Source organism: Deltaproteobacteria bacterium (genome assembly GCA_019308925.1).
Classification (GTDB): Bacteria; Desulfobacterota; B13-G15; order B13-G15; family RBG-16-54-18; genus JAFDHG01.
On the sequence record JAFDHG010000014.1, the window covers coordinates 1 to 57,671 of the forward strand.

A 57,671-nucleotide genomic window follows, 5' to 3' on the forward strand; every position below is an offset into this window, starting at 1 on the left:
AATAAATGTCTTAATTTTTTTATTCCTAAAATACTTAAGCGTGGGAATGACTTCGGGGAAGATAGGATGAACAAAAATACCTTCTAGTTTCTTCGACTCAAAGGTGGTTGCCACATTCTGGTTATTTGGATGATTTGGAAAAATTAACTCCAGCTGACTTGCAAAATCTAGTCCTGTAGTCTCTAAATATCTCTTTTTAGCCTCGCTTTTAGAGATATTATATTCCTCTGTCATAAGTTTTACACCCAATCCCGTCAAGAAATGCATGGTATTTGCGATGGTCCCATCAAAATCAAAAATTACAGCTTTAACTTTGCTTCTTATGAGAGAATCCCTCTTTAGAAAATAATCCCATGACAAAAATGTTCTCAATATTACAATTCTATTAGCCTGAATGGCTATAATAATCACGGCAAATAATACAAAAATCGGATGAAAATACGTCATCATTCCACCTATGAAAAGTAAAAACAGTCTAAAGTCTCTGCCTCTTCCAGCAGCAATCAATTTCCCTTTATATTTGTAGCCAAAATTAGCTACTGACTTTGCGGAAGTATAACTAATCATCAAATGTCCTAAAATAGCGAATCCAAAGATAATAAAGATAATTAAAGGACTCCAATAAAATCCAAAAGTCTCTTTATTTCCTATTCCTATTAATGAATAATAAAAAATCCCTAAAAAGATGAGACCATCAACATAGCGGTCAAGAACCGCATCAATGAAATCACCTAATGAAGATTGCATATGCTTAAGCCGTGCTATCTCTCCGTCACAACCATCTAATATGCTTGATATTTGTATCAATAAAGCCCCTATAATGGCATGGCCGAGAAAAAAATATAAACTACTTATAAGACCTACAATAAAGCTCAGTATTGAGACCTGATTAGGAGTGATTCCTCTGTGGGTTTTAAGAAGTAATGGTGTGAATATCCTGGTAGAAAATTTTCGATTTATATATCGAGAAATTAAACCATCAGCAGGTTTTATTAAATTACCCTGTAATAGTTTTTCCGCTTTCTTAAATGCCTCATCATCATCCACATCAATCCAAAAATCACCTTTAATATCAAAGGCTTTAGCCTTTCCCTTGCTGGCCAGCACCCTTATCCCTCCTGAAAGAGAGCTGTCGTCATTATGTAAACTTTCTTCAATGGCGGTGAATATTGCCGGAGAACAAAGAAAAATTCCTGTATCATAAGCGTTATATTTCTTGATATTCTTTCCTATATCTAAAATCCTGTTTTCTTCGACAAGAACTTTGGTAACATCATTAACATCAACAAGCTTATTGGTTTTAATGTTATAATCTACAGCCAGCATAACTTCGCCATCGGCTATTTTCTCATCCTTTAGCCTTACCAGTATCGATTCGTCAAAGATATGATCCCCCATCAACAGGACAAAATTCTCATTTAATAGTTTTTTTGCCTTGAGCACAGATATGCCGTTTCCCCTTTCCCATTCTTCATTTGTGATATGGGTTATATTTATATTTCTGCTCTGGCTAAATCTGTTAAGATATTTCCTTACCTTTTCACCATTGTATCCTGTTACCACATAGAAATCCGTTAGACCGCCCTTCTTTGCGGTTAATATCACCCGTTCAATAAGGGATAATCCCAGAAGTGGAATAAGGGGCTTTGAATCGACCTTAGTTGACAGTCTGCTTCCCCGTCCTGCAGCGATGATTAAGCATTTCATATTTAATCTTCTCTTTTCCCTTTGATGAAATCCTCTGTTAATTGATATGCCTCGCAACCATCTCCTGTTTATTATGGCTTGTAGATGCTAAAATTTCATATAATGGTTATCTTTATCCATTTTAGCATAAGATCTTGGGAACAAATAGCAAACCCGACTCCTTGACAGGTAAGTGGATTCTCTGAAGAAGAGATTGGTTGTATATCTGTTAAATAGAACTCTTTTACCTGTCTGTCAAGGAGGGGGACGAAGGCAGGCCATTTTGCTCATCATATTGCGGATAAAAGAAGTTGTCGAAGGCAATTTAGGGAAATCTTTGATTTCCCTCTTATATGCTATTATATGAAGCGACTGACATATTTCTATAATAGATTTAGCACCAAATGGACGAAGGGTCTGCCTCCATAAAACTATAAGCTAGATGCAGATCATGCCCTGGGGTGGAATTGGCGGTGAAGCCGTTTGAGATATTCCTGGTTTACATGGGTGTAGATCTGGGTGGTGCTGATATCCACATGGCCCAGCATCGCCTGGACGAACCTGAGATCCGCCCCCCGCTCCAGGAGATGGGTGGCAAAGGAGTGACGCAGGGTATGGGGGGTGATCCTCTTGGTGATCCCGGCTCGGAGGGCATAATTCTTCAAGATCTTCCAAAACCCCTGCCTGCTGAGCTTCCCCCCCCTGTTGTTCAAGAAGAGATAGGGGCTTTCCCTCCCCTTGAGGATGACCGGCCTCACCCTCTCCAGGTATATCCCTACCTTTTCCATGGCCACCTCCCCGATGGGGACGATCCTCTCTCTACTCCCCTTTCCCCTGACCGTCACGAACCCCACATCCCTGTTCAGCCCACCTATGGGGAGATCGACAAGCTCCGAGACCCTCATCCCCGTGGCATAGAGGAGTTCCAGCATCGCCCCATCCCTGATCCCCCGAGGGGTCCCAGCATCGGGTTGTGCCAATAGCCTTTCCACCTCCTGAACGGAGAGGACATGGGGTAGGGTTGGACTCACCCTTGGAAGCTCCATATCCTCTAAGGGGTTAACCTCCAGATATCCCTCTTGAGAGAGGTATCTGTACAGGCCGCGCAGGGCTACTAAGGCCCTAGTGATGCTCCTGAGCGAAAGCCCCCTCTTTCTCAATGACAGGACAAAGGCCATGACGGTGAGCTTAGTGGTCTCAGAGAGGGAAGAAATTCCCTCCTGTTCCAAAAAGTCCAGGTAGGCGATAAGGTCTCGGCTATAGGCCTCGAGGGTGTTGCGGGCAAGACCCTTTTCCACCGCCAGGTAGTGGAGGAAGGGGTCCAGAATCTCTTCCTTCATAGGTCTACAATCTTGGCTTCGATTGCCTCTAAACGGGCGATGGCCACGGTACAACGCCCATAGAGCCATCCGCCGCACTCCCCTGGATTCACCACCAGGGTCTCACCCTCCCTCTTTACCTCGGGGATATGGGTGTGGGCATAGACGATGAGGCGATATATTCCGCTGGCCTGCACGGCCTCCAAAATAGGCATCTCATGGGCCACTAGAACCTTCCAACCCCCTAGTTCGAATTCCGCCGGCGGGGGGTGGAGCCTGCCTTCAGATGCCTTCTGCAGTCCCAGCCGCTCTCCATCGTTGTTGCCGAAGACACCTAAATAGTCGCACTTGAGGAGATGATTGAGGGGATGAAGGGAAAAGGGGGCGATATAGTCCCCCGCATGGATCACCATCTCCACCCCTTCGGTGTTGAATAGCTCGCAGGCCCGCTCTATCATCTGCACATGGTCGTGGGAATCGGCCATGATACCTATCTTCATCCCGCTCCTCCCTCAAAGGCCCGTGTGCCCAAATCCCCCCTCACCCCTGGTGCTGACGGGCAGTTCATCCACCTCCTGTAGCTCTGCACGGCAGACCTGATGGATGACCAACTGGGCAACCCTGTCACCATCCCTGATGACGAAGGGCCTATCCCCTAGGTTGATAAGGATCGCCCCTATCTCGCCCCGGTAGTCGGCATCGACGGTCCCAGGGGAGTTGAGCAGGGTCACACCATGCCTCAGGGCCAGCCCGCTACGGGGTCTCACTTGGGCCTCGTACCCCTTTGGTAGGGTAATAGCAACCCCAGTGGGGATGAGGCGCCATCGGCCTGGGGCCAAGGTAACCTCCCCTTCCTCCAGGCAGGCGAAAAGATCCATCCCTGAGGAATACGGCGTCATATACTGGGGGAGCCTTGCCCCATCCCCCCTTAACCTCCTCACCTGCACCCTCACCATCTCACAGATCCAATCCCTTCCAAGGGAGCTCCCCTTCCTCTATGGTCCCCAAAAGGGTGAGACAGAGGGTACGGGAATCGAGCATCTCATGGGCTACATAGGCAATACCCTCTTCCGAAACCCCACCCAGTTCCTGCAGGGCCTCTTCCAGGGGTATGTGGCGGCTGAAATAGATCTCATTCTTGGCCAGCCTGCTCATTCTCCCCTCGGAACCTTCCAGGCTAAGTATCATACCCCCCCTTAGATATTCCTTGGCTGCCAACAGGTCCTCCGTCCTTATCCTCCCCGCCCTTATGGCCTTTAATTCTTGAAGAATTAAGGCAACTACCTCCTGTACCTCATCCTTGGTGGTGCCGGCATAGACCCCGAAAAGGCCGGTATCGGTATAGGTGTTGAGGAAGGAGTATATGCTATAGGCCAAACCCCTCTTCTCCCTGATCTCCTGAAAGAGCCGTGAGCTCATGTTTCCCCCCAGCATGGTGTTCAGGGCATGGCCAGCAAACCTGAGACTGTGACCATAATGGATACCCTTGGTCCCTAGGCAGAAGTGAATCTGCTCTAGATCCCGGTATTTGACCTTTATCCGTACCTTTCCTCCCTGAGTCCCCTCACGCTTTGCCATAGAACGGCCAGGCTTGAGATGGCCGAGCTGGGCCTCTACCATCCTCACCATCTGTTGGTGATCCAGCCTCCCTGCTGCAGCCACGATCAGCTTGTCCGGGGTGTAGTTTTCCTGAAAGAAGGTGACGATCTGGTCGCGTTGGAAGGAGAGGACATTCTCCTGCGCCCCAGCTACCGGGTATCCCAGGGGGTGATCCCCCCAAAAGGAACGGTGGAAGAGGTCGTGGATGTAGTCATCGGGGGTATCCTCGACCATCTTTATTTCCTGCAGGACCACCATCCTCTCCCTCTCTATCTCCTGGGGGTCAAAGACGGAGTTGGCAAGGATATCGGCTAATATATCTATGGCCAAGACAACGTCTTTATGGAGGACCTTTGCATGGAGGCAGGTGTACTCCTTTCCGGTAAAGGCGTTGATGCTTCCCCCCACCGACTCTATCTCCCTACTTATATCAAATGCGCTGCGTCTCTTCGTCCCCTTAAAGAGTAGGTGTTCAATGAAGTGAGAAAGGCCGTTCTCCCTGGCCTCCTCATCCCTGGACCCTGTGGTAATCCATATCCCAAGGGAGATTGACTCCAGGTTCGGGATCACCTCCGTCACCACCCTGATTCCATTATCTAATACGCTCTTCTGATAGAGTCCCATTCCCTTGAAAATACACAGTATGAAAAAACGCTTGATAATGTCTCAGCCTTCAACTCCCTTCTCGGCCATACTTCAAGGAGCTTCGCCCCCTGAAACCCTTCAAAAAGAAAGGGTTGGTTTCAAGGATTCAAGTGGTTTTTCTTTTGCTAAAATCTTAGGTCCCTTGAATCCTGTATTTTCATTGCGGGGATATGGAGAAACCCTCATGAGGGTTTACAAAAAAAGACCGATCTCTTCGGCCTTGTTGCTCTTTGAATCGGGTGATGGAAGGTGATCAAAACCTCTTCTCCTCACCTTCACGTCTCCCTCTTTGCCGCTCCTCTAATAGGACTGCCCGACGGCTCAACTTGATCTTGCCGTTGCTGTCTATCTCGATGACCTTTACCTTTATCTCATCCCCCATCCTTAGGACATCAGAGACTTTTCCCACCCTTCCCTCTGCCAATTGGGAGATGTGTACCAGACCTTCCACCCCGGGTAGGATCTCAAGGAAGGCGCCGAAGTCAACGATCTTCTTGACCTTTCCCGTGTATACCCCCCCCACCTCTGCCTCCTGGGACGACTTCCTTACCAGGGCTATAGCCTCCTCGATGGCCTCGGCAGAAGGGGAGGCGATCTTTACAATCCCGCTATCCTCGACGTCCACCTTCACCCCTGTCTTTTCAACGATGGACTTGATATTCTTACCCAAGGGTCCGATGACATCCTTTATTCGATCCGGGTTGATCTGGATGGTCACGATGCGGGGGGCGTGTTTGGAGAGGTCCTTTCTCGGCTTATCCAAGGTATTACTCATGGCATCGAGGACATAAAGTCGGGCCTCTCTGGCCTGGTGGAGGACCTTTTCCATGATGTCCCGACTAAGACCAGGAATCTTCACATCCATCTGAAGGGCGGTGATCCCCTCTGTGGTCCCGGCCAATTTAAAGTCCATATCGCCGTGATGATCTTCGTCCCCGACGATGTCGGTGAGAATGGCCACCTGATCATCCTCCTTCATCAGGCCCATGGCGATACCTGCCACTGAGGCCTTTATGGGAACCCCTGCGTCCATCAAGGAGAGGCAACCGCCGCAAACAGTGGCCATGGAGGAGGAGCCATTGGACTCCAATACCTCAGAGACCACGCGGATGGTATAGGGAAACTCCTCGGCAGAAGGCAAAACAGGCAGCAGGGCCCTCTCGGCCAGGGCGCCATGTCCGATCTCCCGCCGGCTGGGTGAGCGCAAAAAGGATACCTCCCCTACACAGAAAGGGGGGAAGTTGTAATGGAGCATGAAGGTCTTATATATCTCCCCCTCCAAGAGGGACTCCACCTTCTGCTCGTCCTCAGATGTGCCGAAGGTGGTGACGGCCAAGACCTGCGTCTCTCCCCTGGTGAAGAGGGCTGAACCATGAGTACGAGGTAGTAGGCCCACCTCACAGCTAACCGGCCTGATGTCAACAAGACCCCTTCCATCGATTCTCTTTTTGTCCTTAAAGATGGAGGAGCGTACCACCTCTCGCTCAGCATCCTCAAAGGCCCTCTTCACCTCGGAGCTAAACTCTCTCTCTGCCCCGCCGAATCTCTCCATGGCCTCCTGAAATATCTCGTTTATCCTGTCTCTGCGCTCAATCTTGCAAGAGATATGGAAGGCATCTTGAAGGAGGGGTTTTACAAATCCCTTCTCCTCCTCCCAGAGGGGACCACCCTCTCCCAGGGGGACGTACGGCCTTTTGTCCTTTCCGCAGATCTCCCTAAGCTCATCCTGTATGTCAAGGATCGGTTTGAGGGCCTCATAGCCATAGAAGATTGCCTCAAGAAGCACCTGCTCATCTACAATCCTGCCCCCTCCCTCTACCATCACCATCCCCTCTCTGTTCCCCGCTACGATAAGGTCCAAGTCACTCCTTTCCAAATCGTCCGTAGTGGGATTGATAATAAAATCCCCGTCTGTTCTACCCACCTTGACCCCTGCAACAGGCCCCATAAAGGGGATGTTCGATGCCTGCAGGGCAGCCGAGGCCCCGATCATCCCCAAGATGGAGGGATCGTTCTGTTGATCGGCGGAAAGCACCGTGGCGATCACCTGGGTCTCGTTGAGGAATCCCTTGGGAAAAAGGGGTCTGATGCTCCTGTCTATCAGACGGGAGGAAAGGATCTCTCGGGCGGTAGGACGCCCCTCCCGCTTAAAGAAGCCCCCGGGGATCCGGCCTGCCGCATAGGTCATCTCAATATAGTTCACCGTTAGTGGGAAGAAGTCCACCCCCTCCCTCGGCTCCCTATTGGACACCGCCGTGACCAAGACCACGGTCTCTCCATATTGGACAAGGATGGCGCCATCGGCCTGCCTGGCAACCCCCTCGGTCTCAATTGAAAGGTGCCGTCCAGCCCATTCTCTATCCACTTTCTTCTTCATATAACTCATCTCCTTCCTAGAACAAAGCGCTATTTCCTGATCCCCAGCCGTTCGATCAGGCTTCGGTAACTCGCCACATCTTGACGTTTTAGATAATCGAGGAGGGATCTCCTCAGACTGACCAGTTTGAGGAGACCTCGGCGGGAGTGATGATCCTTCTTGTGCATCTTGAAGTGTCTCGTCAGATAGTTTATCCTCTCGGTGAGCAGCGCTATCTGCACCTCGGAAGACCCGGTATCTTTATCGTGCAACCTGAATTGTTCTATGACCTCCTTCTTCCTCTCGGCATCCAAAACCATTTACTTTCCTCCCTGATCCATCCGTATTCTTTAGTTTATCTCTATCACTAAGAGAGGGTTTTGTAAATATTACATCATGAAATACCCTCAGGGGCCTGAGTAAAAGGCCCTTCTCCCCCCTTTTAAGACTCCCTACGGCAACAAGCCCTCCCCCTTCTGCCAAAAGCACCCGAACCAGTCCCTCATTCTCCTTGCACCCAAGAGGAAGCCCATCCAAGATTATGGCCTGGCCCTGACGGACCCGAAAGGCCCAATCCTGTCCCACCTCGACCGCAGGCAAAAAACCCAAGGCCTGAGATAGGGGAAGAATCCGCTCCTCCAATTCCACTTTTCTCATCAGCTCTTTAATTTCTTCCAGGGAAAGGGCATCCTTCAGGGAGAAAGGGCCACTTTTTGTCCTGCACAGCTTTGCCAGATGGGCGCCACAGCCCAATTCTCCCCCGATATCATGGGCCAAGGTACGAATGTATGTCCCCTTGGAGCATTCGATATGAAGGTGGAGATAAGGTGGATTGATGTCCTTTACCCGTAGCTCATAGATCTCCACCTCCCTGGGTTCCCTCTCAACCTCTTTCCCTTTTCTGGCGAGCTTATAGAGGGGCTTTCCTCTATGTTTTAAGGCGGAGTACATGGGGGGCAACTGCCTTATCTTCCCCCTAAATTGCTGGAGTACCGCCTCCACCCTCTGGGAGGAGAGATCACAGCCGTCCAAATCTTCCTCCCTGAGCCTCTCCCCTTCCCTGTCCTGGGTATCGGTGGTTACCCCCAGGTGTAGGGTGGCCTCATAGACCTTAGTCCCTCCTTCTAAAAAGGGGGCCAGTTTCGTTCCCTCTCCCAACAAGAGGGGGAGGACCCCTGTGGCCAAAGGGTCGAGTGTCCCCAGATAACCGATCCTTACCCTCTTTATTCCCCTTTTTAGCTCGCGCACCACATCGTAAGAGGCAATCCCCTCTGGTTTATCCACTACTAAAAGGCCGTTCACCCCATGGGAAAACCCCGCCATCAACCCTCCTCCTTATCCTTCAGGCCCCGCAATAGCTCCTCTATATGACTCCCATATTCCAATGATTCATCAAAAATAAAGGTGATCTCAGGCATATACTTCAGCCTAACCCTTCGGCCCAGCTCCCTCTTTATGTAACCCTTGGCGCTCTCCAACCCCCTATAGGATTCCTCTTTCTCCTTCTCTTTACCAAAAACGCTATAGTAGATCTTGGCCATTCTCAGATCATCTGAGACAGCGACTTTGGTAATGGTGACAAACCCTATCCGCGGGTCTTTAAGCCCTTTGATAAGGATCTGAGAAACCTCTTCCCTGATCATATCCCCCACCTTCTCTGACCTCTTAAACCTCATCATAGTTAAAATCCAAAAACTCCATCTCTGATCTGACCACCTCGACCACTTCCATCCTTTCTATGTAATCGATCACTTTGTCCAGGGAAGAATTGATAAACCTCTTGTCGTTTCCCACCAGGCATATCCCCACTTGGGTCCTCTGCCATAAATCTTGCCCACCCACTTCGGAGATAGAGACATTGAATTTATCTTTCACCCTCGCCATGAGACTTCTGGTGATCTGCCTCTTGCGCTTCAGACAGGACCCTTCGGGGAGGATGAGATCAAGATGGCATACCCCCACCACCATCTCCTTTCTCCTTTTTCTAACGTTCTACCTCTTCATAGGTATATGCCTCGATGACATCCCCTTCTTGCCAGTCATTATATCCCTCCACACCTATGCCACACTCATAGCCGTCCTGTACCTCTTTTACATCATCCTTAAAACGCTTCAGTGAGGTGACATGCCCTTCATGAACCACCTCTCCACCCCTGAGGAGCCTTACCGTTGCACCCCTGACCAATTTCCCCTCGGTCACATAACTGCCGGCCACCACCCCAACCTTGGAAACGCGAAAGAGCTCCCTCACCTCCGCCCTGCCAAGGATGACCTCCTTCCTTACCGGCCCGAGCAACCCTTTAATGGCTCTCTCGACATCCTTGGTGACCTCATAGATGATATTATATATCTTTATATCTACCTTTTCCCTCTCTGCTAGGCTCCTCACCTTGCCAAGGGGCAGCACGTTAAATCCGATGACAACGGCATCAGAGGCAGCGGCCAGGTTTACATCCGTCTCCGAGACCCCCCCTACTCCTTGATGGATGACATCAACCTTTACCTCCTCGGTGCTCAACTTCTCCAGGGCCTCACGGATGGCCTGAATGGAACCATGGGTGTCTCCCTTGAGGACCACCCTTAACTCCTTCATCTCCCCTTGCTGAACCTTCTCATAGAGATCCTCCAGGGACAACTTCTCCGGTCTCACCTCCCCCTGGTCCCTTAACCTCTTTTGGCGAAGAAGACTGACCTCTTTGGCCACCTTTTCGCTCTCCACACAGATAAGGTCATCCCCTGCATCGGGTATCCCGGTGAAGCCGACCACCTCTACTGGTGTGGCCGGTCCTGCTTCTCGCAATTTCCTCCCCCTCTCATCCAACATGACCCTCATCCTGCCATAGGTAGCCCCTGAAACAAATACATCGCCAACCTTAAGGGTTCCCTCTTGGACTATCACGGTCCCCACCGGACCTCGCCCCCTATCCAGTCTGGTCTCGATAACCACACCCCTGGCGGGTTTGTCGGGGTTGGCCTTGAGGTCCAACATCTCCGCCTGCAAGAGGATCAACTCCAACAAATCATCTATCCTAATCTTCTTCTTGGCGGATACCTCAGCGAAAAGAGTTCGCCCTCCCCATTCCTCGGGGACAAGGCCCAATTCGGGCAGATCTCGCTTAACCTTGTCTGGGTCTGCCTCAGGTTTGTCTATTTTATTTATGGCCACGATAATCGGTACCTGAGCGGCCTTGGCGTGATCAATGGCCTCAATGGTTTGGGGCATCACCCCATCGTCGGCCGCCACAACAAGCACTACGATATCCGTTACCTGGGCCCCCCTGGCCCTCATAGCGGTAAAGGCTTCATGTCCTGGGGTATCGATAAAGACTATAGTCCCCTTATCAAGCTCCACCTTATAGGCCCCTATATGTTGGGTGATGCCTCCAGCCTCCTCATCTACCAGACGGGACTCCCTGATGACATCGAGCAAAAGGGTCTTCCCATGGTCCACATGCCCCATAATGGTAACCACAGGGGGACGGGGAAGGAGTTTCTCGGGAGGATCTTCAATCCTCTGCAGGATCTCATCCACATCAATGGCGGCGCTCTCCACATCATAGCCATATTCACTGGCCACCAAGGAGGCGGTATCCACATCGATGGTCTGATTGGCGTTGGCCATTATCCCCAGGTCCACCAATTTCTTGATCACCTCTCCCACCCTAGCCCCCATTCTTTGGGCCAATTCTCCCACAGAGATCACCTCAGAGATCTTGATCACTTTCTTAATAGGTTTGGGGGTGGTGATTTGGGGCTTTAGGTAAGGACGGGTGGCCACCTTCTTCTTGGCAGGTCTGGGCACGGTAAAGACCCTCTCCCCCCTTCGCGTCCTGGAGACCTCCTCGGTCTCTTCTTCTTCGATGGTGATAACCTCTCTCCTCTTTCTGGGCCTCTTTTTGGGTCTCTCCTCAAGCTCCTTTTTCTCCCTTCTGCCTACCTTCTTCTCTTTCTCGCCCTTTACCTCCTCGATCAATACCTCTGTGGTCACCTCTTCTATGATTTTAGGGGCCCTCTCATCGCGGGCAGCCTCCGCCGTTTCGGGGGGTATCAGATCCACCTTCCCTATCACCCTAGCAGCCCTCACCTTTCCTTTGGGTATCCTGGCGACCCTGGGCTCTTTCTTTTCAGCCGCCTTCTTGGGTTTAGAGACTTCCTCCTTTTCTTTGATTTGGGGGGCAGAGGGCTCTGGAGCCGCTTCAGGGACGGCTGCCGCTACTTCCTTTTTTGCCTCCTCGACCTCCTTCTCCTCCAGGGCCGGCTCCGCCTCCAATACCCTTTTGCGCCTGCGGATGACGGTAGACTTGATCCTTTGTTCTATGATCTCTACCTTCCTTTCTTCCTCCATAAACTTATTCCTCCCCCTCTCTTTCTCTCAAAAGCCCCCTTAAAAAGCCCTCTTCTGCTCCATAGGGCAAGGAGACCCGTAGGGTATAGGACAATCTCCCCTTCTTCCTGAGGAGAGAGCTAATACATCCTTCCTGTGGGCAAAGATACGCCGCCCTACCGGGGAGTTTTCCGCTTTCATCCACCACCAGGCCCCCGTCCTTGATCACAATCCTCACCACTTCCCCCTTTTCCCTTTTCTGACCACACCCCAGACAGGTCCTGATGGGAACATGTTTGGTCCTCATTCTCCTCGATCTATATAGTCTTTGGCTGCTTGAATCAAGTTCTCCGCCTTCTTACGACTAAAACCGGGGATCTTAGAAAGATCTCCAGCATCAGCCTGAAAAATATCCCTCACACATGCATGCCCTTCCTCCTGCAGGAGGGAACTGGTCTTATCCCCCACCCCAGGCAATCTCTCCACAGGATCGTCTCCCCGCCTGACCCGCTCCAATCTCTCCTCTTCTGAAACGGAGGTGGTACCAACCAAGGCCCTGGCAGCCTCCACAATCTTTCCTCCCTTCTTATCGCCGATGCCGCAGATCCTCCCCAATTCCTCACCATCCACCTCGGCCACATCCTCGATGGTGTAAAATCCCTCATCGTAGAGGACCCTGGCGATGATCTCCCCTACCCCCTGTATGGCCCTGAGACGTTCAACCACCTCTTCGGAGAGTTTCTCCATCTTCGATTCACTCTTTATGTCGATCTTCCACCCCGTAAGCTTAGACGCCAGGCGGACATTTTGCCCCCGCTTGCCGATGGCCAAGGATAGTTGATCGTCCGCCACTACGATCTCCATATATCTTTCATCATCATTGATGTAGACCTTGGATACCTTGGCAGGAGATAGGGCGTTACATACAAACTTTGCTGGATCATTGCTCCAGGGGATGATGTCTATCTTCTCTCCCCTCAATTCCTGCACCACACTCTGCACCCTGGAACCCTTCATACCCACACATGCCCCGACGGGATCCACATCGGGGTCATTGCTGTAAACGGCTATCTTGGACCTCTCTCCAGGTTCCCTCGCCACACTCACAATCTGCGCTATCCCCTCGGAGATCTCAGGGACCTCTAATTCAAAGAACTTGGTCAAAAGGCCAGGGTGGGTTCTGGATAGATAAATTTGACAACCAATAGGAGTTTTTTGAACATCAAAGATATAGGCCCGGATACGGTCTCCCCTCTTATATACCTCGCGTGGGACTTGTTCCCTCTGAGGCAAAATGGCCTCTGTTCTACCTATGTTCGCAAAGATGTTGCCTCGTTCAATCCTTTGGACGAAACCCGTGACCACCTCACCCTTGCGGTCCTTATACTCATTATAGATGGTCTCTCCCTCCGCATCCCTGACCCTTTGAATGACGACCTGTTTGGCAGTCTGAGCTGCTATCCTACCCAAGTCATCGATGCTCAGTTTGATCCCCAAGCTGTCCCTGATCTCCACCTCAGGGTCCATCTCTCTGGCCTCCTCCATGGAGATCTCCAGATCAGGGTCTTGTACTTCTTCCACCACAGTCTTAAACTGAAATACCTCGATCTCTCCCAATTCCTCGTTATAATGGACCTCGATATCCTTATGGGGACCGTATCTCTTGTTCGAGGCCTTCAGCAGGGCATCTTCCAGGGCCTCAATAATCACCTTCTTATCTATCCCTTTATCCCTTTCAACCTGTTCGATGAAATAATTTAAGTTTTGAGCCATCTCAACGCCCCTCACAATCGACTCATCTCTATCTCAAGGTTAGCCTTAATGATGGAAGAGAGAGGTATCATAAAGACCTCCCTCCCTTCCACCTTCACCATGACCTTTCCCTCGGCGCAGCCGAGTAAATCCCCTTTGAAGTTCCTCCTGCCTGAGACATAGTCTCTGGTCTTTATCCGCACCTTTTTCCCGGAGTATTTGATAAAGTCCTCTTCTTTCTTCAGGGGCCTGTCGAGCCCAGGGGATGAGACCTCCAGGGAATAAGAGGTGGGTATTATATCCTCCACATCTAAAAGCTGCCCCAACTCCTTGTTCACCTGGACACAGTCATCCACCGTCACCCCCCCCTCCTTATCTATGTAGACCCTGAGGACCCAGCCTCCCCGTTCCCATTTGTATTCGATGTCCACCAAAGAGAGCCCTTCAGACTCAAGGAGGGGCTGAAGCATACCCTCGACCCTTTTCAACATCGCCTTTTCGTCCACAACCAATTATTGAGACCTTAACAAAAAAGCGGGTTAGAATACCCGCTTTTTAAAGCAGGATTAATTTAGATACTATTTAACACATTTAATCTTAAAAAGCAAGGATTTTTTTGCCCTGCTTAGGGAAGGATGAGGTGAAACTCCGTCTCCCCCCTTTCGGTCTTGTCCCCTACCGAGCAACCGCAACGGGCACATAGATATTCGTATTTTTCCCCGTCGGGCAGGACAAGGAGGAGCCTTTTACGCACAGGGGTCGCCATCTTGCAACGGGGGCAAAAGAGAGATGTCGCCTCAAAGTTCTTGTACTCCGCCTCACGTGCCATTTGTTATAAAATAAACCCCAAAATACCTTTAGTCAAGACTGGGAGAGCTTTGAATCATTTGTTGGTTTCAATCCCTTAATAGGTAGGCTATGAAAAAAGTGTCACTTTTGCTGACAAATTTTGTCATTGGTGTTTCAATCCCTCATAGGTAGGCTATGAACCAATTTTAGCATTTGAAAAATAACAAAGCGGAACCCGTTGTCAGGATATTTTTGTGATATGGTCCAAGATATTGGTAGCATTGGCTCGGCAAATCTCTTCAAGTCGCATGAACTCGGAGTTGGGTTCTCTCGCCAAGTATTCCTTAAGTTGTTCAATTAGTTTTTGAGTAAATCTTGCCTCATATTCTCTGTTAGGTAACTTTTCACCGGCCAGGCGACTGGAGCCCTGCACATCGTAGGCCCCGCCCTTGATGTTGCAACAACCGGCAGCAACCAGGAGTCTGCCCAGGGTGGTGGCCGCAGGGGGAATATTCAACGAACTCACCCCGAGACAACGGCGGGTTATCTCGTGCAGGGGGCTTTCAAACCCCCAGGCAATATCGGTAATGTAGGAAACGATGATCAAGCCCCCTGGCGTGATGACACTGCCTAGCACTTGAAACAGATCTTCAGCCAGATCGTCTTGCTCGCTGAGGACCACGGATGCGCCGTCCTCAAAGGTCAGTCGGTCGAGGTAGTGGATATCGAGCCATCCGTGGATATTGTGCGCCGGGTTCCCCTTGCTGTAGATCCCGGTGATAATGGGATCGCGGCTGCCCTTGCCCTTTTTGTTTGTAAAGAAGAGATCAAGGTCAAAGTGGCCGACCTTGCGTTTGGGCCTGCACTGAACCTGGAGGGTGAAAGGGCCCAGATGGTGATCCTGCAGGCCTTCGAGTTTCGGTACCTTTACCATTGTCATTTTTCCCTCTCCCCCAGGGGAGAGGGAAAAAACTGGAGTCCCTGTAGCAAGTAAAAGAATGATTCGGAAAGCGCCTCCGTGAGGGCTTGGATGATCACTTACTCTGGATCGCCTTCACCCCCATCCAGCCTTTCCCAATAGCTCTTTAACCCTCGACCATGACTCATGAGCCTTCCCTCCCTCTTCAGGTCGTTCAGGACTTTTCTAATGGTGGCCTGGGGGACATCCGGACACGACTCCCTTAGCAGGGAGATGGTGAACTGTGGGGGCATCTCCTCCATTACCTTTTTCTTTACCCCGTAGTAACTACCTCCCTGAAAAGAAGGTTGAGTGCTATATGCCGCCACTGCCTCCCTGACCACAGCAGGAGGCACATCCTTCTCGTGTGACTGAATGGCCGAGAAGAACCTCAAAGTCCATTCCCTGGCAAGCTTGCGGCTGCCAGCAAAGACGATATTGAGCTTGGGATGGAGGGCAAATAGCTCGGCAATGGCCTTGGCCACAAATGTAGAGCGGTAGAACTTCACCCTCGCCGAGCTGAGGAAATCAGAGTAGTTTGCCTCAATTACCAAGGCCGCATACCTATAGACCTCAAGCTCGCCAAGCTGTTGGTGCAACACGGACATTGTCCCGAACTCCGCCAACAAATTCTCCAATGTTTTCCTTTCAACAATGGCCAAAGGCCCTTCTGCCCCCATCACGCCATAGTCTCCCACCGGCAATTTCTCCCTGGTGACCTTACACCCACTGAATTTCCAGGGGTATTTCTCATTGACATCGATGGCCACATGGAGGAAGGAGGTGCCTTGGGCCGTCAGTTTTACCCTGGGCCTGCGCTCCTTGAGGGCCTGTTGGGTTCGCCAGAATATCTGCTCGTACTCTCCCTCTTTGGTCTTATATCTCTTTTTAAGAAAAAGGAATTCGCACCTCTTGTTCCTCCCTCTATCGAGGACGACCGCCAATCTCTTGCCATAACGCTTGAGTGCGACCACCGGGACCCGTTCTACTTCGGCCACAGGGGGTGACCATACTCTGCCTTCCTCCCTCTTGCAGAATATATTCCCCTTGCCTCCAGGCCAGCGGTCTTGAACCCTGAGACAGAGGAGCACTTCCTCTCCCCTTTTTATGCTGAGACGGTAAGGGAACCTTTCGCCCCCCGTGGATTCAAGAATCCATATTATCTCGCCCATCTCCCCCATTTTCACCAATTATGTCCTATTGTCAACCTTTTTAAGGACTGGACAGCCAGGGAAAGGTAGTGTATTTTGAAGACATCGGGATGTGGCTCAGCCTGGTAGAGCACCGCGTTCGGGACGCGGGGGTCGCTGGTTCGAATCCAGTCATCCCGACCATCTTTTTGACCTCATAGAGGGGGTACAATGGTCATCAATATCCTCCTCGTCCTCTTTGCCTACCTCCTGGGTTCCATCCCCACGGGGCTCCTCCTCTCCAGGGTCTTTGCCGGGGTAGACCCAAGGCAGAGGGGGAGTCGCAACATCGGTGCCACCAACGTCCTGCGCACGGCCGGCAGGGTCCTCGGGGTGCTTACATTGCTCGGTGATTGCCTCAAGGGCTTGATCCCGGTCGTTGTGGCCCTGTGGCTCGGCAGGGAAAATCCATGGGTCGCTGCCGTGGCCTTGGGGGCCCTCTTGGGACATCTGTTTCCCATCTATCTAAGATTCAGGGGGGGAAAGGGGGTGGCCACGGCGTTGGGTCTCTACCTACCCTTGGTACCCCTAGCAATCTTTCTTAACCTCTTTGTCTTTGCTGGGGGGGTAATAATAAGTAAGAGGGTCTCTGTGGGGTCGCTCTCGGCTGCTGCGGCCATGCCCCTGCTGATCTGGCTGCTGGGATATCCCGGGTCTTATCTGATCTTGAGCCTTATCGTGGGGGGGTTGATCTTCTATCGACACAAAGAAAACATAAAAAGGCTGCTGCGGGGGCAGGAGAACAGGATATGGGGGAGATCATAGCTTCTCCCATATCGATTTCTTCTTCCTTTCCTTTTTGGACAACCGCCTGGCAGGGCCCTTCTTGACATATCCAGTTGATTCCTCCTCATCGGGCTCTAACCCCTTCAAACCAAAGTAGAGGGCCTCCTCCATCTTTTTCTCGAAGTCGCTTGAGGAAATAGAGGGCACCCCTAACCTCTCGGCATAACTCCTTATTTCCCTGTCAGAGGTCACCACAGCTGCCTGCCTCAACTCCCCCAACTTTCTCTTTATCCACTCGTCAGCGGTCTCCCCCCTTTTGGTGAAGATCACCTTCATACCCCTCTGGCTGATGTCTTTGCTGGCCAGATGGGGGCTGCCCCACCCGTCAAAGACCACCGTTATCCTGTGGCCCCTAACCTTCTTATATGCCGCCAGCCTATCCAGCAGGGCCTCTCTCCCCCTCTCCAGGGCCACAGCCTCGAACTGGCTCAGATAGGGGGATTGTCTGATCAGGTTATAGCCATCTATCAACAGCTCCAGGGACATCTTAAACCCTTATTAGGGTTTGCCCTCACCCCGCCAATGTAAAATACAGGATTCAAGGATTCTAGGATCCGAGGGGTCTAGGATTTTAGCAAAGGGAAAACAGCTTGAATCCTTGAACCCTAGAACCCTTTCCTTTTGAAGGGTTTCAGGGGGTGAAACCCCCTGAAGTGGGGTTCAAAAACTCCTAAGGGCCAAAAAACTTCCGGGCTCATTTTACCGTGAATGAGTTTCATGGTAAATGGGATCAAAGATAGAAGATCCAACCCCTATATCTCTCCAGTTCACCCCGTGCGGCCCCGAAAAAGGCGGACTGGATCTCCTTAGTGAAAGGTCCTGGTCTTCCCAGACCGACGACTCGGTCGTCTATCTCACGGACAGGGGTGACCTCGGCCGCTGTGCCAGTAAAAAAGACCTCATCGGCTGTATAGAGCTCATCCCTAGTAAACTTCTGCTCTATCAACTCAAAATCCTTATCCTTGATGATGGTGATGACCGAATCTCTGGTGATCCCGGATAGGATGGAGGTGAGGGGCGGGGTCTTGATCCGCCCGTCCTTCACCATGAATATGTTCTCTCCGGTGGCCTCGGACACATATCCTTCAGTATCCAGCATCAAGGCCTCGTCATAGCCCATTCGCACCGCCTCCCGCTTGGCAAACACAGAGTTTACATAGTTGCCACAGATCTTGGCCTTGGTCATCATTACATTCACATGGTGGCGGGTATAGGAAGAGGTCTTGACCCTCGTCCCCCTCTTTAGAGCCTCCTCCCCTAGATAGGCCCCCCACTTCCAGGTCACAATCGCTACCCTAATAGGATTATCCTGGGGGTGGACCCCCATAGCCCCATCTCCGATGAAGACGATGGGTCTTATGTACCCTTCCTTGAGGCCGTTGACACGCAGGGTCTCCTTACAGGCCTCCATGATCTCCTCGCGGGCAAAGGGGATCTCTACCTCTGCGATCAGGGCCGAGTCAAAGAGCCGATCGATATGCTCCTTTAAGCGGAAGACACCGGAGTGGCCGTCGTGACACAGGTAACAGCGAATCCCCTCAAAGACCCCCAAACCGTAATGGAGGGTGTGGGTGAGGACATGTATCTTTGCTTCTTCCCAGCGGATAAACTCTCCATCAATCCATATCTTATCCACCTTCTCCATCATGCTCCCTTCCTCTCCTTATAAACAGGTTACCCCTCCTTTCGGTCTTGTTGATCCTGTCCAAGATGCCGTTTATAAACGCCCCCGATTCCTCCGAGCCAAACTTCTTGCCCAGATCAATGGCCTCGTTCAAGGCCACCTTGGTGGGGATGTCGCCACAGTACATGAGTTCAAAGATCCCCATCCGCAAGATGTTCTTGTCCACCTGGCCAATCCTCTCCAATCTCCAATGCGCTGAGTACCTTTCGATCAATCTGTCAATCTCCTCTCTGTGTCGGTGGACCCCCTCAACGATCCTGGACGCAAACCCTTTCACCTCCTCCGATGTGGGAAAGTCCCTCCAAAATAACTCCAGGACCTCGGGGGTATCAAGGGGGTTGACCTCCATCTGATAAAGTATCTGTAAAGCGATCTCCCTGGATCTGCGCCTCTTCCCCAACTTAAAGCCCACCTCAGGCTGGGCAGGCCTCAACCCCTCTTCACCCCCAACTCCCGATAGAGATTTGCCATCTCAATGGCTGACAGGGCTGCGTCCCACCCCTTGTTGCCCGCCTTAGTGCCCGCGCGTTCTATGGCCTGTTCTATCGTATCGGCTGTGATCACCCCAAAGGAGATGGGGATAGGGCCCTGAAGTGAAAGTTGAGCTATACCCTTGGTCACCTCGGCACTGATATAGTTGAAATGGGGGGTAGCCCCCCTGATCACCGCCCCCAGGCAAATGATGGCGTCATATCTATCTTTTTCCACCAGATGCCTGACCACCGAAGGTATCTCAAAAGACCCAGGGGTCCGGAATATCTCTATATCGTCCTCTTGAGCCCCGTTTCTCCTGAGGGCATCCAATGCCCCCTCTAATAGCCTATCAGTGATAAAGCTATTAAAACGCCCCACCACAATCCCAAAGCGGAAACCCTCTGCCGTCAACCTACCTTCTACTATCTTCGCCATATCACGCTCCCTCTATCTTCAAGACATGACCCATCTTCTTCTGCTTTGTCTTTAAGTAGCTGATGTTTTCACGGCGGGGGCTGACCTCAATGGGCACACTCTCCACTACCTCTATCCCATAACCCTCCAGCCCTATGACCTTTTTCGGATTGTTGGTCATGAGGCGAACCCTATGCAGCCCCAAATCGACTAAGATCTGGGCCCCGATCCCGTAATCCCTCAAGTCCGCCTTGAATCCCAACTCCTCATTGGCCTCCACGGTGTCCCTACCCAGTTCTTGGAGGCAGTAGGCCTTGAGCTTGTTGACCAAGCCGACCCCACGCCCCTCTTGGCGCATGTAGACAAGAACCCCTTTGCCCTCCTGGGCGATCATCCTCATGGCGGCGTGCAATTGCTCCCCACAGTCACAGCGCAATGAGCCAAAGACATCCCCGGTCAGACATTCGGAATGGACCCGCACCAAGACCTCATCCTCAGGGCCGATCTCCCCCTTCACCAGGGCTAGGTGATGGTGGGGGTCCACATCGTTCTCATAGAGGATCCCTATGAACTCTCCTCCATACTTGGTAGGGAGGGTGACGGTGGTCACCCTTCTCACCAAGGACTCCTTTTGCAACCGATACTTGATGAGATCGGCGATGGTCACGATCTTCAGCCCATGCCTCTTGGCAAATACCTCCAGATCGGGCATCCTGGCCATGGTGCCATCTTCTTTCATGATCTCGCAGATCACCCCGGCAGGTTTGAGACCGGCTAGGCGGGCCAAATCCACCGAGCCCTCGGTTTGACCTGTCCTCACCAACACCCCCCCCTTCCTTGCCCTCAGGGGGAAGACATGACCTGGCCGAACCAAGTCCTCCGGTTTGGCGTCGTCGGCAATGACCGTCAGGATCGTGGACGCTCGATCGGCAGCCGAGATCCCCGTGGTCACCCCTCTTCTGGCATCGACTGAAACGGTGAAGGCCGTACCAAAGGTGGAGGTATTCTCATTTACCATCATGGCGAGTTTTAACTTCTGCACCTGTTCCTCGGTCAGAGAGAGGCATATCAGCCCCCGCCCATATTTTGCCATGAAGTTGATGGCCTCGGGGGTGATCTTCTCGGCCGCAATGGTCAAATCCCCCTCATTCTCTCTGTCCTCGTCGTCCACAAGGATGACCATCCTTCCCGCCTTGATGTCCTCTATGGCCTGCTCAATGGTGCTAACCATCTTTCTCTATCCCTCCTGTGGCAAAAACCCGTGTTCGGCAAGGAATCCCATATCTATCCCTTCTCCCTTTTCTAAAAACCTCTTCACGTATTTTCCGACGATATCGACCTCTACGTTCACCCAATCTCCCACCCTCTTCTCCCCAAGAGTGGTGTTCAGAGCAGTATAGGGTATAATGGTCACATGAAATTCGTCCCCTCGAGTGCCCATTATGGTGAGGCTAACCCCCTCCACCGCCACTGAACCCTTCTCCACGAGATAACAGGATGCCTCTGGGGAAACCCTGATGGTCATCACCATGGAACCCGACCTCCTGATGACCTCACCTACATATCCCTTTCCGTCTACATGGCCTGTTACCAGATGTCCTCCCAGACGGTCGCTGAGGCGTAGGGCCCGTTCCAAGTTGACCTTGCCGTTGGGCCTGAGAGATCCTAAATTTGTCCTCTGCAGGGTCTCCGGAGAAACCTCCACCTGAAAATCCCCATCCCCCCCCTCGATCACCGTCAAACAGGCCCCATTGACGCAAATACTATCACCTATTGCCATATCTGTCAACGCAACCGTGGGGGCGATGGTCAAACGTATCAGTTCCTCACTCCGCTGTATCTTCGTCACCCTCCCCATACCCTCAACTATCCCGGTGAACACCCCTGCGCTCCCTCCTCTCGAGAAGCCCCTTTAGCTCCTTCATAAATTGATTGATATCCTTAAACTGGCGATATACCGAGGCAAATCTGACATAAGCAACCTCATCAAGCTCTTGCAATTCCTCCATGACCCTTTCCCCGATCTCGCTGGAGGCGATCTCTCTCCCCCCCCTTTCCTGAACCCACCTCTCTATCCGCTCCACCACCTTCTCCAAGATGTCCATGCTCACAGGCCTCTTCTCACAGGCCTTCCTCAGACCGATCATGATCTTCTCTCTGTTAAAGGGCTCCCGACGCCCATCTCTCTTCACCGCCAAGGGAAGGACTTCAGCCACTCGTTCATAGGTAGTGAACCTTCTGTTGCAGTCAGTGCAGAGACGACGCCGACGTATCTCATCCCTTTCCTTGCTCAAGCGGCTATCGATCACCCGATTACGCAGACTGGAACAATAAGGACACCTCATCTATCCCCCTTTAAACTTCTCTATGACCACCTTTGATTCCTCCCACAACTGACGGGCCAGGGGATCGGCATATCCCTGTTCATAGACGACCCTTGTGATCCCGGCGTTGATGATCATCTTGGTGCAGATAATGCAAGGAAGATTGGTACAATAAAGGGTGGCCCCCTTGATGGATACCCCATGATATGCGGCCTGGATGATGGCATTTTGCTCGGCATGCAACCCTCGACAAAGCTCGTGTCTCTGCCCCGAGGGTATTCCCAATTTATCCCGCAGGCATCCCACATCCAGACAGTGGGCCAAACCAGAGGGGGCACCGTTGTAACCAGTGGTCAAGATCTTTTTGTCCTTTACTATGACCGCCCCCACTTGCCGCCTGAGACAGGTTGACCTGCTGGCCACCAGCCGGGTGATCTCCATAAAGTACTCATCCCAGCTTGGACGTGCCATCTAATCCTTAGGGAGTCTATCCCGGTAAAAGGGAAACCTCCGGCAGAGCTCTTCTGCCTGCTGGGCCACGCGGGTCTGCACTTGGGGGTCTGGATAGCTGTCAAGGACCTCGGCGACAAGGGAGGCGATCTGGATCATCTCATCTTCCTTCATCCCCCGAGTGGTCACAATAGGGGTGCCGATCCGGATCCCACTGGTGACCATGGGGCCCCTTTGGTCATAGGGGATTACATTTTTGTTCACAGTGATTCCCGCTCTCTCCAGGGCCTCTTCCGCCTCCTTCCCAGTAATCCCCTTGTTGGTCAAATCGAGAAGAAAGAGATGGTTATCCGTACCCCCAGAGACAATCCTAAAACCATATCCTTTCATCTCCTCAGCCAAGACCTGGACGTTTCGTATTACCTGCCTCTGATAGGCCTTAAACTCCTCGGTCATGGCCTCTCTAAAACAGACCCCTTTGGCGGCGATCACATGCATAAGGGGACCCCCCTGCAGCCCAGGAAAGACACTTTTATCGATGAGGTCACCAAACTCTTCCTGGCAAAGGATAAAGCCGCCTCGAGGACCTCGCAGGGTCTTATGGGTGGTAGAGGTCATAAAGTGGGCATGGGGGACCGGAGTGGGGTGAACCCCAGCTGCGATCAACCCTGCAATGTGGGCCATGTCCGCCGTCAAGTATGCCCCTACCTCATCGGCGATCTCCCGAAAGCGCCGGAAGTCGATGGTTCGGGAGTATGAACTGGCCCCGCTGATGATCATTTTCGGCCTGACCTCTTTGGCCAAGGAGAGGATCTCGTCGTAGTCTATACACTCCGTCTCCCGCGATACACCGTACAAGACCGCCTTATACATCTTGCCCGAAAAGTTGACGGAGAACCCATGGCTCAGATGCCCCCCGTGAGAGAGGTCCATCCCCAGGATGGTATCACCGGGGCGCAGGACGGCGAAATATACCCCCATATTGGCCGCTGTACCAGAGAGGGGTTGGACATTGGCATGGTCAGCACCAAAGAGTTCCTTAGCCCGTTGGATGGTTAGCTTCTCCACCACGTCTACATATTCACAACCCCCATAATATCTCCTATCGGGATAGCCCTCGGCATACTTGTTGGTGAGAATACCCCCCTGTGCCTCCAGGACCGCCTCGCTGGTGTAATTCTCCGAGGCGATCAGGACGATCTTGTTCTCCTCACGCAGGGTCTCTTTCTCGATGGCGTCCGCCATCTTCGGGTCAACTTCTCTCAGGCTGGATTTAAGATACGTCAACTCTTGAAGTTTCTCCTCTCTATCTCCTCAATCTTCCTCAACCTGGGCAGGTGTCTCCCCTCCTGAAACTCGGTCTCCAACCATGTCTTGACCATCTCTCGGGCCAGACCGGAACCCACAATCCTCCCCCCCATTACCAAGATATTGGCGTCGTTGTGCTCCTTCGCCATGCGGGCGGCATAGATGTGGTGGACGAGGGCTGCCCTCACCCCTGGAAATTTGTTGGCGACGATGCTCATGCCGATACCTGTGCCGCAGACGAGGACTCCCCCCTCTACCTCACCGGCCGAGACCCTCTGGGCCACCTCTTGCCCCTGGTCTGGATAGTCCACCGACCCTTCTCCAAAACTCCCCAGATCCTCTACCTCGTGCCCCAGTTCCCTTAAGAAGATCACCAGATCTTCTTTGAGGTGAAACCCTCCATGATCGCATGCCACCGCTATTCGCATCTCAACCCTCAAACCCCCTGGAAGACCAAAACGGCGTTGGTCCCCCCAAAACCGAAGGAGTTGGAGACAACCACCTTTGCATCCTTCTCCCTTGCCACATTGGGGACATAGTCCAGATCGCAGCGGGGGTCGGGGTTCTCATAGTTGATGGTGGGGGGAATAACCCCATCCCTAATGGTGAGGACGGAGAAGATGGCCTCGGCACTTCCCGCAGCCCCTAGGAGATGACCGGTCATCGATTTAGTAGAGCTGACCGGGAGCTTATAGGCATAATCCCCAAAGACCATCTTGATTGCCATCGTCTCGGATAGGTCGTTGAGCTCTGTGGAGGTCCCATGGGCATTGATGTAGTCGACCTCTTCCGGGGAGATCCTCGCATCCTCCAAGGCTATCTGCATACACCTAGCTGCCCCATCTCCATCAGGATCAGGGGCCGCCAAGTGATAGGCATCACCGTTACACCCGTAGCCAATGATCTCGGCACAGATCCTTGCTCCCCTCCTTCGGGCATGCTCCCACTCCTCCAAGACCGTGATGGCGGCACCCTCCCCCATCACAAAGCCATCCCTGTCCCTATCAAAGGGGCGGCTGGCCCGCTCCGGCTCGTCGTTCCTGGTAGAAATGGCCTTCATGGCGTTAAACCCCGCCACGGCCAAGGGGGTTATGGTGGCCTCCACCCCCCCAGCGATGATTGCATCGGCATCGCCATATTGGATGCGTCGGAAGGCATCACCGATGGAATGGGCCCCGGTGGCGCAGGCCGTTACCACACATAAATTGGGGCCCTTGGCACCATGACGGATGGCGATCTGAGCTGAGGCCTCATTGGCGATAAGCATGGGTATAAAAAAGGGGGTAATCCTCTGCGGCCCCCTCTCCAAAAGGACCTTATGGTACTTCTCGATGGTGGTCAGCCCCCCTAGACCAGCGCCCACAATGACCCCAATCCTCTCAGGGTTCTCCTCAGTGATCTCCAGGCCTGAATCATCCAGGGCAATGCGCGTCGCTGCCAGGGCATAATGGATAAATATGTCCATCTTCTTGATCTCCTTCGGCTCGATAAAGTCCTCGGGCCTGAAGCCCTTGACCTCAGCGGCGATCTTGGTCTCGAAGCCTGTAGTATCAAACTTCGTTATGGGGCCGACCCCGGAGACCCCTTGACATATCTTGTTCCAGACAGGATCGATCCCGATCCCCTGGGGGAGAACAAGGCCAACCCCCGTAACTGCCACCCTCCTTTTCAAGCTACCACCTCAATCTTTTCATGCCTCCCCTCATAAGAGCTCGGCTACAGGGAAAAACCTTCTCCGAAGGCTTTAAAGGGGATAGACGTTAAAAGGAGAGGGAAACATCTCCCCCTCCTTTTTAAATGCGCTCCTGAATGTACTTCATGGCATCGCCGACAGTCATTATCTTCTCGGCATCCTCATCGGATATCTCTATCCCATACTCGTCCTCCAGGGCCATCACCAGCTCTACCAAGTCCAAGGAATCTGCACCTAGGTCGTCTACGAACTTCGCCTCGGGAACTACCTCGCTCCCGCTGACCCCCAACTGTTGAACGATCAGCTCTTTTACCCTTTCCTCCAAAGACATCTAAGTCTCACCTCCTTATCTGATTAGTTTTTCCTTCTCTCCTGCCTCTCAGCTAAAGGCCGTTTTGAAAGGTCCTTCAATTCCTCCAGGCTCACCAAGTCCCCCAGACGGAGGATCTCTTTTCTCCCATCTATGCGGCGCATCAAACCCGAAAGCACCCTGCCCGGCCCTATCTCTACAAATCTCTCTACCCCCCACCCTATCATCTTGCATATCGACTCCTCCCACCTCACCGGATTGCTCACCTGCCTAACCAGAAGATCCCGCACCCTATCCTTAGAAAGGTTCGCCTCGGCCTCCACATTGGTCACCACCGGGACCTTCAACTCCTTGACCTCTATCTTGGCCAACTGCGCCCCCAGCTTTTGACCAGCGCACTCCATCAAGGGGGAATGAAAGGGGGCGCTCACCTGAAGGAGGACGGCCTTCTTTGCCCCCATCTCCTTCGCCAAGACGATCCCTCTCTCGATGGCCTTTATATGTCCGGAGACCACTATTTGGCCGGGTGAGTTAAAATTGGCGGGGGTGAGGACTTCCCCCTGCGCTGCCCTCTGACAGATCTCCTCCACCTGTTCCCTGTCCAGACCTAAGACCGCCGCCATCCCCCCTGCCCCCACCGGGACCGCCTCTTGCATAAGCCTCCCCCTCAGTCTAACCATCCTGACGGCATCACGAAAACTCATCGCCTCGGCCGCCACCAAGGCGGTGAACTCCCCGAGGCTATGTCCAGCAAGATAATCGGCCTCCCACCCCAACTCCTCCCTCAGAACCCTTAAGGCGGCGATACTCACAGTCAGGATGGAAGGCTGGGTGTTGGCCGTCAACCTCAGCTCTTCCTCTGGACCTTGAAAACAGAGACTCTGGAGGCCAAATCCCAGGGCCTCGTTGGCCTCGGTAAAGGTTTCTCTGGCAACAGCAAAATTCTCATATAGTTCCTTTCCCATCCCCACATATTGAGAACCTTGCCCCGGGAAGATAAAGGCCGTCTTACCCATCACCTCCTCCTGCTGGCGAACTCCTTGATGAGCTCCAAGGCGATGTTGTTGCGCTGTATCTGGTTGGTCCCCTCATAGATCTGGAGGATCTTGGCATCCCTCATCATCTTCTCAACAGGAAAATCCCTCACGTACCCATATCCCCCCAAGACCTGAACGGCGTCTATGGCCACCTTCATGGCCATATCGCTGGGGAAGAGCTTGGCCATGGCCGCCTCCTTACTGTATCTTTTTGGATGGCTATCCATGTACCTGGCCACGGTATAGACCAAGGCGCGGGCCGCCTCTATTTGGGTGGCCATATCTGCCAATATATGTTGCACAGCCTGAAAAGAGATGATCTTCTGTCCAAACTGGACCCTCTCTCGGGCATATCTGGTCGCCGTCTCAAAGGCCCCTTGGGCAAGCCCCACTGCCTGCGCACCGATCCCTGGGCGGGTCAGATCAAAGGTCCTCAGGATAATGATAAGTCCGATCCCCTCTCTTGCACCGATGAGGTTCTCTTTGGGGACCCAACAGTCCTCAAAGACCAACTCCCTGGTGGCCGAGGCCCGAATCCCGAGCTTGCGCTCCTTCTTGCCGAAGGAAAACCCAGGGGTTCCCTTTTCAACGATAAAACTGCTGATCCCTCTCGGCCCCCTCTTCTTATCGGTGACAGCAAAGACCGGGTAGATCTCTGCCTCACCCCCGTTGGTTATCCATTGTTTGGTCCCATTCAGGACATACCCATCCCCATCTCTTGCCGCCACGGTTTGCAACGCGGCCACGTCGCTCCCGGCATTGGCCTCGGTGGCGGCAAAGGCGGCCAGCTTCCTCCCGCTGGCAATCTCGGGAAGATACTTGTGCTTCTGCTCCTCAGTACCGTAGAGCAAAATGGGATAGGCCCCCAATCCACTCCCTGCAAAGCTGACCGATACCCCTATGCAGGCCCTGCTCAACTCCTCCACCACCAAGCAATTATCGAACACTCCCCCTCCAAAACCACCATATTCCTCAGGGATAAAGACCCCGAAGAGCCCTGCCTCCGCACAGGCGCGCATGACCTCCCAAGGAAACTCCTCTTTCTCATCCAACTCCGCCCGCACCGGCATCACCTTCTCCTCGGCTATCCTCCGGGCTAGATCCCTGAGCATCTTCTGGTCTTCGGTCAAAAAATAGTCCACCTCTCGCACCCCCTAAAGACGGGCATAGCCCGTCACTCTGGGGACAAAGCCCCCAGACCCCAATAAGGAAAATACCTTTAGGTCGTCATATTTCAGTGTATCATCTTCTCCTTTATCCGCTCCCATATCTTAGAGGCAGCCCTTTCTCCAAACCTTTTCAGGTCTTGACTGTCGCGCAGGGCCTCGATCAAAAGCTGGTTGATATCCCTGCGCACATACTCGGAGGCGGCCCGAATGGCGTTCTTGATGGCCTTGGGGGAAGAGTGCCCATGACAGATAAAACAGGTCCCATTGATGCCCAACAACGGAACGCCCCCATATTCGGAGTAATCGACTCGGCGCTTGAAGTTTTGCAAGGCCCCCCTCATAAAAAGATAACCTATCCTGGCCCAAGGGCTTTTGCGGATCTCTGTCCTCAACATCGCACCGAAGGACTCTGCAATCCCCTCACTGCTCTTCAAGGCCACATTGCCAGCAAAGCCATCACATACGATCACATCGGCCGTGCCGCTGTAGATATCCCTCCCCTCTACATATCCAATATAGTTCAATCCGCTATTCTTCAGGATGGCGTGGACCCTCTTGGTGAGCTCATTCCCCTTGCTGTCCTCTGTGCCGTTGCTCAAGAGGCCCACCCGAGGGTGGGCCTTGGCCGAGATGAAACGGGCGTACATCTCGCCCATGATGGCAAACTGTACCAGGTGGATGGGCTTACAGTCCACATTCCCCCCTGCATCTATCAGGACTGAAACACCAATGAGGGTCGGGTGAATGCTGGCCAGCGCTGGTCGTTCCACCCCCTCCAACTTCTTTAGTTTCAACATGCTGGTGGCCATGGCCGCCCCGGAGTTGCCTGCTGTTACCACCGCATCGCTCTTTCCAGCCTTCATCAGGTCCACCGCTACACTGATAGATGAATCCCTCTTGGCTCGTAAGGCCCTTACTGGCGACTCATGCATCTCCACTGCTTGAGACGTATGCACGATAGTCACCTTTGCCCCATCCCAGCGGTACTTGGCCAGCTCCGACTCCACCCGTTCCTGGTCCCCAACGAGGATCACTTCCCCCAGGTTCAGCTCCTTCGCCGCCAACACTGCCCCTTGTACAATGACCTCCGGGGCATTGTCGCCTCCCATGGCATCCACCGCAATCTTCATCGGCTTCATCCCTCATTAACTCAAGAGGTGGGATTAAACCTCCTCCACCTCCACGATCTCCTTCCCTTTGTAAGTACCGCAATGGGGACAAACGCGATGGGGCAGCTTTGGCTCATGACATTGAGGACAGAGCGAGAGGTTGAAGGGGGTTAATTTCTTATGAGACCTCCTCCTATCTCGCCTCGCTTTGGAACTCCTTCTCTTAGGAAGGGCCATTATTTGCTCCCTTGGGGAAGATTTGGTATGAGGCCTTTTAAAACAGCGAACCTGGGATCTATATAACCCCGATCACACCCGCATTCTCCGAGATTAAGATCTGCCCCACATATGCTACACAACCCCTTACACCCGTCATGACAGAGGGGCTTCATAGGGATGTTAAGCCATATCTGTTCCTCTATGATATCCCTTACCTCCAGCTCCCCCTCGGGCAGAAAACTTACGCCCATTTCTTCAGGAGCAAGCTCCTTCTCTTCCTCCCTGGGGGCATATTTGATGAGGAGAAAGAATGCCTCAAACTCCGAGACGATGGGGAGGACAAATTCCTTCAGACACCGAGCACAGTGTACACATACCGCTGTCTCTATACGCCCCTTGGCCTCGATGCCCTTGGGGGTACGACGGAGAAAAAGGTTCCCCTTCACTGCCGAGGCCAACCTTGTCTTCTTCTCCTCTTCTCCATGAGGACCTTGCAGGCAAAAAGGGAGGAGTTCATCTAGAGATACCTCCCTTCCTTCTGGGGGGATGTCTTCCCATCTAAGTTTCATCTGATTATCTTGAGCTCCCGTTATTTAAATCTTTCGTCAGCAAGATTTGCATAATCCTTGAATTTAAAATCATTAGTATATATTTCTTCTCTCTTTTGTCAAGGCCAAAAATTTGACATTTCCGGAGGGTGATTGTTCCAAGTCCTCAGCTGCGGTAACGAGTTTATGTCCCCCTCTTCAACTCACCCTTTCCCCAGAGCCATATCCATGGCATAGAGGGCAGCGCCCAGGGCCCCCACTATCTGGGGTTCCGCGGGGATATTTATCCGCTTCCGAAAAAGGGCCTTGAGGACCTCTGCTATTCCCTGGTTCTTGGCCACACCGCCGCTGAGCGTGATCTCCTCCTGCACCCTCAATTTCTTGGTCATCATAAAGATCCGTTGGGAGATGGCCTCATGGAGCCCCCTGATGATCTCTTCCTCTTTGTATCCATCCGCAATCAAGGAGACCACCTCTGATTCAGCGAAGACAGTACACATACTGCTGATGCGGATACCCTTTTTGGCCTGCAGAGACCTTCTGCCCATATCCATAAGCCCTGTCTCCAAGGCGGTAGCCATCACCTCCAAGAACCTCCCCGTCCCCGCGGCACACTTATCGTTCATCACAAAGTCGGTAACCCCTCCTCGTTCATTCAGGGTGATGACCTTGCTGTCCTGACCACCGATGTCGATAACGGTCCTGGTCCTTGGAAAGAGGAAGTGAGCCCCCCGGGCGTGGCAGGTGATCTCGGTCATCTCCCTGGTCGCGAAGGGGACCCTAATTCGCCCGTATCCAGTAGCCACCACCAGGGAGATGGCCCTCTTATCCAACCCTGCCTTGGCCAAGGCCTCCTCCAAACACTTGCGGGCTGCCCTCTGGGGGTTGGCCCCGGTGTTGGTGATGGAGTAGGCCAGCAAACCCTCCTCCCCCAAGAGGACGGCCTCCGAGGAGAGAGATCCGATATCAATGCCAACATAGATCCCTTCACCCATGACCTACCCCAACATCTCCACCAGGGCCTCCAATCTGGTCCTGGTCTGCCCAGGTGAGTAATTATCAGGATCAGCTCCATCCCCGGGAAGAATGATATAGGGAATCTCCCTTTCTTTGAGGAAGTCGCCAATGACCCCTGCCCCTCCACAGCTCTGCCGACACCCCCAATGGGAGAAGTGGATAACGCCATCGATGCGATAGTCCTGGACCATTCTCCATATCGCCTCCATTCTCCTCTCGAGGGGACCCGCCCAGATATTGGTAAGGATTTTGTCCGCCAAACTCCCCCATGGCCGAGAAGGATCCGGGAATGGCCAGTAGAGATAATTGGGTTCTTCAAAGGAGACGGCAACCCCCCGCTCCCCCAGGATCTGGAAGATCTCGTTCTTATAATAGGGGCGGATGTGGTGCAACCAGAGGAGGCGATGTCTCTCCCTTGGAAGATATCCTCTCCCCTGGTCCACCCTCCTCTCGATAAAGTGATAGAGGGTTCGGTAAAAATCAACGCCCTTCCTTGAACCCAAGGAATAGAAGTTCATCCCGGCGAGATAGCTGAGCCCCTCGCTTCCAGGAAGGGGGGAAGGGGTGGCCCGGCGCAACTGGTTTATCCCTTCCATATACCATCGGGCCTGGTGGGAGAGGTCCAGGGCTTGGGCCAGCCGGCCTTCATCTAAGGGGACACGAAGTACCTTTGAGGCTTCCTCCAGGATATCCTTGAGCTGGGAGATCATATACCGTCGCCCAAGAACATCGCCTTTGTAAGGGGGATCTAGGAACAAGTGGGGACAACCATAGATCTGGCTGAGGTAGTGGAAGAACTTATTGGCCCCGTCACAGAGGTGGGAGGAGGAGATGATAAGATCTGGCTGGGGGAAGTAGTCTTCCAAGACCAAGCCGAATGCACAACGGTAGAAGGAGCAAAGATCGGTGGACATATGGGTATTGGCTAGGGCAATGGGACGGCGGCTCCACCCCAGATAGGCAACCAGGGAGGCGATGATCTCCGGCATGAAGGGCACCCCCCCCAGACCATAGGCGATCTCACTGGGGGTGAATGCGTTCATCCAGATCACCGGCCCACGGCGGGCATGGGCCTTTCGTGTTACCTCCAACAGGAAACGCACCCATATTTTGTAAGCCCCGTTCTCCTCTTTCCTGTTCAATAGCTCAAGTAGTACCCCCAAGCAGCGATAGGTCCAGGGGCGACGTACCAAACACCTCAACCCCTTTATAAAGACCTCCCTATCCAAGATCCCTCTCCAACATCTCCAAGAAGGCCTGAACCCTTGTGCGGACCCCCCCGCTCACCCTGCCTGTATACTCCCCTTCTATAAAGAGGACGGGAATCCCTACCTCCTGCAAGGCCACCTTTAAAGCAGGGACTTCATAGAGATATGGATCGCAAAACTTAAGGGCAAAATATATCAGTGCTTGTGCCCCGGTTCTGCTTATCTCAGCCTTTATGTTTGCTATTCTGCGCTCCGTATCCCACATTCGGGCGCAGAGCGGTTTATTTAGATATGCCTTGCTTAAGGCCTCAAGGGGATCCGAAAAAGGAGGCACCTCTTCCAAAAACCTTCCTCCAGTGCATAGATCGGAGACCACTACCTCTCCACCTAACTCCTCTACTAAGCGGATCAATGAGCTTCCTTCTAGGAGGGAGCCGGTGACCAGGAGCTTGGGGCCATTAAGGGAAGCAGGGGGGTGTGGTTCTAGCTCCTTCACTAGTCCCTGCAGGGCCTCGTTAAAGATCTTCCTGGGATTCCTCCCCCCTTCGGTTAGGATGTCCAGGATATCACCCTCTTGTAAAGGGGGATTCCCCCTTCCTTTTAGAAAGAGAAGCCGCTGAAGCAGAGAACGGGTGAGGTTCGCCTCCTCTATGGCTTCGAACAGCCTATCTTCGGTGATTTTCACCTCGAAGTGGCATTCTATCTCCTCCTTTAACTCCTGCAATCTCATCCTGAAATAGGCCAGAGAGGAGGTCATAACCCGGGGTAAATCTAAGAGAAACAAAAAAGAGGGGGGGGAGTAGAAACGCCAGGCATCATATAGGCGGCGCATCCCATCGCAGGTGTTAAGCAAGATGATGCCGGAAAGGAAGGGATATTCCCCCCCGATGGCCTTCCCTAAAGAGGCCCTGATAAAGGGGCAAAAATTGGGATCTAAGTAGGAATCGGCCCTCTCTGAGCTGGGCTCCGGAATGATCCGGTAAGGCTGCAATCTCCCCGCCTCCAAGATCTCTAGGGGAAGATAGGTGCAGGTCCAACCTATAATGGGACCCTCCTGCCCCAAAGGATATCTTTCGCTCAGATCGCTCAATATCTCCTTGAAGGACACCATTTATCAAACCCTCATGAGAGTTTACCATCACTCCTGGCCATGAAAATACCTCGCACCGTGCTTCAGCCTCTACTTTGAGGGGACTATACCCCCTCAAGCTTCCCCGACGGGTCTATAACATGTCTGCCATAACAAGCAGGAAGGTCATCGAGGATTCCAGGGGGCTTGCCCCCTGAAGTGAAGCTCAAAGAGACCTCCAGAGTTCACCACCACCTTAAAGTTCAATTTACCGTGAAAATACTTTTCAAGGCAAATAATATAGCACCTTTGTCCGCTGGTAAAAAGGGGAATTCCTGGTAAATGACAAGGGGTGAATAATATTCTTGCGAAAACCTTCGCTTTTCGCTTAAAATGTAGAATAAAAAGGAGGCCTTTATGGGAGAAAAGATCGTTATCTTTGACACCACCTTGAGGGATGGTGAACAGTCACCCGGGGCATCGATGAATCTGGAAGAGAAGCTCAGAGTGGCCAAGCAGCTGGAGAAATTAAACGTCGATGTGATCGAGGCGGGCTTTCCCATGTCCTCTGACGGCGATTTTGAGGCCGTTGAGGCCATCGCCAAGACTATAGAAGGTTGTCAAATCGCTGCACTGGCCAGGGCGGATATCACCGATATCGATCGGGCCTGGGAGGCAGTAAGATATGCCAAGCGCCCGAGGATCCATACCTTTATCGCCACCTCGGACATCCACTTGAAATACAAGCTCAAAAAGACCAGGGAGCAGGTGCTCCAAGACGTGGTGCGGGCCGTCTCCCACGCCAAGGGATACACGGACAATGTGGAATTTTCTGCTGAGGACGCCACCCGGAGCGATCTGGATTACCTCTACCAAGTGATTGAGGCGGCCATCGAGGCTGGAGCTACCACGGTCAACATCCCCGACACTGTGGGTTATACCATACCCTCGGAGTTCAGCCATATCGTACGCACCATTAAAGAACGGGTCCCCAATATCGATAAGGCGACCATCAGCGTCCACTGTCATAACGACCTGGGGCTGGCGGTGGCCAACTCCCTGGCCGCTATAGAGAGCGGTGCCCGGCAGGCGGAGTGTACCATCAACGGGATAGGGGAAAGGGCAGGAAACGCCTCTATGGAAGAGGTTGTTATGGCCATCAAGGTTAGAAAGGACCTCTTCGACTTCTACACCGATGTAAATGCTGAACAGATATATCCCGCCAGTCGTCTCGTAGCCACCATCACAGGGATGGTGGTGCAACCCAATAAGGCCGTTGTGGGGGCCAATGCCTTTGCCCATGAGGCTGGGATACACCAAGATGGAATCCTCAAGGAAAAGACTACCTACGAGATCATGACACCTGAGTCGGTCGGTATCACCAAGAGTTCCTTGGTCCTCGGCAAACACTCGGGCAGACATGCCTTTCGGGAAAGGCTAAAGGAGTTCGGTTATGAGCTGAGCAGTGCGGAATTGGATATCGTCTTCCAGCGTTTCAAAAAGGTGGCCGATCAAAAAAAGGTGGTCTATGACGAAGACATCATGGCCATTGTAGAGGACGAGGTCTTCAGGGTCCCGGACAAGTACAAGTTGATCCACATCAATGTCCAGAGTGGAACGGTCACCATTCCCACGGCCAGCGTCCAGATGGAGGTGGATGGAAGGTTCATCCAGGATGCTGGGTTTGGAGATGGGCCGGTGGATGCGGCCTTGAAGACCATCCAGAAGATCACCAAATCCAAGAGCAGATTGGTGGGGTTTGCAGTGGCGGCCATCACTGGCGGGACCGATGCCCAGGGGGAGGTGACGGTCAGAATAGAGGAGGAGGGTCAAACAGCCATCGGCCAGGGGGCCAGTACTGACATCATCATCGCCAGTGCCAAGGCCTATATCAACGCCCTGAACAAGCTGGAATATCGGAAAAAGGGGCTGCGAGGACTTTAAAATTGGGGGATCTTACACAAATTAGCCGATGGAATTGAAAGGATTCGAGGAGTCAACCTTCAAAGCAGGGTTCAAGGATTCAAGGATTCGAGTGGTTTCACTAGAACCCTAGAACCCTAGGCCCCTAGAATCCTTTATAAGGTTCCTGGAACCCTATAAGATGAATCCTTGGCCTTTTTTGGCAACCTTTGCAGAGAAGAACTAAAAAATGGGGATGACTATCACCGAGAAGATCCTGGCGGAACATGCCGGCCTAGAAGAGGTAGCTCCAGGGGAGATCATCAACGCCAAGGTGGACGTGGCCTTGGGAAATGATATCACCGCCCCCTTGGCCATCAAGGCCTTCAGGGAGGTGGGGGCAAAGAGGGTCTTTGACAGAGAAAAGGTGATCCTGGTGCCCGATCACTTCACCCCTAACAAGGACATCCAATCGGCGGAGCAATGCCAGCTACTACGGGAGTTCGCCCAAGAGCAGGGCCTAACCCACTATTTTGAAGTGGGGCGGATGGGGATCGAACACGCCTTGTTACCCGAAAAGGGGTTGGTGGGGGCCGGTGATCTGGTCATAGGGGCTGACAGCCATACCTGTACCTGCGGCGCCCTCGGGGCCTTCGCTACGGGGGTGGGGAGTACCGACCTGGCCGCAGCCATGGCCACGGGGGAGATCTGGCTACGGGTCCCCGAGACTGTAAGGCTCACCTACTATGGGCGTCGGCAGTCATGGGTGGGAGGAAAGGACCTCATACTCTACACCATCGGGGATATAGGGGTGGATGGAGCTCTCTATAAGGCCATGGAGTTCACCGGGGAGGCCATCGGTGCACTGGAGATGGCCGGGAGGTTCACCATGGCCAACATGGCCATCGAGGCCGGCGCAAAAAATGGCATCTTTCCCCCCGATGAGATCACCCTGGAATACCTCCAAGGGAGGGTCGAAAAGGGGTATAAACTTTACCACAGTGACGAAAATGCCCGATATGAAGAGGTGAGGGAATACGATGTCTCACAGATTGGACCCCAAGTGGCCTGTCCCCCATCCCCCGCCAATGTGAAGGGGGCAAGGGAATTGGTCGGGGTAGAGATAGATCAGGTGGTCATCGGCTCATGCACCAACGGGAGACTGGAGGATCTAAGGATCGCCGCACACATCATGCGGGGGGAGAAGCTAGCCCCTTACGTCCGTCTCATCGTGATCCCCGCTACGCAAGGGATCTATCTTCAGGCCCTTCGTGAGGGGCTTTTGGAGATCTTTGTGGAGGCGGGGGGGGTGGTGAGCACCCCCACCTGCGGCCCCTGTCTCGGCGGCCACATGGGGGTTTTAGGAGCGGGGGAGGTGGCCATCGCCACCACCAACCGTAATTTCGTGGGGAGGATGGGGCACCCCACCAGCCAGGTCTATCTCTCCAACCCTGCTGTGGCTGCAGCGAGTGCGATAAAGGGGAAAATAGCCCACCCTGAAGAAGTGGTAAAGGAATGAGGATCTTCCCCAATTTAGTTGGTGGAATTGAAAAGATTCAAGGGGGCAACATTCAAGCAGGGTTCAAGGATTCAAAATGAAGGGTTCTAGGATTCCAGGATTCTAGGGCCCCTAGGACCCTGTATCTATTGGCTCCTAGACCCATGGAACCCTATGAATGGATACCATTGCTATCTTTATTCAGATACCACCCCGGGAGATAGCCTTCCTTACCTTCGTCCTGGAGTCTTATGAAGGGGTGGCAACGATGAGGACCGTTGACCCAGAAAAGGGAATCGTAGAACTAATGGTCCCCCCCCACCAAAAGGAGGAAATAACAGAGATCCTGCGAAGCCTCGCTGGTGAGTTCCCCATCCACTATGTGGCCCCTCCCAGCTAAAGGCTGATCAGCTGAAACCTCTTTGCCATTTCCACCTTTACTTTGCCCTTTAATTCCGCCTCCTCTTCTTCATTCGCTGGACATATTATTACATGTAGAGTAAAAGTAAGATATAGTACATATACTCCGTCCAAAAACGCAAAGGAGCGGTTGATCTTCACATGCGGATTATTCTATCCACTGGTACCCTGCACACCTATCCCCTCGAAGAGATCTTCTTCGTCGCGAAAGAAGCTGGCTTTGATGGGCTGGAATTGGTGTTAAATAAACAAATTTGTGAAAAAAGTATCTCCTCCTCCCTCCCCAGACTCTTCCTGATGCTGCCTGTCTACTCCCTCCATGCCCCCTTTATGCGCTATAAGGGATGGGGGGGAGGGGGGAGGTCTCTCCTCAGGACCGTGGAGTTGGCCATGGAGTTTTCCATCCCCCTGGTGAACTTCCACCCCCCTTGTTGGGTCAACCTGGAGATCGGGTTCTGGCACTGGCTCAAGGGTATCAAGGACTTTCAGGAGGAGGTAGGAAGAGATAACGTCATCGTCACCATCGAAAACATGCCGCTGCTGGGGGGGGAGCTTAGGTTCAATGGCTACATCTGGGGCAGGACAAGAAACCTCCTCCAATTCATTACCGAAAGGAACCTCTATCTGACCTTCGACTGCACCCATATGGGGACCCATAAGGCCGACTTCATCGACGACTTCTCAGCCTTTTATGCCACGGGGAGGATAAAGAACATCCACCTCAGCGACTATGGTCACGGGGGAGAACACCTCCTGCCCGGCCGGGGGGAACTCCCTCTGACCCGCTTCCTCCTTCAATTGGGTCGGTTCAATTATAAGGGGCTTCTGACCCTGGAGTCGATGCCCTCTGAGCTTCCCAAAGTGCAGGAGGATATTATCAGGACCCTGAGAGACATAGTGGAGTACTTGCGGGCGGCAATAGAGATAAAACAAGGTGTCGAAGTAACGTAGACCAACTGACAAAAATTGTCACATATACCAAAGGATAAACCCCTTAAAAGGCTACGAGCAAGAAATTACAGGGATTTCTAAAAACCCTTATCATGGCACAAATTTTGCTGAATATAAATCGACATCCCACAGTCTACATCACAGCAAGAAGAAGGAACTGTAAGGAGCCAAAACGGAAATAGAATAGAACAAACTCAAATTGCAAAGAAATATTGACATAAAAGGCAAAGAATGATAAAAAGAAATTCTCCCAAGCAACCCTCTATAGAGAAAGGGGTAAAACTATGTCCGATAGATTGGGGCAACTCCTCTTAAAGGCACGGATAATCACCGAAGACCAACTCAAGCAGGCCATAAGTGAGCAGAAGATCAGGGGGACAAGTCTGAGCTCCGCTTTGATAGACCTGGGGTTCCTCATGGAAGACGATCTTCTAAACTTCCTCCACAAAAGGTATGGTGTCCCCTCCATAAGCATCGCCGACCTGGAGTTAGACCCCAAGCTCGTGGATTTGATCGAGCAAGACTTCATGCAGAAGAATCAGGTAATCCCGGTACGTAGGAGCGGTTCCACCCTCTATTTGGCCATGGTCGATCCCTTTAATGTCTCGGTGATAGACGATATCAAGTTTCGCACAGGTTATCATGTGGAGGCCTTGGTGGCCTCGGAAACAGAAATTAGGAAGGCGATAGATAAATTCGTCGATCCCGGCTCTTCCATTGACGGGGTCCTCTCCGACTTCGAGGATGAAGGGATGGAGGTGGTGAGGCGCGAGGATAGCTTCGACCTCACCGAATTGGAGAAGACTGCGGAAGAGGCCCCGGTGGTAAAACTGGTCAACCTCATCCTCGCCGACGCCGTCACCAAGGGGGCCAGCGATATCCACCTGGAGCCGTATGAAAAGTATTTTCGGGTGAGGTACAGAATCGACGGGGTCCTCTATGAGGTGATGAGGCCACCTATCCGGATGAAAAACGCCATTACCTCACGGATCAAGATTATGTCCCAATTGGATATCGCCGAACGCCGCCTCCCCCAAGTTTGGGGAAAAGGTGGTCTTGCGACTCCTGGACAAATCGAAGCTCCAACTGGATATGACCAAACTGGGCTTCGAACCTGAGACCCTTGAGATATTCCACAAGGCCATCCATAAGCCTTATGGGATGATTCTGGTTACAGGACCTACCGGGAGTGGAAAGACCACCACCCTCTACTCCGTCCTCTCCGAGTTAAACAAGGTTACGGACAACATCTGTACTGCCGAAGACCCAATAGAGTTCAACCTCCCTGGGGTAAACCAGGTCCAGATGCATGATGGCATCGGATTGAACTTCGCCACGTCCCTGAGGGAATTTTTACGCCAGGACCCGGACATCATCATGGTAGGAGAGATCAGGGACCTGGAGACGGCCGAGATGGGGATAAAGGCCGCCTTGACAGGGCATCTGGTCCTCAGCACCCTCCATACCAACGATGCCCCCACCACGATAAACCGTCTGCTGGACATGGGGGTGGAACCGTTTCTCGCCTCCTCCTCGGTGATCATAGTGGTGGCACAGAGATTGGTCCGCGTCATCTGCCCTGACTGCAAGGAACCCGTCGACGTACCCCCCGATGCCCTGCTCGACCTGGGGGTCCCGGAAGAGGAGATCTACGATTTCACCTGCTATCGGGGACGGGGTTGCAGCAACTGCAGCAATATCGGCTACCGCGGCAGGTTAGCCCTGTTCGAGGTGATGGTTATGGATGAGGAGATTAAGGAGTTGACCCTCCGAAGGGCCCCCGCCAACGAAATCAAAAAGGCGGCAATACAGGCGGGGATGAAGACCTTGAGGCAAAGCGGGATCACCAAGATCAAACAAGGGGTAACCACCATCGAAGAGGCGCTCAGGGTAACCGTAGATTAACCTTAATGGGGGCTTAGCCATGCCTGATCTACAAGACCTTCTCAAGACAATGATAGAACATGAGGCCACGGACATCCACATCACCACTGCCACCCCTCCCCAGATCCGGGTGGATGGCCGACTTGTCCCCTTAGATCTCCCCCCCCTGACCCCTGCCGACACCAAGAAACTTTCCTACAGCATCCTCACCGATGCCCAGAAACACCGTTTTGAGGAAGAGCACGAACTCGACTTCTCCTTCGGGATAAAGGGGCTTTCCCGATTCAGGGGGAACATCTTCTTACAGAGGGGGGCGGTGGCAGCAGCCATCAGGGCCATCCCCTATAAGATTAAGGGCTTTCAAGAACTAGGTCTCCCCCCCATCGTAGAGGATCTGATTAGAAGACCCAAAGGGCTCATCCTGGTCACGGGCCCCACCGGCTGCGGTAAATCCACTACCTTGGCCGCCATGATCGACAGGATCAATGAGGAGAGGAACTCCCACATTGTCACCATCGAAGACCCCATAGAATACCTCCACCCCCATAAGGGATGCGTGGTGAACCAGAGGGAGGTGAACTCAGATACCTTCAGTTTCCAGGCGGCGCTAAAACATATCCTCCGCCAGGACCCTGACGTGGTTCTCATCGGAGAGATGAGGGACTTGGAGACCATAGAGGCGGCACTTACCATCGCTGAGACCGGACACCTCACCCTCGCCACCCTGCACACCAACTCTTGCACTGAGAGCATAAACAGGGTCATAGATGTCTTCCCCCCCCACCAGCAGCCCCAGGTCAGGACATTGGTCTCTTTTGTCGTGGAGGGGGTCCTCACCCAACAGCTCTTGCCCAGGGCCACCGGGAGGGGGTTGGTCCTGGCCCTGGAGATCATGATCCCCAATCCGGCCATCCGCAATCTCATCCGTGAGGACAAGGTCCATCAGATCTACGGGCAGATGCAGGTAGGACAAATGAAGTTCGGGATGCAGACCATGAACCAGTCCCTGCTCAACCTTTATGAGAGGGGACTAATCACCCTCAACGACGCCATGGCCCGATCCGCCAACTTGGAGGAGTTTCGGCAGATGTTGGGGGAGAGCACGGCAAAGAGATGAATTAAAAAAAAGGGGCACAATGCCAAAGTACATGTGGGAAGGTAGGACCCCCCGAGGAGATTTTCGCAAGGGAGAACTCGAAGGACCCAACGATACGGTCATCAGGGCCTACCTTAGACAACAGCAGATCATCCCCACCAAGATCGTCGCCAAGGGGAAGGAGATCAAGATCACCCTCCCCTTCATGAAGGGGAGGGTGAGAAAGAAGTCCCTGGCGATCTTCACCCGTCAATTGGCCACCATGATCGATGCGGGTCTCCCCTTGGTCCAGTCCTTGGAGATCCTGGCCCAACAGGAGGAAAATGAGACCTTTAAGGAGATTATCAAAGGGGTAAAAGAGGACGTCGAGGCTGGGGCCACCTTTGCAGCGGCCCTGAAGAAGTATCCCCGCGTCTTTGACAACCTCTACGTCAATCTGGTGGTGGCGGGAGAAGAGGCCGGCACCCTGGACGTCGTCCTTAACCGCTTGGCAACCCATATCGAAAAGATGGAGGTGTTGAAAAGGAAGATCAGATCGGCCCTGGTGTACCCTGCCATGATTGTGAGTGTGGCCATCGTCGTCACCATCGTCCTGTTGGTCTTCGTCATCCCGGTCTTCGAGAGACTATTCGCTGGCACAGGGATGAGCCTGCCCCTTCCCACCCAGATCGTCATCGGTGTGAGCAGGTTTGCCAAGAAATTTATGCCCTTCATTATCCTGTTTTTCGTGATCTTGGCCTTTGTATTGAGGAACTATTACAGGACGGAAACTGGAAAGACCAAAATCGACGCATTCCTCCTGAAACTTCCAATCTTTGGGGAACTCATCAGGAAGGTGGCCATCGCCAGGTTTGCCCGCACCTTGGCCACCCTGGTGACCAGTGGGGTACCCATTCTTGAGTCCCTGAATATTGTGGCCGGGACGTCGGGGAACAAGGTGGTCGAAAATGCCATTCTGAAGGGACGGGCCAGTATCAGTGAGGGGCAGACCATCTCTGAACCATTGGCCCAGAGCGGCGTCTTTCCCATCATGGTAACCCAGATGATCTCAGTGGGGGAGACCACCGGTTCTCTAGAACTCATGCTCACCAAGATTGCCGATTTCTACGAAGAAGAAGTGGATGTGGCCGTGGCCACTCTGAGCTCCATGCTCGAGCCGCTTCTGATGATCTTTTTGGGCGTGACCATAGGGGGTTTGGTCATATCCATGTACCTGCCCATCTTTAAGATGGCCGCAGCCTTTTAGCCGAAGAACTGAGATGCAAGCGCGGCTGAAAAAGTTAATCTTCTATCGACTCATCCTCACCACCATATTCCTGTTCATGGGGTTGTTCTTCCAGCTCAAGGGGATCTTCATCTTTTGGGGGCCTTATACATTTTACCACTTCTTCATCTGCCTCCTTTATGCCACCACCATCATCTTTGCCCTCGTGCATAGGAAGATCAAAAACCTCGTCCTCTTGACCTATCTAGTGATCATTGCTGATGCCGTGATCATCACGGGGATCGTCTATGTGACCGGTGGCGGCTTGAGCCTCTTCTTCCCCCTCTATATATTGGTGGTCCTAGAGGCTGGGGTCATCTTGGAAAGGCAAGGGGGGCTCATGGGGGCCTCCATCTGCAGTATTTTCTACGGGCTCCTCCTAAACCTGGAATACTACTGGGTAATTCCTTCCCTCGCCCCTCGTTACCCTTATCATAGCATCTATCTGTTATACAAACTATTCCTCGCCATCTTGAGCTTCTATTTGGCGGGATACCTCACCGGCTATCTTGCTGAAGAAGTCCGCAAGAGGGGAAAGGAGCTGAGCAAGACCCGAGAGGACTACAGCCGGCTCGAGGCCTTTAACCGCTATGTAATTCATAGCATCCAGAGTGGGCTCCTAACCACCGACCTGAAGGGGAGGATAATCTTTCTGAACCAAGCTGGGGGAAAGATTCTGGGTATCGGGATCTCTCAGTTCAGGTACCATCCCCTAATCGACCTATTCCCCAACATAGAGGAGGATTTCCCCGGGGGGCTCCGCTCCCGCATGGAGACCACCTTCCAGAGACCAGACGGAGAGGAGATACAGTTGGGGCTTTCTGTCTCCCCCCTAAAGGATCACAAAGGCAAAGAGGTGGGCAAGATCATCATCTTCCAGGACCTCACACATGTAAAGAAGATGGAGGAATCCATGAGGAGGTCGGAGAAGTTGGCCACCATCGGCCAACTGGCTGCCGGCATCGCCCATGAGATCCGCAACCCCCTGGCCTCCATAAGCGGGGCCATCCAGTTGTTGAAAGAGGAAAAGGAGGCGGGTGAGAGCACCCAAAGATTGATGGAGATCATCTTGGCAGAGTCTGGCCGCCTGAATAGCCTCATCACCGATTTCCTCCTCTATGCCCAGCCCCCGAAGCTCAACAAAAAGGTGGTGGACATTGGCGCCTTAGCAGACGATACCTTGGAGGTCTTTTACCGCTCTCCCCAATGGACACAAGGGATAAAATTGGTTAAGATTATAGAACCAAATGTCACCATTGCTGCCGATCCCCAACAGCTACAGCAGGTCTTTTGGAACCTCTTAATCAACGCCGTCGACGCCATGGAGGGAAAGGGCCTGTTGGAGGTAAAGATCCAAAAGGATGGAAGGAGACAAAAGGTAATGCTCCTGGTCTCGGATACGGGCAAGGGGATCCCGCCAGCGGAGATAAACAGGGTCTTCGACCCCTTTTTCACCACCAAAGAGGGGGGGACAGGACTGGGACTTTCCATCGTGCATAAGATAGTAGAAAGCCACGAAGGGGATATATCTGTGGAGAGCCAATCTGATCAGGGTACCACCTTTATCCTCACCTTCCCCACCTCATGAAAGTTTGGGGAACCCCCTGCTGGAGGAACGACGATGACAAAGCAAAAGATACTGGTGGTTGACGATGAAAAGAGCATGTGCGACTTTTTGGAGATCATGTTAAAAAAAGAGGGATATGATGTAACGTGCACTACCAGGGGGGAAACTGCCTTGGAACTATTGGAAAATAACCTCTACAACATGGTCCTCACTGACGTCAGGATGCCCGGCGTGGACGGCTTTGAAGTATTACGCAAGACCAAAGAGCTAAGTTATGAAACGGTGGTAATCATGATCACCGCCTATGGTTCTCCAGAGGGGGCGGTCACTGCCATGAAAGAAGGGGCCTATGACTACATCACCAAGCCCTTTCGGATAGATGAGGTGAAGCTCACCATCCATAAGGCCCTGGAGAGGAGTAATCTTCTCAGGGAAAACATCCTCCTGCGCCAAGAGGTGGAGGAGAGGTATAAATTTTGGAACCTCATCGGCAAGAGCCCTAAGATGCAACGGGTATATGAGCTAGTGGAGAAGGTCTCCCAAACCAAGGCCAATGTGTTGATCACAGGGGAGAGCGGGACAGGAAAGGAGCTGGTGGCCAAGGCCGTCCACTATAACAGCCCCAGGAAAAACAGGCATTTTGTCACCCTGAACTGCGGCGCCATCCCGGAAAACCTCTTGGAGAGCGAACTCTTTGGTCACATGAAGGGGGCCTTCACAGGGGCCATCGCCAATAAGAGGGGCCTGCTGGAGATGGCCGAAGGGGGAACCCTCTTCATGGATGAGGTGGGGGAAGTCCCTCTCCCCCTTCAGGTGAAGTTGTTGCGGGTAATCCAAGAGCGTGAGTTTAAGCGGGTGGGGGGGACAGAGGATATCAAGGTGGATGTAAGGATAATCTCGGCCAGCAATCAAGACCTAGAACAAGAGGTAGTAAAAGGCGGTTTTCGCGAAGACCTCTTCTACCGCCTCAACGTGATCCAAATCAAGATCCCCCCCCTGCGGGAGCGCAAAGAGGACATCCCGCTTTTGGTGAATCACTTCATCCGAAAGTACAGCCTTGACACGGAAAAGAAGATAGAGGAGGTATCACCCGAGGCCTTGGGGCTGCTGCTGAGCTATAATTTCCCCGGCAATGTCAGGGAACTGGAGAACATCATCGAGAGGAGTATAACCCTGGAGACCTCGCCGATGATCACGGAGAGGCACATCCGCTCCTATATCAATGAGAGGATGATCTCCAAGAACATCCCCCCTTCTCTGGAGATCCCAGAGGAGGGGATCGACCTCAACAAGGTGGTGGAAGATCTGGAAAAGGCCTTCATACTCAAGGCCTTGGAAAAAACAGATGGGGTCAAAAAGAAGGCTGCAGAGCTTTTGGGGATGAACTTCCGGGCCATGAGATATAAATCAGCCAAATATGACCTTTAACCCCTCAAAAACCACCCTTCTAACTCCCTCCAACCCCATCTGACAAAGATGGGTCGTCCGTGGGGGCAGGTGGCAGGTTGTGCGGTCCCCTCCCACTCCCTCAAGAGGGATCTTACCTCCTCCTCGTGCAACCTCCTGTTCGCCTTGATAGCCCCCCGGCAGGCCAGAAGCACACAGATCCTATCCAAGACGCGCTCTAAGGTTTCCTCCTCCCCCCTCTCCGCCAGCTCTTCGCTCAAGGCCTCCAGGAGGCACTTCAGATCTTCCCCCTGGAGGAAAGAGGGGATCGACTTGACAGCCAAGGTCCTATTTCCGAACTCCTCCAACTCCAACCCCAATTTGGCCAGCTCTGCTCGATACCCCAAGACCAACTGCATCTCCTCGCCTTTCACCTCGATGAGCTGGGGGAGGAGGAAACGCTGTTGGGGCAGTGTCTTTCCCTTTATAGACGTCCTCAACCTCTCGTAGAGGACCCTCTCATGGGCTGCATGCTGGTCGACGATCATCACCCCCTCTTCCCCCTCCACCACGATGTAGGTCCCCTTGATCTGTCCCACCATCCGCCAAGAGGGAGGAACAGTCCCCTCACTACTAGTTGTAAAAGAAGGCGCTGAATAGGGGGAGAATTCCTCTTTCAGCTCCAAGACCTTCTGAGGTCTGCCCTCAAAAGGATGGCTCAAGGCGCGCCTTAGGGAACCAGAGACCAACCGATGTACCTCCTCTGCCCTCCGGAAACGGACCTCCATCTTTGTCGGGTGGACGTTGACATCCACTTCGGGAAAGGGGACCGAGAGGGAGAGAATGACCGCCGGGTACATCTTGGCTGGAATAAACCTCCGGTATGCCTCCAAGATGGCATGGGAGATCAATCTGTCCCTGATGTAGCGCCCGTTCACATAGATATAGATCCCCTTAGAGGATCCGCGGACATAGGTGGGGACGGTGACCCACCCCCTTATCCTCCCTTCCCCTTCACTCCCCTCAACCCTAACCAATTGAGAGGCCACCTCTTTGCCCAGGATGGCCCTGACTCGCGACCTTTCCTCCTGAGTGGGGGGGAGGTTGAATGAAACCCGTTTATTGTGCATGAGGATAAAACCCACAGGAAAATGGATCAAGGCCATTCTGGTGATCACCTCGATGATATGGGCTAGTTCGCTCTGAACCCCCCTCAAAAACTTCCTCCTGGCCGGCAGGTTGTAGAAGAGGTCTTGTACTTCCACCCTCGTCCCTGGAGGGCTTCCTATATCCGCCATCTCCTTTACCTGACCACCCTCCGCCAGGATCTGCGTCCCAGAGAGTTCGTCCCTGGTCCTGGTGATCAGGCGCAACCGCGACACCGCAGCGATGGAGGGGAGGGCCTCCCCCCTGAAGCCAAGGGTTCGAATAGAATCGAGGTCCCCCTCTTCACAAATCTTGCTGGTGGCGTGTCTCTCTAGGGCGAGGAGGGCATCCTCTCTGGTCATCCCTTCTCCATCGTCCATCACCACAACCCTCCTCCTCCCCCCTTCCTCTATCTCCACCCTTATGGTGCTACTTCCGGCATCCAAGGAGTTTTCCAACAACTCCTTCACCACTGAGGCGGGTCTCTCGATTACCTCCCCCGCTGCTATCTTCCCCACCACATCAGCGGGAAGTACCCTTATCTTGGCTGCCACCCTTCACCTCGGGACTCTATGCACCTTTCTTCCCTTGATCCATACTCGTATCTCCTCACCCTCCTCTTCAAAACCCCTCCTGCCCATCATCCCATAGGTAAGCCTCTTACCCCCCTCCACCGCCGGTTGATCAAAGGGATTTATCCCGTAAAGACCTCCGGCGAAGGAGGCCTGAACCTCCAAGAGGTAAAAGAGCCCTCCCAAGGTCCTGGCATTCAATTCCTTAAGGTAGATGGTACAGTTGCTCCTGCTGTTCTTCGTCAGCACGAACTCTGTCGCCCTCCTCTCGGCCTCTATTAGTTTGTTTAGACTTTTCCCCTCCAAATAGGCGGTCTCCTCCCCCCAGGATCCCCCGGGGGGTATCTCCAAGATATGGGAGAAGGAACCTAAGGCCAAAAAGGTTATTACCTTATCGGAGGGGCCCTCCAGGTAGAGTTGAAGCTGGGAGTGCTGATCGGTGGCCCCAAGGGCCTTGACAGGGGTGGGGCCTACGTACACCAACCTACCCTGCAAGTCCTTCTTCTTACCCAAACTCTCAGCCCATAGCTGTCTGTACCAATCGGCCACCCCCCTCAACCCGTCCGCATAGGGCATTATCACCGATATCCCCTTTCCCCTTTTCACGTGGGCCAGATATTGCAGGACTGCGTTTAGAAGCGCTGGATTCGCCTCCAACTCCTCTTCACGGCACCAGTTATCCATCGAGGCCGCACCGGCGAGGAGCCCCTCTATATCTATACCTATAAAGGCAGCGGGCAGGAGTCCCACAGGGGTCAGGACGGAAAACCTCCCCCCCACCCCGTGGGGGATGGAGAAGCTAACCAGCCCCTCTTCCTCGGCCAGCCTCCTCAGGGGGCCCTTTGAGGGATCGGTGGTAACCACCACCCTCTTTCTCCAGTCTGACCCTGGTCTCCCCTTTAGCACCCCTAAAAGGAGAAGAAATTGACTCAAGGTCTCAATGGTGTAACCGGACTTGCTGATGACGTTGACGACCGTCTGGGAGAGGTCCAATATATCTAGGAGCCCGACAATGGTGTCGGGATCGATGTTATCCAAAAAAAATACCCGTGGTCCCTTACGTGCCTCAGCAGGGAAGAGGTTGTAGAAGGGGTGCCCAAGGGCCGCGATCAGCGCCCTGCCCCCCAGCGTTGAACCCCCAATACCGAGTATCACCAGGTCATGGGCGTTGCTGCGCAGATCCTCAGCCACGCATCTGATTTTTCCTATCCCCTCTTGATAGGGGAGGTCGAGAAAGGGAAGTTTGCCCTCCCTCCTCTCATCCCGAATCCGACGATGGACCTCTCCAGCCTTATCCCTGATCCCCTCTATCTCTGCAAGGGTGATCCCATGCTCGGCGCCGATGACCTCGGCCATCATATTGGAATAGTCCAAATAGATGTCCCCCCCCTGCCAGATCACCTCTCTCACTCCTCTATAAAGGCCCCCATCCGGCGGAACCTATGATACCTCTCCAATAGGAGCCTCTCCTCGGGGACACCCCTCAACTCCTCCAAGTGGCGTACCACAGCCTCCTTAAAGTTGGCCGCCGCCCCTTGATAATCTCGATGGGCACCGCCCAAAGGCTCGCGGATTATCTCATCAATCACCCCCAGTTTTAGGAGGTCTGGAGCCGTCAATCTAAGGGCCTCGGCTGCCAAAGGACCTTTAGTACCATCTCTCCACAAGATGGCAGCACATCCTTCGGGGGAGATGACCGAATAGATGGCGTTTTCCATCATCAAGATCCTGTCCCCTACCCCAATGGCCAAGGCTCCACCACTGCCCCCCTCGCCAATGACCACCACGACAATGGGCATAGCAATGGTGGCCATCTCCCTGAGGTTGTGGGCGATGGCCTCGGCCTGTCCCCTCTCCTCCGCCCCCACCCCAGGATAGGCCCCAGGGGTATCAACCATGGTGATGATGGGTTTCCTGAACCTCGCCCCCAACTCCATTATCCTGAGGGCCTTCCTGTAGCCCTCTGGATGGGGCATCCCAAAGTTCCGATAGCCCATCTCCCTCACATCTCTGCCCTTCTGGTGCCCTACCACCACCACCGTCTCCCCCTCCAGACGGGCAAGACCACCCACCATGGCCGGGTCATCCATAAACCCCCTGTCACCATGAAACTCCATGAAGTCTTCAAAAATCATCTGGATGTAATCCAGGGTATGGGGTCGATCGATGTGGCGGGATAGCTGCGTCCTTTGCCAAGGCGTAAGCTGGGAATATATCTCCTCCTTTAACTTGGTTATTCGCCCCTGGAGCTTCTTTATCCTGGCAAGGACTTTGGGGTCATCGCTGGGGGCAAAACGCTGAAGCTCCTCATATTTTCGCTCCATCTCCCTCAGCGGCCCCTCAAAATCTAGATAGTGTCGCACCATCTCTGCATCCCCTTGAGACGACCTTCAGGTCGTCACTTCAGGGGGGCTTAGCCCCCAAAGAGACAGGTTGAAAACCTGTCACTCCATCTCCACCGTCTTCGCTCCAAACAACCCCTCCACCGACCTCCTCATCTCCTCGGAAGGGTCCACCATCAGCTCAGGGGAGAGGGCTATGATCACCTCTGACCGGTGGGGGATGATAAGGTGAACCAAGGCCTCACAACCCCCTTTGTTTTCCTCCAAGATCTCCTTCAGTTCCAGCAAGTGTTCTGTGGAAAGCCCTGGGGTACGCAGTCTAAAATGGATTTTAGATACCTTCTCCTTTTTGGCCTCATCTAGGGGCAAAAGGGTGGAGGCCTTCACCTTGAGCCTCTCCTCCCCTTTATCCAAGACCCCTCGAACCAAGACGGGTAAATCCACCTTTATGTAACGACGGACGTTGCGAAAGAGGTCGGGAAAGACGATCACCTCCACCCTCCCCTTCATGTCCTCCAGGGAGAGGAAGGCCATCTTCTCCCCCTTCTTGGTACTTATCTCCTTCACCTCTGCCACCAGCCCCCCTACGCTGACCTGGGCCCCGTTTACCCCCTCGGCCAAGGTCTCCGTATCTCCGGTGGTGAGCTCACGGATGTCCCTTTCATATCTTATGAGGGGATGGCTGGTCAGATAAAAGCCAAGGACCTCTTTCTCAAAGCTCAAGAGTTGACTTTCAGGCCACTCCTCTAAATCAGGCAGCTGGATTTGGCCATGACGGAGCTCCAACCCGTCGAAGAGGGCCGGCTGTCCCCGCCGCCGCTCTTTTTGTCTCGCCTGTCCCCTCTCCAGGGCCTCCTCCAAGACCAGCATGAGTTGTGACCTGCGGGCTCCGATGGAATCAAAGGCCCCCGCCTTAATGAGGCTCTCCACCACCCTGCGGTTTACCTTGCGCAGGTCCACCGATTCACAAAAATCGAATAAGGAGGAGACCTTCCCCTTCTCCTCTCGGAGGCGCAGTATCTCCTCTACAGCCCCAAGACCCACGTTTTTGACCGCCCCCAGGCCATATCTGATTCTTCCCCCAAAGACCGCAAAGCCCCAATCGCTCTCATTTACGTCAGGGGGGAGGACCTCTATCCCCTTCTCCCGACACTCCGCCACATATCTCATCACCTTATCGGTGTTGTCCATATCACAGGTGAACAGTGCCGCCATGAACTCGATGGGGTAATGCGCCTTTAAATAGGCCGTTTGATAGGCGATCAGGGCGTAGGCAGCACTGTGAGATTTATTAAAGCCGTATTCAGCGAACTTGGCCATCCTCTCGAAGATCCGCTCAGCCTTCTCCTCCTCTATCCCATTGCGGTTGGCCCCTTGCATAAACTTCTCCTTCAGTCTTTCCATCTCCCCGGGGTCTTTTTTGCTCATGGCCCTGCGCAGAATATCAGCATCGCCCAGAGAAAAATTGGCCATGGTGCTCGCTATCCGCATTACCTGCTCTTGATAGACGATCACCCCGTAGGTGTCCTCCAGGATCTCCCTCAACTTGGGGACCTCATACCTTACCGCCGCCTTTTTATGCCTCCTCTTGATGAACTCATCTACCATACCGCTGCCGAGAGGCCCTGGCCGGTAAAGGGCCACGAGGGCAATGAGGTCCTTAAAGGTCTCTGGACGTAACTTCACCAGCAGATCCCTCATCCCAGAGCTCTCCAGTTGGAATATACCTGCTGTATCACCGGAACCGAGGAGCCTATAGGTCTCTTGGTCGTCCAGGGGAATACTGGCGAGTTCTACCTCCTCCCCACTGGCCCTCTCGATCAGCTCTGCCGCTTTTTTTAGGACCGTTAAGATCTTGAGACCCAAAAAGTCGAACTTCACCAAGCCGATCCGCTCCACATCCTTCATTGCATACTGAGTGACCACCTCCCCATTTCCGCCCCTATACAGGGGAATGTATTCCATCAAAGGGCGTTGGGAGATGACTACACCCGCAGCGTGGGTGGAGGCATGACGGACCATTCCCTCTAAGGAGCGGGCCAGGGAGAGGAGTCTGGTCACCGTCTCATCACGGGCGGCCAACTCCTTCAGCCTGGGCTCCTGCTCCAGGGCCTGGTCCAAGGTGATGTTGAGGGTGTTGGGGATAAGTTTGGCGATGACGTCCACCTCCTTATAGGGCAGGTCCAGCACCCGCCCTACATCCCTCACCACCGCCTTGGCCTGCATCTTACCGAAGGTGATGATCTGGGCTACGTTTTCCTTCCCGTACTTCTCCGTCACATATCTGATCACCTCATCTCTGCCTTCGATGCAGAAGTCCACATCGATGTCGGGGAGGCTGATACGCTCGGGATTGAGAAACCTCTCGAAGATTAGATCGTATTCCAAGGGGTCAATATCCGTTATCCCCAAGGCATAGGCCACCAAGCTCCCCGCCGCAGATCCACGCCCAGGTCCTACAGGGATCCCCTTCCCCTTGGCATAGTTGACGAAGTCTGCCACGATGAGGAAGTAGCCGGCAAACCCCATGGGCTTGATGATGGACAGCTCTTCGTGCAGCCTCTGAAGGTACCTCTCCCTTTCTTTCTGTTCCCTGGAGGTATGGGCAAAACGCCTCTCCAACCCCTCCTGGGCCGTTTTCTCCAGATAGAGGTCTAATGACTCCCCCGCGGGGGGCTTAAAGCGGGGGAGATGATACTCCTCAAACCTCAACTCCAGGTTACAACGTTCGGCTATCTCCACCGTATTCTTCAATGCCTCTGGCCAGTGGCCGAACAATCTCTCCATCTCCTGTGCAGTGCGTAAGTAGAACTGATCGGTGGAAAACTTCATCCTCTTGGGATCCTTGATGGTCTTGCCGGTCTGGATGCAGAGCAGCACATCGTGTGATACGGCATCCTCCCGCCTCAGGTAGTGACAATCATTGGTGGCTACCAGAGGTATGCCCAGTTCTCGGCCCAATTCCCAGAGTCCTTGGTTGACCGCCTTCTGCTCCTCAAGGCCGGTATCCTGGACCTCTAAGTAAAACCTTCCTCCATCAAAGACCTCCTTGTACCATCCTGCGGTCCTCTTGGCCTCTTGTCTCTTTCCTGCGCTCAACAGATAAGGGATCTCCCCCTTCAGGCAACTGCTGAGGGCGATCAACCCCTTATTAAACCCCTCTAGGAGCTCCTTGTCCACCCGAGGTTTATAATAAAATCCTTCAAGATGGGCGAGGCTTACCAAGCGGATGAGGTTGGCGTAACCCTCTTGGTTTTTGACCAAAAGTACCAGATGATAAGAAGCATCCTTGATATTACCGGACTCCTTCTTAAAGCGCGACCCCGGGGCCACATAGATCTCACACCCGATGATCGGCTTTATCCCATGCTGGATGGCCCCTTGATAGAACTCGATGGCCCCGAACATATTCCCGTGATCAGTCAAGGCCAAGGCCTTCATCCCATATCTGCGAGCGAGGGGGAAGAGCTCTTCAAAACGGATGGCCCCGTCCAACAGGCTGTATTGGCTATGGAGATGAAGGTGAACAAAATCTCTCATTCTATATACCTACCACCAAAGGGTTTAAGAAGCTCTACTGACCTATGGATATGGCCAGCAAAGGACATGGCGGTGTGGTTTGGGGGTCAACTTCCAAGGTCTTTATTCCCATTCAATGGTGCTGGGGGGTTTGGAGCTGATGTCATAGACCACTCGGTTGACCCCTTCGCCATAGATGCTGGCAGGACCCCCGGAGAGGACGATCCCTTTTGGCGAATCTTCCCTTATCGTCTCTGAAGAAAGGGGGTAGGGGTGAATCCCACAATAGACCTTACATTCCCTGATCCGTCGAGCGATGAGTTGGGTGTATTGAGCACCGAAATCAAGGATTAGTACCTTCTCACCGGACATCCTTCCCCTTCAAATCATCCTCAGCCAATATCCCAGCCGCCACCAGTTCCCCTGGATCCCCAGGATATCTACCTCGTTCAAGGAAAAAGATCTTTCTGGCCCACTCCACCCTCTCCTGTCTAACCTTCTCGACATATCCTTTGGGGAGGTATTCCACTGCCTGCAGATCCCTCCATAAAAAGCCGAGGTTGAACTGGGAAAAGGATATAATAAGGAGGACAAGGGCAATAATCACCCCCAGCCCATAGGCCAAATAGGCCGGCCTCTGCTTCAGCGCCTCTAGGCCCGGCCTCAACTTGGCAGGGACATGAGGCATCTTTATATCCACCGTCTTTATATATCCACCCTCTAATAGATCCGCTAAGGCCTCCAAGGTGGCGAACTTCCCCAAAAGACTTAGTTCCACGATATCTTGAACACTCCTATTGCCATCTACTAATCGGTAGACCACGTCGTGATCTTCGGGCAGGCCTATCTCCTGCTCCTCCAGGATCCCTGTCTGTTGGAGAACCATATAGGGAGAAGGGACCCGCCTCTCTATCTCTGGCCACTCATCCACCATCTTGAGGATGTTCAGCATCACCTCCTCAGCACCCAACTTCACAGAGACCTTGGGGAATTGCGGTACAGAGAGGATCTCAAACTTAAATTTCCCCTCCCCCCAGCGAAACACCTCGTAGATGATATCGTGGATCTGGGTATAGAGGGCATTGAGGATGGCCTGCTCGTCGGCCATCCCCTCCTCCAGAAGGATCTCCCCCAGGTAGCGGGCTGACTCCTTCTGTTTTCGGAGGGCGGCCTCAAAATCCTCCCGGGAGATGATCCCCGTCTTGACCAATCTCTCCCCCATAAAGTCCCCTTCTTCCCTCTGGCTGGAGGTAGCGTGGGTTATCACCCCTGCGGAAAAGAATATCCCGGCCTCCTCCGCCTTCTTCCCCCATACCCTCAGGACCCCGGTCTTGCCCTGTTGGCCCAAAAGCTGGATCACCTCCAGGATGTTAAAATCCCTCAGATTCCCCTCTAGAGCCATTTCTCTATCACCTCCTTATTCCCTCCAGTGGGAAGGGGGGTTCAAATACCTCCAGCCCTGCCTTCTTATATGCCCCTTTGAGCACCAAGAGATAAAATATGGCAAAGACCACGGTGATCAAAAGTCCTCCCCCGTAAATGCCATAGATAGCGGAGGGGATGGGAGGTGGTACTATCCCCTTCCAATAGTAGAACTTTCCCAAAAAGACAAAGAATATCCAAAAGAAGAAGAGACCACGCAAATTATAACCCTTCCAGATATGGCCACCTCCAGGGAGAATAATGGGGACCAAGCGCTCATAAAGCCCACTTCGCCTCTGGAACACCTTTATTTCCTTCAACTTGGTCTCCTTCAACCCCTTATCCATCTCTTTCCCCTTCAAGAGCCGAAAACACCTGATACATATCGTCTTTCTCCCTTCCTTCCTGGCATAGGTCTGGGTGCTGGTCAACCCGCAAAGGGAGCACCTCCACCAGCCCATCCTCCCCTTGCTCACATATGACAAAATGATAAAAAGAACGAAGAAAACCAGGGGGGAGATAAAGGGGAAACGGGGAGAAAGATTGCGGAGCCAGACATCCAATATGAGAAAAGAAGGGCCGGTCCTTCGCCAAAGCTCGGCAAAGAACCTCCTTCTCAGACGTTCCAGAGGGATGATCTCATCTATCACACTCCGATTGGGGTGAGGGGAATCGATCTCCAAATGGGCCCCGATTATCTTTGGGCTTAGCTCCTTGGCCCTTTGAAAGTTTTTATCGGCATCCTGCAAGAGGAGCATCGACTTTTGTGAGAGGGCCTTGCTCAAATTGAAGTAATAGACACCGTTGTAGGGATTTACCTCGATGGCCTGTTCATATAACTTAATCGCCTTTTCTGGCTCGCCAAGGGCCAAATAGAGGTTTCCAAGGTTGGAGATGGCATCAGGGTCTGTGGGGTTTAGGCCCATGACCTTCTGGTAATATCTGCTCGCCGCTGTATAGTCCCCCTCTCTCTTGAAGGCCAAGGCCACGGTAAACAGGGCATCTCGATCTCTCGGATGTCCCTGGCTCCAGAGCTGAAGCCTCTCCAAGGCCTTCGGCTCCCTCTCCCCATAGGTGGTTTCGTAGATGTCAAAGACCGTCTGGATCTCAGGACCTTCTACAGAAGTAAAGAGGGCCTTCCCGACAGGGGATATATAGGTAACGAGAAAGAGGGAAAGGACTAAGACCCCCCTCTCCCCCCGGGTGAGATACCCCCAGAGGATAAGACACCAGAAGAGGCCACACCAAATGATATTGAGCCTCAAGAGGAAGGGGAGAAAGAGGAGAAAGATCCTTCCCACCCCTCTTATCATCTCATATCTTTCCCCTGTTAACTCCTCTTTTAACGCGTGGATATATACCGGTAGCCGTTTAAACAAAACCAGCACACAAAAGGCCAGGACGGCCAAAAGGGCACCGAGGCCCAAAAGATAGAGGAGGTTCAGGCCTTGACCAGTGGCCAGGGGTAAATTGCGGGTATAGGCTCTTATACCCTCAAAATATTTCTCCAGGGTTGGATATACCCTCCACCTCTCCTTTTCCCAGATGATCTGACCCGTATAGAAATACACATAGGGTAGATCTGGGGCCATCCTCTGCGAGAATTCCCCCAACTTCATCGCCTTATTCTTGTCCTCCAGCTTAATACCCTCTCTTATCAACAAAAGGGCATATCCCCACAAGTTTACGATCCCCTTATCGAACTTTAGGTTAACAATCTCCTCCAGTTGCTGCTCACCGGCCATGGCCCCTTCCGTGGAGATCGCCTCTTGCCTCTGGACCCACAACCCCTGGAAGCCTATCTCTTCCTGGGCAGGGGAAACCAATTCAACCTCTTCTTCCCCTGGCTGTTCTGCTCCAAAGACCCTCACTACTCCGAGAAAAATAAAGAGAAGGAGGAAGGAGAATATACACCAACTCTTAAATCTTTTGCCCAAGATATCCTTCCCATCCACCACTATTCAAGGCGATAATTTGGGGCCTCCTTGGTTATGATTACATCGTGGACATGGCCTTCGCGCAAACCTGCGCCGCTTATCTTAATAAAACTGGTTTTTTCTTTCAAGTCTTTAATATTTCTGCACCCTACATAGCCCATACCCGCCTTTAAGCCCCCGATCAACTGATGAATGCAGAAGGAGAGGGACCCCCTGTAAGGTACTCTACCCTCTATCCCCTCGGGGACCAATTTTCCTTCCTCCACATCACCCTGGAAGTATCTGTCTTTACTCCCCTCTCGCATGGCCTCAAGGGAACCCATTCCACGGTAGACCTTGTAACTGCGCCCTTGATAGAGGACCATCTCTCCAGGACTCTCATCTGTACCAGCGAAGAGGTTACCGATCATCACCGTGTCCGCCCCGGCAGCTATTGCCTTGGCTACATCACCGGAGTATTTCACTCCCCCATCAGCGATAAGAGGGATTTTGTGCCTTCGGGCTACCTTGGCGGCCTTCATGATCGCCGTTATCTGCGGCACCCCAATCCCTGCTATCACCCGGGTGGTACATATGGATCCGGGACCCACCCCTACCTTGATGGCATCGGCCCCCGCTTCGATCAGGGCAGCCGCCCCTTCTTCGGTTGCCACATTACCGGCGACGATCTGACAGGCCGGGAACTCCCTGCGAATCCATTTCACCGCCTCGATCACCCCCCGGGAGTGCCCGTGAGCGGAATCGACCACAACTACATCTACCCCTGCCTCGATCAGGACCTGAGCCCTCTCCTCTAAGTCCTTCCCCACCCCTACGGCGGCACCTACCCTGAGGCGGCCCAGATAATCCTTACAGGCATAGGGATGGCTCTCCATCTTCTCGATGTCCTTGATGGTAATCAGCCCCTTTAGATTGTTCTCCTCATCCACCACCAGCAACTTCTCTATCCGGTGCTTGTGAAGGATCTCCTTTGACTCCTCTAAGGTGATCCTTTCGGGGACGGTCACCAAGTTCTCTTTCGTCATCACCGTGGAGATCTCTGCATCCAGCCTTTTCTCAAACCTCAGGTCACGATTGGTCAGGATCCCCATCAACTTGCCGTTTTTGGTAACAGGGACCCCTGAGATCCTATACCTTCTCATCACCTCCAGGGCCTCGTATATCTTATGTTCAGGTTCCATGGTGATGGGGTCGACGATCATGCCACTCTCGGACTTTTTCACCTTGTCCACCTCAGCCACCTGGGCCGAGATGGCGAGGTTGCGATGAATAACACCTACACCCCCCTCCTGGGCCATGCTGATGGCCGTCCTGGACTCGGTGACCGT

Annotated in this window: 55 protein-coding genes, 1 tRNA gene and 1 pseudogene (1 of these 57 running past the window's edge); 12 read left to right on the forward strand and 45 right to left on the reverse strand. The window is 53.1% G+C overall.

Translation table 11 applies throughout. The features are described 5' to 3' along the window. The 5 genes from JRI46_03495 to JRI46_03515 form a co-directional block, all read right to left on the reverse strand. On the reverse strand, nt 1-1,707 hold a 1,707-nt coding region (locus JRI46_03495; protein ID MBW2038647.1), incomplete at its 3' end, for an NTP transferase domain-containing protein. A 428-nt stretch (nt 1,708-2,135) separates the two neighbouring features. Continuing rightward, the gene (xerD, locus tag JRI46_03500; protein ID MBW2038648.1) at nt 2,136-3,026 is read right to left on the reverse strand and encodes a site-specific tyrosine recombinase XerD; all 891 of its coding nucleotides are present in this window, start codon (nt 3,024-3,026) and stop codon (nt 2,136-2,138) included. Continuing rightward, nucleotides 3,023-3,505 carry a metallophosphoesterase gene (locus tag JRI46_03505; protein ID MBW2038649.1) on the reverse strand — a complete coding sequence of 161 codons (483 nt, stop codon included), beginning with the start codon at nt 3,503-3,505 and terminating at the stop codon, nt 3,023-3,025. The genes xerD and JRI46_03505 overlap by 4 nt, the downstream gene beginning before the upstream one ends. A gap of 12 nt (nt 3,506-3,517) precedes the next feature. Further along, on the reverse strand, nt 3,518-3,961 hold the full coding sequence (gene dut, locus JRI46_03510; protein ID MBW2038650.1) for a dUTP diphosphatase: 444 nt from the start codon (nt 3,959-3,961) through the stop codon (nt 3,518-3,520). 1 nt (nt 3,962) lies between these two features. Then, complete coding sequence (locus JRI46_03515) at nt 3,963-5,228, reverse strand: insulinase family protein (protein MBW2038651.1); 1,266 nt, start codon at nt 5,226-5,228, stop codon at nt 3,963-3,965. Nucleotides 5,229-5,247: 19 nt separating this feature from the next. Between JRI46_03515 and JRI46_03520 the strand changes: the two genes are divergently transcribed. Continuing rightward, nucleotides 5,248-5,502 (forward strand): hypothetical protein, encoded by a 255-nt coding sequence (locus JRI46_03520; GenBank protein MBW2038652.1) that lies wholly within the window; start codon nt 5,248-5,250, stop codon nt 5,500-5,502. Here the strand turns inward: JRI46_03520 and pnp are convergent, their stop codons facing one another. The 12 genes from pnp to JRI46_03580 form a co-directional block, all read right to left on the reverse strand. Beyond that, nucleotides 5,503-7,626 (reverse strand): polyribonucleotide nucleotidyltransferase, encoded by a 2,124-nt coding sequence (gene pnp, locus JRI46_03525; GenBank protein ID MBW2038653.1) that lies wholly within the window; start codon nt 7,624-7,626, stop codon nt 5,503-5,505. 29 nt (nt 7,627-7,655) lie between these two features. After that, nucleotides 7,656-7,925, reverse strand: coding sequence for a 30S ribosomal protein S15 (rpsO, locus tag JRI46_03530; protein MBW2038654.1), 270 nt, complete (start codon nt 7,923-7,925; stop codon nt 7,656-7,658). Then, nucleotides 7,867-8,907, reverse strand: a complete 1,041-nt coding sequence (truB, locus tag JRI46_03535; protein ID MBW2038655.1) for a tRNA pseudouridine(55) synthase TruB — start codon at nt 8,905-8,907, stop codon at nt 7,867-7,869. The genes rpsO and truB overlap by 59 nt, the downstream gene beginning before the upstream one ends. A gap of 20 nt (nt 8,908-8,927) precedes the next feature. Then, nucleotides 8,928-9,281 carry a 30S ribosome-binding factor RbfA gene (gene rbfA / locus JRI46_03540; protein MBW2038656.1) on the reverse strand — a complete coding sequence of 118 codons (354 nt, stop codon included), beginning with the start codon at nt 9,279-9,281 and terminating at the stop codon, nt 8,928-8,930. Further along, nucleotides 9,271-9,573 carry a DUF503 domain-containing protein gene (locus JRI46_03545; GenBank protein ID MBW2038657.1) on the reverse strand — a complete coding sequence of 101 codons (303 nt, stop codon included), beginning with the start codon at nt 9,571-9,573 and terminating at the stop codon, nt 9,271-9,273. The genes rbfA and JRI46_03545 overlap by 11 nt, the downstream gene beginning before the upstream one ends. A 16-nt stretch (nt 9,574-9,589) precedes the next feature. Beyond that, nucleotides 9,590-11,950 (reverse strand): translation initiation factor IF-2, encoded by a 2,361-nt coding sequence (gene infB, locus JRI46_03550; GenBank protein MBW2038658.1) that lies wholly within the window; start codon nt 11,948-11,950, stop codon nt 9,590-9,592. 4 nt (nt 11,951-11,954) lie between these two features. Then, the gene (locus tag JRI46_03555) at nt 11,955-12,236 is read right to left on the reverse strand and encodes a YlxR family protein (protein MBW2038659.1); all 282 of its coding nucleotides are present in this window, start codon (nt 12,234-12,236) and stop codon (nt 11,955-11,957) included. Continuing rightward, nucleotides 12,233-13,702: a transcription termination/antitermination protein NusA gene (gene nusA, locus JRI46_03560; GenBank protein MBW2038660.1), complete on the reverse strand. Its 1,470-nt coding sequence runs from the start codon at nt 13,700-13,702 to the stop codon at nt 12,233-12,235. Before nusA ends, JRI46_03555 begins: the two co-directional genes overlap by 4 nt. Nucleotides 13,703-13,713: 11 nt before the next feature. Beyond that, the gene (locus JRI46_03565) at nt 13,714-14,172 is read right to left on the reverse strand and encodes a ribosome maturation factor RimP (protein MBW2038661.1); all 459 of its coding nucleotides are present in this window, start codon (nt 14,170-14,172) and stop codon (nt 13,714-13,716) included. A 134-nt stretch (nt 14,173-14,306) separates the two neighbouring features. Next, complete coding sequence (locus tag JRI46_03570; GenBank protein ID MBW2038662.1) at nt 14,307-14,510, reverse strand: cytoplasmic protein; 204 nt, start codon at nt 14,508-14,510, stop codon at nt 14,307-14,309. A 201-nt stretch (nt 14,511-14,711) separates the two neighbouring features. Beyond that, complete coding sequence (locus tag JRI46_03575) at nt 14,712-15,410, reverse strand: hypothetical protein (GenBank protein ID MBW2038663.1); 699 nt, start codon at nt 15,408-15,410, stop codon at nt 14,712-14,714. A gap of 98 nt (nt 15,411-15,508) precedes the next feature. Beyond that, nucleotides 15,509-16,600, reverse strand: coding sequence for an ERCC4 domain-containing protein (locus JRI46_03580; GenBank protein MBW2038664.1), 1,092 nt, complete (start codon nt 16,598-16,600; stop codon nt 15,509-15,511). A gap of 85 nt (nt 16,601-16,685) precedes the next feature. Here JRI46_03580 and JRI46_03585 point away from each other — a divergent pair. Together JRI46_03585 and plsY are read left to right on the forward strand one after the other, a co-directional pair. Beyond that, a tRNA-Pro gene (locus JRI46_03585) sits at nt 16,686-16,762 on the forward strand. 27 nt (nt 16,763-16,789) lie between these two features. After that, nucleotides 16,790-17,383 carry a glycerol-3-phosphate 1-O-acyltransferase PlsY gene (gene plsY, locus JRI46_03590; protein ID MBW2038665.1) on the forward strand — a complete coding sequence of 198 codons (594 nt, stop codon included), beginning with the start codon at nt 16,790-16,792 and terminating at the stop codon, nt 17,381-17,383. On the opposite strand, the gene JRI46_03595 is transcribed toward plsY, so the two are convergent. From JRI46_03595 to JRI46_03690, 20 genes are all read right to left on the reverse strand, one after another. Continuing rightward, nucleotides 17,378-17,890 (reverse strand): NYN domain-containing protein, encoded by a 513-nt coding sequence (locus tag JRI46_03595; protein ID MBW2038666.1) that lies wholly within the window; start codon nt 17,888-17,890, stop codon nt 17,378-17,380. The two genes, plsY and JRI46_03595, sit on opposite strands and share 6 nt — an antisense overlap. Nucleotides 17,891-18,134: 244 nt before the next feature. Continuing rightward, nucleotides 18,135-19,052, reverse strand: a complete 918-nt coding sequence (locus JRI46_03600; protein ID MBW2038667.1) for a branched-chain amino acid transaminase — start codon at nt 19,050-19,052, stop codon at nt 18,135-18,137. Continuing rightward, nucleotides 19,033-19,488, reverse strand: a complete 456-nt coding sequence (gene nusB / locus JRI46_03605) for a transcription antitermination factor NusB (GenBank protein ID MBW2038668.1) — start codon at nt 19,486-19,488, stop codon at nt 19,033-19,035. Before nusB ends, JRI46_03600 begins: the two co-directional genes overlap by 20 nt. Before the next feature lie 29 nt (nt 19,489-19,517). Then, nucleotides 19,518-19,997 (reverse strand): 6,7-dimethyl-8-ribityllumazine synthase, encoded by a 480-nt coding sequence (locus JRI46_03610; protein MBW2038669.1) that lies wholly within the window; start codon nt 19,995-19,997, stop codon nt 19,518-19,520. A 1-nt stretch (nt 19,998) separates the two neighbouring features. Next, nucleotides 19,999-21,207, reverse strand: a complete 1,209-nt coding sequence (locus tag JRI46_03615; GenBank protein MBW2038670.1) for a bifunctional 3,4-dihydroxy-2-butanone-4-phosphate synthase/GTP cyclohydrolase II — start codon at nt 21,205-21,207, stop codon at nt 19,999-20,001. A gap of 6 nt (nt 21,208-21,213) precedes the next feature. Continuing rightward, nucleotides 21,214-21,858, reverse strand: a complete 645-nt coding sequence (locus JRI46_03620) for a riboflavin synthase (protein ID MBW2038671.1) — start codon at nt 21,856-21,858, stop codon at nt 21,214-21,216. Beyond that, the gene (gene nrdR, locus JRI46_03625; GenBank protein ID MBW2038672.1) at nt 21,839-22,321 is read right to left on the reverse strand and encodes a transcriptional repressor NrdR; all 483 of its coding nucleotides are present in this window, start codon (nt 22,319-22,321) and stop codon (nt 21,839-21,841) included. The genes JRI46_03620 and nrdR overlap by 20 nt, the downstream gene beginning before the upstream one ends. Continuing rightward, entirely contained in the window at nt 22,322-22,771 is a 450-nt protein-coding gene (locus JRI46_03630) for a cytidine/deoxycytidylate deaminase family protein (protein MBW2038673.1), read from the reverse strand. Beyond that, on the reverse strand, nt 22,772-24,037 hold the full coding sequence (locus JRI46_03635; GenBank protein MBW2038674.1) for a serine hydroxymethyltransferase: 1,266 nt from the start codon (nt 24,035-24,037) through the stop codon (nt 22,772-22,774). Then, nucleotides 24,034-24,486 carry a ribose 5-phosphate isomerase B gene (gene rpiB, locus JRI46_03640; protein MBW2038675.1) on the reverse strand — a complete coding sequence of 151 codons (453 nt, stop codon included), beginning with the start codon at nt 24,484-24,486 and terminating at the stop codon, nt 24,034-24,036. The genes JRI46_03635 and rpiB overlap by 4 nt, the downstream gene beginning before the upstream one ends. An 8-nt stretch (nt 24,487-24,494) precedes the next feature. Continuing rightward, nucleotides 24,495-25,730 carry a beta-ketoacyl-ACP synthase II gene (fabF, locus tag JRI46_03645; GenBank protein ID MBW2038676.1) on the reverse strand — a complete coding sequence of 412 codons (1,236 nt, stop codon included), beginning with the start codon at nt 25,728-25,730 and terminating at the stop codon, nt 24,495-24,497. Nucleotides 25,731-25,851: 121 nt separating this feature from the next. Continuing rightward, entirely contained in the window at nt 25,852-26,082 is a 231-nt protein-coding gene (acpP, locus tag JRI46_03650; GenBank protein MBW2038677.1) for an acyl carrier protein, read from the reverse strand. A 23-nt stretch (nt 26,083-26,105) separates the two neighbouring features. Beyond that, entirely contained in the window at nt 26,106-27,077 is a 972-nt protein-coding gene (gene fabD / locus JRI46_03655) for an ACP S-malonyltransferase (GenBank protein ID MBW2038678.1), read from the reverse strand. Then, entirely contained in the window at nt 27,077-28,240 is a 1,164-nt protein-coding gene (locus JRI46_03660; protein ID MBW2038679.1) for an acyl-CoA dehydrogenase family protein, read from the reverse strand. Before JRI46_03660 ends, fabD begins: the two co-directional genes overlap by 1 nt. A 92-nt stretch (nt 28,241-28,332) precedes the next feature. Next, entirely contained in the window at nt 28,333-29,397 is a 1,065-nt protein-coding gene (plsX, locus tag JRI46_03665; GenBank protein MBW2038680.1) for a phosphate acyltransferase PlsX, read from the reverse strand. Nucleotides 29,398-29,430: 33 nt separating this feature from the next. Next, nucleotides 29,431-29,613, reverse strand: coding sequence for a 50S ribosomal protein L32 (gene rpmF, locus JRI46_03670; GenBank protein ID MBW2038681.1), 183 nt, complete (start codon nt 29,611-29,613; stop codon nt 29,431-29,433). Then, nucleotides 29,613-30,164, reverse strand: a complete 552-nt coding sequence (locus JRI46_03675; GenBank protein ID MBW2038682.1) for a DUF177 domain-containing protein — start codon at nt 30,162-30,164, stop codon at nt 29,613-29,615. Before JRI46_03675 ends, rpmF begins: the two co-directional genes overlap by 1 nt. A 182-nt stretch (nt 30,165-30,346) precedes the next feature. Further along, nucleotides 30,347-31,138, reverse strand: a complete 792-nt coding sequence (locus tag JRI46_03680; GenBank protein ID MBW2038683.1) for a 2-hydroxyglutaryl-CoA dehydratase — start codon at nt 31,136-31,138, stop codon at nt 30,347-30,349. 3 nt (nt 31,139-31,141) lie between these two features. After that, entirely contained in the window at nt 31,142-32,389 is a 1,248-nt protein-coding gene (locus JRI46_03685) for a 2-hydroxyacyl-CoA dehydratase (GenBank protein ID MBW2038684.1), read from the reverse strand. After that, nucleotides 32,382-33,479, reverse strand: coding sequence for a 2-hydroxyacyl-CoA dehydratase (locus JRI46_03690; GenBank protein ID MBW2038685.1), 1,098 nt, complete (start codon nt 33,477-33,479; stop codon nt 32,382-32,384). The genes JRI46_03685 and JRI46_03690 overlap by 8 nt, the downstream gene beginning before the upstream one ends. Nucleotides 33,480-33,854: 375 nt before the next feature. Here JRI46_03690 and JRI46_03695 point away from each other — a divergent pair, with 375 nt between their 5' ends. From JRI46_03695 to JRI46_03735, 9 genes and pseudogenes are all read left to right on the forward strand, one after another. Continuing rightward, on the forward strand, nt 33,855-35,381 hold the full coding sequence (locus JRI46_03695; GenBank protein ID MBW2038686.1) for a 2-isopropylmalate synthase: 1,527 nt from the start codon (nt 33,855-33,857) through the stop codon (nt 35,379-35,381). 208 nt (nt 35,382-35,589) lie between these two features. Continuing rightward, nucleotides 35,590-36,858: a 3-isopropylmalate dehydratase large subunit gene (leuC, locus tag JRI46_03700; protein ID MBW2038687.1), complete on the forward strand. Its 1,269-nt coding sequence runs from the start codon at nt 35,590-35,592 to the stop codon at nt 36,856-36,858. 157 nt (nt 36,859-37,015) lie between these two features. After that, complete coding sequence (locus JRI46_03705) at nt 37,016-37,237, forward strand: DUF4911 domain-containing protein (GenBank protein ID MBW2038688.1); 222 nt, start codon at nt 37,016-37,018, stop codon at nt 37,235-37,237. Between the two features lie 161 nt (nt 37,238-37,398). Then, the gene (locus JRI46_03710) at nt 37,399-38,208 is read left to right on the forward strand and encodes a sugar phosphate isomerase/epimerase (GenBank protein MBW2038689.1); all 810 of its coding nucleotides are present in this window, start codon (nt 37,399-37,401) and stop codon (nt 38,206-38,208) included. A 284-nt stretch (nt 38,209-38,492) separates the two neighbouring features. Further along, nucleotides 38,493-40,113, forward strand: a pseudogene (gene tadA / locus JRI46_03715) (Flp pilus assembly complex ATPase component TadA). Nucleotides 40,114-40,132: 19 nt separating this feature from the next. After that, nucleotides 40,133-41,209, forward strand: a complete 1,077-nt coding sequence (locus JRI46_03720) for a type IV pilus twitching motility protein PilT (GenBank protein ID MBW2038690.1) — start codon at nt 40,133-40,135, stop codon at nt 41,207-41,209. A 19-nt stretch (nt 41,210-41,228) separates the two neighbouring features. Further along, nucleotides 41,229-42,434, forward strand: a complete 1,206-nt coding sequence (locus JRI46_03725; GenBank protein MBW2038691.1) for a type II secretion system F family protein — start codon at nt 41,229-41,231, stop codon at nt 42,432-42,434. Between the two features lie 13 nt (nt 42,435-42,447). Continuing rightward, nucleotides 42,448-44,040 (forward strand): PAS domain S-box protein, encoded by a 1,593-nt coding sequence (locus tag JRI46_03730; protein MBW2038692.1) that lies wholly within the window; start codon nt 42,448-42,450, stop codon nt 44,038-44,040. A 33-nt stretch (nt 44,041-44,073) separates the two neighbouring features. Continuing rightward, nucleotides 44,074-45,447, forward strand: coding sequence for a sigma-54-dependent Fis family transcriptional regulator (locus JRI46_03735; protein ID MBW2038693.1), 1,374 nt, complete (start codon nt 44,074-44,076; stop codon nt 45,445-45,447). On the opposite strand, the gene mutL is transcribed toward JRI46_03735, so the two are convergent. The 8 genes from mutL to guaB form a co-directional block, all read right to left on the reverse strand. Continuing rightward, nucleotides 45,444-47,105 (reverse strand): DNA mismatch repair endonuclease MutL, encoded by a 1,662-nt coding sequence (gene mutL, locus JRI46_03740; GenBank protein ID MBW2038694.1) that lies wholly within the window; start codon nt 47,103-47,105, stop codon nt 45,444-45,446. The two genes, JRI46_03735 and mutL, sit on opposite strands and share 4 nt — an antisense overlap. A 3-nt stretch (nt 47,106-47,108) precedes the next feature. Continuing rightward, on the reverse strand, nt 47,109-48,482 hold the full coding sequence (locus JRI46_03745) for a glucose-6-phosphate isomerase (protein MBW2038695.1): 1,374 nt from the start codon (nt 48,480-48,482) through the stop codon (nt 47,109-47,111). Between the two features lie 47 nt (nt 48,483-48,529). Next, nucleotides 48,530-49,489, reverse strand: a complete 960-nt coding sequence (locus tag JRI46_03750) for an acetyl-CoA carboxylase carboxyltransferase subunit alpha (protein ID MBW2038696.1) — start codon at nt 49,487-49,489, stop codon at nt 48,530-48,532. Nucleotides 49,490-49,567: 78 nt separating this feature from the next. Then, nucleotides 49,568-53,005, reverse strand: coding sequence for a DNA polymerase III subunit alpha (dnaE, locus tag JRI46_03755; protein MBW2038697.1), 3,438 nt, complete (start codon nt 53,003-53,005; stop codon nt 49,568-49,570). 102 nt (nt 53,006-53,107) lie between these two features. After that, complete coding sequence (locus JRI46_03760; protein ID MBW2038698.1) at nt 53,108-53,356, reverse strand: hypothetical protein; 249 nt, start codon at nt 53,354-53,356, stop codon at nt 53,108-53,110. Further along, nucleotides 53,346-54,386, reverse strand: a complete 1,041-nt coding sequence (locus JRI46_03765; protein ID MBW2038699.1) for a DUF4388 domain-containing protein — start codon at nt 54,384-54,386, stop codon at nt 53,346-53,348. Before JRI46_03765 ends, JRI46_03760 begins: the two co-directional genes overlap by 11 nt. A gap of 7 nt (nt 54,387-54,393) precedes the next feature. Continuing rightward, nucleotides 54,394-56,343 carry a tetratricopeptide repeat protein gene (locus tag JRI46_03770; protein MBW2038700.1) on the reverse strand — a complete coding sequence of 650 codons (1,950 nt, stop codon included), beginning with the start codon at nt 56,341-56,343 and terminating at the stop codon, nt 54,394-54,396. 20 nt (nt 56,344-56,363) lie between these two features. After that, on the reverse strand, nt 56,364-57,671 hold the 3' portion of the coding sequence (gene guaB / locus JRI46_03775) for an IMP dehydrogenase (protein ID MBW2038701.1). 156 nt of this gene lie beyond the right edge of the window; 1,308 of the gene's 1,464 nt are visible here — the last part of the coding sequence; its start codon lies off the right edge, out of view — the gene reads right to left on this strand; the stop codon is at nt 56,364-56,366.

What these genes read in the sequence shown, in the direction of transcription:
- JRI46_03565 (MBW2038661.1), bottom strand. Translation starts at nt 14,172, where the DNA reads ATGTTGAAAAGGGTCGAGGGTATGCTTCAGCCCCTCCTTGAGTCTGAA.
- dut (MBW2038650.1), bottom strand. Translation starts at nt 3,961, where the DNA reads ATGGTGAGGGTGCAGGTGAGGAGGTTAAGGGGGGATGGGGCAAGGCTC.
- plsX (MBW2038680.1), bottom strand. Translation starts at nt 29,397, where the DNA reads ATGAAGATTGCGGTGGATGCCATGGGAGGCGACAATGCCCCGGAGGTC.
- nrdR (MBW2038672.1), bottom strand. Translation starts at nt 22,321, where the DNA reads ATGAGGTGTCCTTATTGTTCCAGTCTGCGTAATCGGGTGATCGATAGC.
- JRI46_03630 (MBW2038673.1), bottom strand. Translation starts at nt 22,771, where the DNA reads ATGGCACGTCCAAGCTGGGATGAGTACTTTATGGAGATCACCCGGCTG.
- JRI46_03615 (MBW2038670.1), bottom strand. Translation starts at nt 21,207, where the DNA reads ATGGTTAGCACCATTGAGCAGGCCATAGAGGACATCAAGGCGGGAAGG.
- leuC (MBW2038687.1), top strand. Translation starts at nt 35,590, where the DNA reads ATGGGGATGACTATCACCGAGAAGATCCTGGCGGAACATGCCGGCCTA.
- JRI46_03675 (MBW2038682.1), bottom strand. Translation starts at nt 30,164, where the DNA reads ATGAAACTTAGATGGGAAGACATCCCCCCAGAAGGAAGGGAGGTATCT.
- JRI46_03515 (MBW2038651.1), bottom strand. Translation starts at nt 5,228, where the DNA reads ATGGGACTCTATCAGAAGAGCGTATTAGATAATGGAATCAGGGTGGTG.
- JRI46_03555 (MBW2038659.1), bottom strand. Translation starts at nt 12,236, where the DNA reads ATGAGGACCAAACATGTTCCCATCAGGACCTGTCTGGGGTGTGGTCAG.
- JRI46_03680 (MBW2038683.1), bottom strand. Translation starts at nt 31,138, where the DNA reads ATGGGTGAAGGGATCTATGTTGGCATTGATATCGGATCTCTCTCCTCG.
- JRI46_03505 (MBW2038649.1), bottom strand. Translation starts at nt 3,505, where the DNA reads ATGAAGATAGGTATCATGGCCGATTCCCACGACCATGTGCAGATGATA.
- rpmF (MBW2038681.1), bottom strand. Translation starts at nt 29,613, where the DNA reads ATGGCCCTTCCTAAGAGAAGGAGTTCCAAAGCGAGGCGAGATAGGAGG.
- pnp (MBW2038653.1), bottom strand. Translation starts at nt 7,626, where the DNA reads ATGAAGAAGAAAGTGGATAGAGAATGGGCTGGACGGCACCTTTCAATT.
- dnaE (MBW2038697.1), bottom strand. Translation starts at nt 53,005, where the DNA reads ATGAGAGATTTTGTTCACCTTCATCTCCATAGCCAATACAGCCTGTTG.
- JRI46_03600 (MBW2038667.1), bottom strand. Translation starts at nt 19,052, where the DNA reads ATGATGGAGAAGGTGGATAAGATATGGATTGATGGAGAGTTTATCCGC.
- JRI46_03735 (MBW2038693.1), top strand. Translation starts at nt 44,074, where the DNA reads ATGACAAAGCAAAAGATACTGGTGGTTGACGATGAAAAGAGCATGTGC.
- rpiB (MBW2038675.1), bottom strand. Translation starts at nt 24,486, where the DNA reads ATGCGAATAGCGGTGGCATGCGATCATGGAGGGTTTCACCTCAAAGAA.
- acpP (MBW2038677.1), bottom strand. Translation starts at nt 26,082, where the DNA reads ATGTCTTTGGAGGAAAGGGTAAAAGAGCTGATCGTTCAACAGTTGGGG.
- rpsO (MBW2038654.1), bottom strand. Translation starts at nt 7,925, where the DNA reads ATGGTTTTGGATGCCGAGAGGAAGAAGGAGGTCATAGAACAATTCAGG.
- JRI46_03580 (MBW2038664.1), bottom strand. Translation starts at nt 16,600, where the DNA reads ATGGGCGAGATAATATGGATTCTTGAATCCACGGGGGGCGAAAGGTTC.
- JRI46_03690 (MBW2038685.1), bottom strand. Translation starts at nt 33,479, where the DNA reads ATGGTGTCCTTCAAGGAGATATTGAGCGATCTGAGCGAAAGATATCCT.
- rbfA (MBW2038656.1), bottom strand. Translation starts at nt 9,281, where the DNA reads ATGAGGTTTAAGAGGTCAGAGAAGGTGGGGGATATGATCAGGGAAGAG.
- JRI46_03725 (MBW2038691.1), top strand. Translation starts at nt 41,229, where the DNA reads ATGCCAAAGTACATGTGGGAAGGTAGGACCCCCCGAGGAGATTTTCGC.
- JRI46_03705 (MBW2038688.1), top strand. Translation starts at nt 37,016, where the DNA reads ATGGATACCATTGCTATCTTTATTCAGATACCACCCCGGGAGATAGCC.
- JRI46_03575 (MBW2038663.1), bottom strand. Translation starts at nt 15,410, where the DNA reads ATGACAATGGTAAAGGTACCGAAACTCGAAGGCCTGCAGGATCACCAT.
- infB (MBW2038658.1), bottom strand. Translation starts at nt 11,950, where the DNA reads ATGGAGGAAGAAAGGAAGGTAGAGATCATAGAACAAAGGATCAAGTCT.
- JRI46_03745 (MBW2038695.1), bottom strand. Translation starts at nt 48,482, where the DNA reads ATGATGGCCGAGGTCATCGGCGCCGAGCATGGGATCACCCTTGCAGAG.
- JRI46_03570 (MBW2038662.1), bottom strand. Translation starts at nt 14,510, where the DNA reads ATGGCACGTGAGGCGGAGTACAAGAACTTTGAGGCGACATCTCTCTTT.
- JRI46_03710 (MBW2038689.1), top strand. Translation starts at nt 37,399, where the DNA reads ATGCGGATTATTCTATCCACTGGTACCCTGCACACCTATCCCCTCGAA.
- JRI46_03730 (MBW2038692.1), top strand. Translation starts at nt 42,448, where the DNA reads ATGCAAGCGCGGCTGAAAAAGTTAATCTTCTATCGACTCATCCTCACC.
- JRI46_03545 (MBW2038657.1), bottom strand. Translation starts at nt 9,573, where the DNA reads ATGGTGGTGGGGGTATGCCATCTTGATCTCATCCTCCCCGAAGGGTCC.
- JRI46_03695 (MBW2038686.1), top strand. Translation starts at nt 33,855, where the DNA reads ATGGGAGAAAAGATCGTTATCTTTGACACCACCTTGAGGGATGGTGAA.
- JRI46_03750 (MBW2038696.1), bottom strand. Translation starts at nt 49,489, where the DNA reads ATGGTGCGACACTATCTAGATTTTGAGGGGCCGCTGAGGGAGATGGAG.
- plsY (MBW2038665.1), top strand. Translation starts at nt 16,790, where the DNA reads ATGGTCATCAATATCCTCCTCGTCCTCTTTGCCTACCTCCTGGGTTCC.
- fabD (MBW2038678.1), bottom strand. Translation starts at nt 27,077, where the DNA reads ATGGGTAAGACGGCCTTTATCTTCCCGGGGCAAGGTTCTCAATATGTG.
- JRI46_03760 (MBW2038698.1), bottom strand. Translation starts at nt 53,356, where the DNA reads ATGTCCGGTGAGAAGGTACTAATCCTTGATTTCGGTGCTCAATACACC.
- JRI46_03765 (MBW2038699.1), bottom strand. Translation starts at nt 54,386, where the DNA reads ATGGCTCTAGAGGGGAATCTGAGGGATTTTAACATCCTGGAGGTGATC.
- JRI46_03720 (MBW2038690.1), top strand. Translation starts at nt 40,133, where the DNA reads ATGCCTGATCTACAAGACCTTCTCAAGACAATGATAGAACATGAGGCC.
- JRI46_03595 (MBW2038666.1), bottom strand. Translation starts at nt 17,890, where the DNA reads ATGTCCCTGGAGCTGTTGATAGATGGCTATAACCTGATCAGACAATCC.
- nusA (MBW2038660.1), bottom strand. Translation starts at nt 13,702, where the DNA reads ATGGCTCAAAACTTAAATTATTTCATCGAACAGGTTGAAAGGGATAAA.
- JRI46_03610 (MBW2038669.1), bottom strand. Translation starts at nt 19,997, where the DNA reads ATGGCGAAGATAGTAGAAGGTAGGTTGACGGCAGAGGGTTTCCGCTTT.
- xerD (MBW2038648.1), bottom strand. Translation starts at nt 3,026, where the DNA reads ATGAAGGAAGAGATTCTGGACCCCTTCCTCCACTACCTGGCGGTGGAA.
- JRI46_03520 (MBW2038652.1), top strand. Translation starts at nt 5,248, where the DNA reads ATGAAAAAACGCTTGATAATGTCTCAGCCTTCAACTCCCTTCTCGGCC.